This window comes from Streptomyces lunalinharesii (assembly GCF_039532155.1).
GTDB lineage: Bacteria > Actinomycetota > Actinomycetes > Streptomycetales > Streptomycetaceae > Streptomyces > Streptomyces lunalinharesii.
This window is the reverse complement of record NZ_BAAARK010000021.1, coordinates 114,308-164,654: the sequence shown is the minus strand read 5'-3', so window position 1 is coordinate 164,654 and position 50,347 is coordinate 114,308. Positions and strand designations below refer to the sequence as shown.

Genomic DNA, 50,347 nt, shown 5'->3' with positions numbered 1-50,347 from the left:
CAGTGGCGACAGCCTCGCCAGCCCGACCGACATCATCGTGACGCCGCCGAACGAGACCCACAGCGTCGACCTGAAGTGGCCGGCGGACGCCCTGAAGCTGGGCGGCTCGTACGACGAGAGCATCCAGGTCCACCCGGTCGGCATCGCCAACTGACCGCCGTGCACGGTTGGCTCTCACGGGCGGACCCGCGGTGGCGCACGCGGGAGCACGTGCAGGGCTCGCCGGTACCAGTACCAGTACCAGTACCGGCAGCGCACAAGGACGGTTGGCAGTACGCCGAGCCGGCAGGTCACAACGGACCTGCCGGCTTCCGGCTTTCGGCATCCGGTCAAGGGTGCGTCCTGCGAAGTCGACGCGCTCCGGCATGACGTCTCATGGACCACCAGCGCGGCCGACGGCGCGACGGCCGCGTCACGGGGCGGTCCCAGCGTGCCGCCGCCCTCCTCACCGGAACGGAATCGGCAGCCCCCGTTCCCCCTCCGGCCGCGCACCGAAGATCCGTCGTTGGGCCGGCTCGATCCGGACGTCGTGGATCCCCGCCTCCCGCCGGCGCATCAGCCCCGACGCGTCGAACTCCCACAGCTCGTTGCCGTAACTCCGCCACCACTGGCCGCTGGTGTCCCGGCTCTCGTACTGGAACCGCACCGCGATCCGGTCCCCCGCGTACGACCAGAGCTCCTTGCGCAGCGCGTAGTCCAGCTCCCGGTCCCACTTGCCGCGCAGGAACGCGACGATCTCGGCGCGCCCGGTGAGGAAGGCGTCCCGGTTCCGCCAGATCGAGTCCTCGGTGTACGCGAGGGCCACCCGCTCGGGGTCGCGGGTGTTCCAGGCGTCCTCGGCGGCCTGGACCTTCTGCCGTGCGGTCGCCTCGTCGAACGGGGGGAAGGGGGGTCGGGGTGCGGTCGCGGTCATGGCATGACTCCCGTCTGCGTGGACATGGGTGCGGCCCCGGAGAACGAGCGTTCTCCGGGCACTCGGCTAGTCTAGAGAACGAACGTTCTCCCGGGAAGGCAGGCCCCTGTGACGGCCCACGACGATGCCCACGGCGATGTCCACGCCGATGTCCGCGCCGACGTCCACGCCGACGTGCGGACGCGGATCCTCGATGCCGCGGAACGGCTCTTCTACGCGCGCGGCATCCAGGCCGTCGGCATGGACGAACTCCGCACCGCCGCCGGCGTTTCCCTCAAGCGGCTCTACGGCACGTTCCCGGCCAAGCACGACCTCGTCGAGGCGTACCTCCGCCGCCGCGACGCCCGCTGGCGGGCCGACCTCGCCGTTTACGTGTCCGCGCGCGGGGATGCGGGAGCCGGGACGGACACGGGTGCGGGTGTGGGTGCGGGTGCGGGTGCTGCTGTGGCTGCGGACGCTGGCGCCGGCACCCCGGAGGACCGGATCCGCGCCGTCTTCGACTGGCTCGCGGCGTGGTTCGCCGCCCCGGACTTCCACGGCTGCGCCTTCATCAACGCCTACGGCGAACTGGGCCATACGGCGGAGGACGTAGCCCGGGCCACCCGCGACCACAAACGCGCTCTGCACGCCTACCTCACCGACCTCGTGCGCCCGTTGAACCACCCCACCCCCACCGTCCTGGCGACCCAACTGGCCCTCCTGGTCGACGGCGCCATCACCGCCGCCGCGATATCGGGCGACCCCACGTCCGCGGCCCCGGCCGCGGCGGCGGCACAGGTGTTGGTCGGGGCCTCCGCGGCCTCCCCCTCGTAATTGAACACAAAAGGAACGCCCGGCCGGTTTATTGCGCGAGATGACCCGGCGGTGTTGTCAGTGCCGTGTGCCAAAGTGGACCCAGCAGATGAGCTGGGTAGCAATGGGGGAGGGGCTCACCATGCCATTGGCGGACGAGGTGGCAGCGTGCCACGAGGGCCGACCGAATCCGGCCGCACTGGTCGGTGAATTCCGGCGCACGATCGTGATACTCCCGATCGTCGACGACGCATTCCTCACGGCCGAGTTGGACGGAATTCGCTGGCTTTATGCATTCAGCGACGAGGATGCCTTGTCCAGTTTTGCCGCGGAACGCGGCGGCGAATCGGAGCCGGAGTTGCGGTACGTGTCCATGGTCGGCGCCCGGGTCCTCGACGTGCTGGTTCCCGCCATCGAGGGGCCCGTTGGCGTGGCCCTGGACGTCGGGAGCGAGCAAGGCATGGTTTTCCCGCCGGTATCCGGAATCGTCCCGGATCGCGTTGCGGTGGACGCGCACACCGCCCCGGCCACCGCCTCGTCTGCTGACGCAACGGGCGCCACGCACATCTAGGGGAGATCGTTCATGGGGCTCATAGAGGGAAGCGGCTACCGCACCGATCCGGAGGCTTTCGAACAGCTCACCAAGGGCATAACGGCGGCGATCAGTGAACTGAAGGAGCTGGGATTCGACATTGAAGCCCAACTCGGTCGTGGCTTCGACAGGTTGTCCTTGGATGCGACGGAATGCGGCGATGACGGCCTGGCATCGGTCTTCTCGTCGTTCTGCGACCGCTGGGGTTGGGGCGTCCACAACCTGATGCAGGAGGCCAACGACTTCTCCAAGAAGCTGGGGCTCACCGCAGGCAACTACTACGAGCAGGAGCAGTACGCCTCCGACATCCTCAAGCAGGGCGTGAACGCCGCGGTCGGCGACCCGAACAAGACGGCGGAGGAGCTTCACGGGACGTCCTGGAGCAAGCTCGGCAACGACACCGTCGACGCGTACACGAAATGGGACTGGGACCCGAATTCGCAGGCCTCGCACGAGTCGTACCAAAGGACCGACAAGGCCGCCGAGCAGTTCGGGCACGACGTGACGTCGATCCCGGACCGGCTGGCCAACGGCGGCGAGGACCCAGCCGACACCACCGCGAAGCTCCAGGAACCGCGGCAGACCCACGGGGGCAGTGAGAAGTGAGCGTGTTCGGGGACGGCCTCAACAAAATCGCCGACGGGGTCGGCGAGTTGACCGACGCCGTGGAGCGCGGCGCCGGCAAGGCCGTGGAGTTCGGGGCCGACAAGCTGGGCGACAGCCTGGAGATGGTCGGAGCCGACGGCGCCGCGGACACGGTCCGCTCAGGGGGCGACAAGCTGGCCGGCGCGCTGGGCGCCCACGTCGACGAGCGGCAGCTCGGCGAGACCGAAGACCCCAAACAGCTCATCCACGGGGACGTCGAGAAGCTCGACGAAACCGCCTCCCACCTGAAGGACTTCGCGGCGGCGTTCAACCGCGTCGCCGACGGCATGCGCAAGCTGGGTTCCGGCCAACACTGGTCCGGCCAGGCCGCCGACGCCTTCCGCGAGGCGTTCGAGATGCACCCCAAGCAGTGGATGCACGCCGCCGACGCGTGCGACGACGCGCACAAGGCGCTCCAGGGCTACGCGGAAACGGTCTCCTGGGCACAGGGCCAGGCGTCCTCGGCGATCGAGAAGTACCGCCGGGCGCAACAGGACCGGGAGAGCGCCCTGCACGCCTGGAAGGGGAAGGTCGATGCGTACGTGGCGCAGGGCCGGCGCTACGAGGCGGCCGTCGCCCAGGGCCAGGACGCCGGCCCGCAGCCGACGCCGCCCGGCGACTTCGTGGACCCGGGCACCGAGGGCCGCGAGGCCGCCCAGGACATGATCAAGAACGCCCGCAGCCAGCGGAACGAGGCCGCCGAGCGGGCCCGCACCGCCCTCAAGGGCGCCCTGACGCACGCCCCCGACAAGCCGCAGTTCACCGACCTGGCCGGCGCGGGCCTCCAGGACGGCGCCAAGGCGTTCGCCATCGAGCACATGCACCTCGCCGGCGGCGTTGCGAAAGCCGGCATCGAGACCCTGAACCTCGCCCGCAAGGTCAACCCCCTCGACCCCTACAACATCGCCCACCCCTTCCAGTTCAGCGCGAACGTCTCCACCACCCTCCTCGGCCTGGCCCAGGCACCCCTGCACCCGGTCGAGACGGCCAAGGGCATGCTGGGCTCGGGGTGGGGCAGCGATCCGGCGGAGGCGTACGGCACGTTCCTCGGCAACCTCGTGGGGGGCAAGGGGGCCGGGGGGCTGGCCAAGGGGGCGGTGCGGGCGGGCGCGAAGGACGCGTTCAAGGGCGCCGCCCGCAACGCCGCGAAGGAGGGCGGCAAGCGGACGGTGCGCGACCGCTTGCGTACCGCCTGGTGCAAGACCTTCGGCAGCGACCCCATCGACATGGCCACCGGCCGCATGATCCTGCCGCAGACCGACGTCGCCCTGCCCGGCGGCCTGCCGCTCGCCTTCACCCGCACCTTCGAGTCGTCCTACCGCACCGGCCGCTGGTTCGGCCGCACCTGGATGTCCACGCTCGACCAGCGCCTGGAGATCGACGCCGAGGGCGTCGTCCTCATCGGCGAGGAGGGCGACTTCCTCCTCTACCCGCACCCCGCCGTCGGCGTTCCCACCCTCCCCCTCGAAGGCGACGGCGCCCCGCTCGCCCGCACCCCGGACGGCGACTACTTCCTCGTCGACCACGTCACCGGCATCCGCCGCTACTTCACCACCCACACCGAGAACCTCGCCCTCCTCGACGAGATATCCGACCGCCACGGCAACCACCAGACCTTCGACTACACCGAAGACGGCACGCCCACGGCGATCAACCACAGCGCCGGCTACCGCCTCCTGCTGACCACCGAGGCGACCCCCGAGGGCGACCGCATCACCGCCCTCCACCTGGCCGGCGCCGCCCCCGACGGCACCGACCAACTCCTGGCCACCTACGGCTACGACGCCTTCGGCAACCTCACCACCGTCACCAAGCCGGCCTCCGACCGCCCCCTCGGCTTCACCTACGACGACGACGGCCGCATCACCTCCTGGACCGACACCAACGGCAGCAGCTACACCTACGCCTACGACGAGGCGGACCGCTGCACCTCCCAGGGCGGCATCGCCGGCCACCTGCGCGCCCGCTACGCCTGGGGCGACCCGGACCCGACGACGGGCCTGCGCACCAACCGCTTCTTCAACTCCCAGGACCAGCTGACCACTTACCAGGTCAACGACCACCACCAGATCGTCGCGACCACCGACCCGACCGGCGCCACCACCCGCACCACCCGCGACACCAAGCACCGCGTCCTGTCCACCACCGACGCCCTCGGCCGGACCACCCGCTTCACCTACGACGACGACGGCCGCCCCACCACCGTCAGCCTCCCCGACGGCACCACCTCCACCACGGTCTACGACGCCCACGGCAACCCCCTCAACGTCACCGGCCCCGACGGCACCACCTGGGCGCACACCTACAACGCGCACGGCCACCGCGTCGCCACCACCGACCCCGCCGGCGCCACCACCACCTACACCCACGACGCCCGCGGCAACCTCGCCTCCGTCACCGACGCCCTCGGCAACACCACCCACCTCACCTGCGACGCCGCCGGCCTCCCCCTCTCCGTCACCGACCACCTGGGCCACACCACCCACTACCGCCGCGACGCCTTCGGCCGCACCACGTCGATAACGGACCCCCTCGGCGCCACCACCCACCTCCAGTGGACCGTCGAAGGCAAACTCGCCACCCGCACCGACCCCACCGGCGCCACCGAAACCTGGACCTACGACGGCGAGGGCAACCGCCGCACCCACACCGACGCGGTCGGCCAGACGACGCACTTCTCCTACACCCACTTCGACCTGCTCGCCGCCCGCACCGACCCCGACGGCGTCCGCTACGAGTTCGCCCACGACACCGAACTCCGCCTCACCCAGGTCACCAACCCCCAGGGCCTCACCTGGAACTACACCTACGACGGCGCCGGCCGCCTGACATCCGAATCCGACTTCGACGACCGCGTCCTGGCCTACACCCACGACGCCGCAGGCCAACTCGCCACCCGCACCAACGCGTTGGGCGAGGTCACGACCTACACCCGCGACACCCTCGGCCGCATCACGGAGAAGAACGCCGCGGGCCTGGTCACCACCTACGCGCACGACCCCGCCGGCAACCTTCACCAGGCCGCCAACCCCGACGCCACCGTCACCTACACCCGCGATGTCCTGGGCCGCGTCCTGACCGAAACGGTCAACGACCGCACCATGACGTTCACCTACGACGTCCTCGGTCGCCGCACCTCCCGCACCACCCCCACCGGCCACCACACCACCTACACCTACGACGCGGCCGGCAACCGCACCGGCATGGACATCGCCGGCCACCTCTTGCAGTTCCAGTACGACGCCACAGGCCAGGAACTCACCCGCACCATCGGCAACAACCTCCACCTCACCCACACCTGGGACCCCACCGGCCGCCTGACCAGCCAGTCCCTCTCAGCAGCACCCACCGACCCCACCGGCACCGCCCAGGCAGAGCTCCAACAGGTCCTCCAACGCGCCTACACCTACCGCCCCGACGGCCACCTCACCGCCATCGACGACTCCCACACCGGCCGCCGCACCTTCGACCTGGACCGTGCGGGTCGTGTCACGGCGGTCCACGCCACGGACTGGACGGAGTCGTACGCGTACGACGCGGCGGGCAACCAAACCCACGCCATCTGGCCCGACCGCCACCCCAACCCCGCAGCTCGAGGCGGCCGCACCTACACCGGCACCAACATCACCCGCGCTGGCCGCATCCGCTACGAACACGACCCCCTGGGCCGCGTAATTCTCCGCCAAAAAACCCGCCTATCTTGCAAACCAGATACCTGGCATTACACCTGGAACACTGATGACCGCCTCACCTCGGTTATCACCCCCGACGGCACCACGTGGCGCTACCTCTACGACCCCTCCGGCCGCCGAATAGCCAAACAACGCCTCGCCGTTGACGCCACCACCGTCGCTGAGCAATCTGACTTCACCTGGGACGGCCCCACCCTCACCGAACAATCCACCCACGCACCCGGTCGCCCAGATGCTCTATCCCTAACTTGGGACCACCAGGGCCTGGCTCCCATCAGCCAAATCGAACGCAAAGCGGCTAACCTGGGCAATGACCCTCAACGGGTAATGGATCAGCGTTTCTTCGTGATCGCCACGGACCTGGTCGGCTCGCCCACCGAACTCTTCGAGACCTCCGGTTCGATCGCCTGGCGCAGCTGCGCCACCCTCTGGGGCACCACTACCTGGAATCGCGAGGCGATAGCCTACACCCCACTGCGATTCCCCGGCCAATATTTCGACCCTGAAACCCAACTTCACTACAACTTCCACCGCTACTACGATCCAATAAGTGGCCGCTACCTCAACGCAGACCCCTTCGGTCTCGCACCGGCGCCCAACCCTGTTGCGTACGTCCATAACCCACACATGTGGACAGACCCCCTAGGTTTGGCGCCATGCGGCCGGAGCGTGGACTATATGGAGGACAGTGGTATACCTGCTGGATCTCCCGTTACACACGGAGAAAATGGGACTCTCATCGGTTCAGACGGCTCCAGTCGTCGTAACTTCCAGAATGTACTCAACATGGGTGAACACGATGTCGTGGCGCATGGCTCAAGGGACGGCTTCCTGGATCTCCCAGAAGGTCCTGTAAACGGTGGGCAAATAGTCGACGCTGTCATTAACAACCCTCACTACCGTGGTGGTCCTCTGCGTCTCATGGTTTGCCACTCTGGCGCTGACGCATCAGGGATAGCCCAACAAGTCGCCAATGAGTTGGGTGTCACTGTGAGGGCGCCCACGAATATGGTGGGAACAAACCCCGTGCTCGGCCCTGGGCAAATCCCCCAGATCGCCGGTGGTGGATACTGGAGAACGTTCCTCCCTGTCATATGAAGGAGTCACCGTTGGAGCTGGTTGGGTTCTACCGAGAGATGGAATCGAATAATTCGGAGGTGTACAAGGAGTCAATCGCGAATGCGTACGCACGTCGAGGTGGCTATGAAGCCAAATTGGTGTCTAGGTACCTGAGATCTGGCTATCCGATCCTGGATGTCACGGAATCCACTGTGGACGTCATCAGCGGCTCCTTTCGTGTTCCGGGGGGATCCTCAATTCTCACGGACGGAAGGTTCGTCTGGCGGGAGGATCTGGCCACATATGTGGACCACTACTCACTGTCCCTCCCTGATTCCTTCTTGGATTGCATCAGGGAGAATGACTTCAAGGTTCCCAGCGTGGCTCACGAACACATTCTGGACGTATCGTTGTCAGTGGGCAGACTTCTCGGATTTCGCGCAAACTCCGGGGCCGGCCCTCAGAATTCCGCCTAGCGCGCTGCTCGTGTGGGCAGTTTCTTCGCCCGCGGAGCGGGTTGGTAAAGGGTATTGGCGAATTCATGGTCGATGCTCCTTGCTGGCCCGCTGGCCCGCTGGCCCGCTGGCCCGCTGGCCCGCTGGCCCGCTGGCCCGCTGGCCCGCTGGCCGGCGTGGCATGCGGCGAGGACGCCCGTGTGAATGCGCGAATACTTCTCAGGCCCCTGTAAGATGCTGTTCGGGCCATCAGCGAAGAGGCGCTATCAGCCCCGCTGACGGCCCACCGGCAGTGGATGGTTTCGCTGGACGCAGACTTGGCGGAGAGGTGTGGGGGCACAGTCACTTGATGCTCTACCCCTGAAGCGGATCAACCCCACCAACCGCCGGGTTAGCCTGCAACAGAGCTGTATTGCGCGGGGCTGTTCACGAGCCAGATTCACGAGTCGCTGTCCGTCGTCCACGCGTTGCAGACCAACTGCGGTACGGAGACCATGAGTGAGTGCACGTAGGTGACGTCGCCTCGCTGGGCGGTTGGCGGAAGTCCTCGTACAGCGGCAGCGAGGGTGACAACTCCCCGCAAGGCCTCGACCGCCACCCCCACGGCACCCCCGTCCGAGACTCCAAGAGGCCCCCGCCGGGCCGGCGATGGTCGTCCCGGTGGGGGCCTGGAGTGCGTTCGGGGAGGTCGTGGAGGGTGGGGTGGTCGGGTGGGGTTAGGACAGGGCGCGGCGTAGGGAGGTCAGGGCCGAGGTCAGGTCGGGTTCGGTGATGGTGAGGGGTGGGGCCAGGCGGATGGTGGAGCCGTGGGTGTCCTTGACGAGGATGCCTTCGGACATGAGGCGTTCGCTGATGGCGCGGCCGGTGCCGAGGGCGGGGTCGATGTCGATGCCGGCCCAGAGGCCGCGGGTGCGGAAGGCCGTGACGCCGTGGCCGAGGAGGTCGGTGAGGCCGGTGTGGAGGACCTTGCCGAGTTCGGTGGCGCGGGACTGGTACTCGCCGGTGGCGAGGAGGTCGATGACGGCGGTGCCGACGGCGGCGGCGAGGGGGTTGCCGCCGAAGGTGGAGCCGTGTTGGCCGGGGCCGAGGACGGACATCACCTCGCGGTGGGCGACGACCGCGGAGACCGGGACGATGCCGCCGCCGAGGGCCTTGCCGAGGAGGACGACGTCCGGGGTGACGTGCTCGTGCTCGACGGCCAGTGTCGTGCCGGTGCGGCCCAGGCCCGACTGGATCTCGTCGGCGATGAAGAGGCAGCCCGCGCGGGTGGTCGCGGCGCGGACGCCGGCGAGGTAGCCGTCGTCGGGGATGATGACGCCGGCCTCGCCCTGGATGGGTTCGATCAGGACGGCGGCGGTGGTGTCGTCGAGGGCGGCTTCGAGGGCGGCGAGGTCGTTGTAGGGGACGGTGCGGAAGCCGGGGGTGTAGGGGCCGAAGCCGGCGCGGGCCTCCTCGTCGTCGGAGAAGCTGACGATGGTGGTGGTGCGGCCGTGGAAGTTGCCGCCCGCGACGACGATGGTGGCCTGGTCGGCGGGGACGCCCTTGACCTCGTAGGCCCATTTGCGGGCGAGCTTGATGCCGCTCTCGACGGCCTCGGCGCCGGTGTTCATGGGGAGGACCATGTCGAGGCCGGTGAGGTCGGCCAGGCCCTCGGCGAACTGCGCGAGGCGGTCGTGGTGGAAGGCGCGGGAGGTCAGGGTGAGCGTGTCGAGCTGGCGGTGGGCGGCCTCGATGAGCGCCGGGTGGCGGTGGCCGAAGTTGAGTGCCGAGTAGCCGGCCAGCATGTCGAGGTAGCGGCGGCCCTCGACGTCCTCGACCCAGGCGCCCTCGGCGCGGGAGATGACCACGGGGAGGGGGTGGTAGTTGTGGGCGAGGACGGGCGTCTCGGCCGCGATCAGGCCGGCGGAGGAACGGCCGGTGGCGGTGCGGGTGTCGGGGGACGTGGTGGGTGCGGTCGTCATGGGCGCAGCTCCTGGGTGCAGCACTTGATGCCGCCGCCGGCCTTGTGGAACTCGGAGAGGTCGACGGGGACGGGGACGTAGCCACGGGCGGTGAGCTGGTCGATCAGCTGCGTGGCCTGGGGGGCGATGAAGACGTGGCGGCCGTCGGAGACCGAGTTGAGGCCGAAGGCGAGGGCGTCGTCGCGGGTGGCGAGGACGGCGTCGGGGAAGAGGCGGCGGAGCACCTCGCGGCTGCCGGGGGAGAAGGCCCCGGGGTAGTAGGCGACGGTCGCGCTGTCGGGGCCGCCTGCCGCGTCGCCGCCGTCCAGGCCGTCGTCGAGGACGAAGAGGGCGGTGTCCAGGTGGTAGAAGTACGGGTCGATCAGCTGGAGGCCGATCACCGGGAGGCCGAAGTGCTCCTGGACCTCGGCGTGTGCGGCGCGGGTGGTGCGGAAGCCGGTGCCGGCGAGGAGGTGGCCGCCGACGGGGACGAGGTCGCCCTCGCCCTCGCAGGGCGACTCGGGCCGGTAGAGGTCGTAGCCGGCGGCCTTGAACCAGATCTCGTACTCGCGGGACTCCGGGCGGCGCTGCGGGGCGTGGAAGAGCGAGCCGAAGGCGCGGCCGCCCACGACGACCGCGCAGTTCGCGGCGAAGACCATGTCGGGCAGGCCGGGGGCCGGTTGGACGGTCTCGATGGTGTGGCCGTGGTCGCGGTAGGCGCGGACCAGGTCCTCCCACTGGGCCAGGGCCAGTGCGGTGTCGACGTCGGCGTCCTCGCGCATCCACGGGTTGATGGCGTACTCGACGGCGAAGTGGGTGGGCCGGCAGAGCAGGTAGCGCCGGGCGCGGGGGGTGCGGTGCACCGCGTTCAGCAGCGCGCCGCCGGGCTGGGTGGTGGGCACAGAAGGGGCCTCCGCTTCCTGGGATCCGTGGATCCGTTTCCACTGCCCGCCGGGTGACGGTCCGTGAACGGTCGTCACCGGGGGCAGTTCACGGTACGGAGCGGCCGATTCTGGCGACAAGAAATGAATGCTGCGCAGATACGCAGGAATCCTGCTCGTACGGGGCGGTTACCGCTGGTTCGCTGCGCGGGTCTGCGGGTGCGGCACGCTTCGGGTGCGGTCGGCGGGCCGGCCGGGGGCGGGGACGTCGGTGCGGTCGGAGGGTCGCCGGGCGCCGGCCTCGGGGCTGTCGGGGAGGAGGTGCGAGAGCACCATGTAGCTGATCGTCTTACGGATGAACGGTTCGGTCCGGATGCGTTCGAGGACCTCTTCGAAGTGTTCGACGTCGGTGGCGCGGACGTGCAGCAGGGCGTCGGCGCCACCGGTGACGGTCATCGCGGCGGCGATCTCCGGATGGTTGCGGACGACCTCGGCCAGCCGGCGGGGCGGCGCGGCGCTGTCGCAGTAGACCTCGACGTACGCCTCGGTGAGCCACCCCAGGGCGGCGGGGCGGACGGTGGCGGAGAAGCCGGTGATGACGTTGCTCTCGCGCAGCCGGTCCACCCGGCGTTTGACGGCGGTGGGGGAGAGGCCGACGGTCGAGCCGATCTCGGCGAAGCTCGCCCGGCCGTTCTCGATCAGCGCGGCGACGATCTTGCGGTCCAGCTCGTCGAACGGCGCGGACTTGGTGCTCATGGGGCGGCCCTTTCTTGCTCTCCCCTCCTGTCCCCCGGGTCGCGGGGTTGCAGTCACGGTAACGGTGCCGGCGAGGGGGTGGCGCAGCGCCCGACCCGGGTGAGAAACCCCCAGGTCAGGCATTGGTGCAGGTCAGTATGGGTGGCGTAACTCTGCCGTAATAGGGGGTGCTCTAGCGTCGGGGGCCCGGCGGTGGTCCGTCGGGGTGCGGCACGGGCGGCGTGACCGGGAGTCGAGGAGGGCGGGCATGGACGCGGACGGCAGCGGCGGCGACGGTCGGGACGGGGCGCCGGCGCGCGGCGGTGAGGCGATCGGCGACGGGCTGACGCGGGCCGACCGGGCGCGGCGGGTGGCGCACGTGCTGCGCGGACAGGTGCTCCAGGGTGCGTTCCCCGGTGGCGTGCTGCCCGACGAGCGGGCCCTGGTCGCGGAGTTCGGCACCACGCGCAACACGGTCCGGGAGGCGTTGGGGCTGTTGCGCGACGAGGGGCTGGTGGAGCGGCGGCGCGGGGTGGGGACGGTGGTCGTCGGCCGGGCCTACGAGCACCCGTTGGGGGAGCTGTCGGGGCTGGCGGAGGTGTTGCAGCAGCACGGGACGGTGGTCAACGAGGTGCGGGCGGCGCGCACCGTGCGGGCGCCGGGGGCGGTGGCGCGGCGGCTCGGGCTGCCGGCGGACGGCCCGGTGGTCTATCTGGAGCGGCTGCGCCGGGTGGACGGGATGCCGCTGTCCTTGGACTGCACCTACCTCATCCCCGAAGTGGGCGAACCGCTGCTGGCGTTGGGGCGCGAGCTGCTGGAGAGCCGGGACGTCTTCGACCTGATCGAGCGCGCGGCCGGGCGGCCGTTGGGGTCGGCGGAGGTGGCCGTGCGGGCGGTGGTCGCGGACCCGGCGACCTGCGCGGTGCTGGGGATGCCGGGCGGCGGCGCGGTGCTGGCGGTGGAGCGGCTGACGCGGCTGGCGGACGGGCGGCCGGCCGACCTGGAGTTCATCCACCTGCGGGGGGACCGGCTGACGCTGCGGGCGCGGCTGGACCGGGTCCGGGAGGGATGAGGGTGCGTCGGACGCCGGACGGGTCGGCCCCGCGGGGGCCGGTGACCGTCGCGATGTGCCTGTGCGTGACGCTGGTCGTCGGCATGGTCTCGGCGGTCAACCTGGCCATCCCGGACCTGTCCGCCGGGCCGCTGCACCCGTCCGCCGAGGCCGTGGTGTGGGTGGTGGACGGCTACGTGGTGGTCTTCGCGTGCCTGCTGGTGCCGGCGGGGGCGCTCGCCGACCGGCGCGGGCGCAAGGGCACGTTGCTGTGCGGGATGGGCGTGTTCGTCGTCGGCTCGGCGGTGTGCGCGCTGGCGCCGCATGTCGGGGTGCTGATCGCGGGCCGGATGCTGAGCGGGGTGGGCGCCGCGGCGGTGCTGCCGAACACCCTGGCGCTGCTGGTGGACGGGTTGCCGGACGGGCCGCGCCGTCGGGCGATCGCGGTCTGGGCGGCGATGACCGGGCTCGCCGCGGTGCTGGGCAACGTGGGCGGCGGCGCGGCGATCGAGTACGGGAGCTGGCGGGCGCTGTTCGTGTGCGTGGTGCCGGTCGCGGTGGTTGCGCTGGTGCTGGTGGCCGTGGTGGCGCCGGTGGCGGTGCGGCATCCGGGGCCGGTCGCGCCGTTGGCCGCCGCCCTGTTCACCGGGGGGTTCCTGGCCCTGCTGAACGGGGTCGTCAGCGGGCCGCAGGACGGGTGGCTCAGCCCGTGGGTGCTCGGCTCCCTCGCGGCGGCCGGGCTGCTGCTGACGGCCTGGGCGCGGCACGAACTGCGCTCCGCCCGCCCGCTGTTGGACCCGCGGATCTTCGCCCGGCCCGCGGTCCGGGCGGGGGCGGTCGGGATGGCGGTGCTCTTCCTGGGGATGTTCGGGCTGTTCTACCTCAACGGGCAGTACCTCCAGTACGCGAAGGGGTACGGGCCGTTCGGCGCCGGGGTGCGGCTGCTGCCGATGGCGGCGGCGCTGTTGGCGGGGCCGCGGTGCGGGCTGGTGCTGGAGCGGTGGTGCGGGCGGCGCGGCGCGGTCGCCGCCGGGATGCTCGTCCTGGCCGCCGGGCTCGCCACGGTGTCGGCCGCGGACGCCCGCACGCCGTACGTGCTGTACGCGGTCGGGGCCGGGCTGACCGCGCTGGGCTGCGGGACCGCGACGCCGCTGCTGTCGCACGCGATGATGTCGGCGCTGCCGCCGGAGGCCGCCGGGGTCGGCTCCGGACTCCAGAGCCTGACCCGGGAGTTGGGCAGCGCGCTGGGGATCGCGCTGACCGGCACGCTGACCGCCGCGGTGTTCACCGCCCGGCTGCCGGCGCCGCTGGCCGGGCCCGGGGCGCCGACGACGGTCGCGGCGGCCGAGGCGGCGCTCGGCGACCTGCCGGACGGGGGTGCTCGGCTGCGGGCCGCGGTGGTCGACGCCTTCACCGGGGGGCTGCACGTGGCGACCTTGGCGTTGGCGGTGGGGGTGGCGTTGGCGGCGGTGGCGATCTACCGGTGGATGCCGGAGGGGGAGCGCGTGGCGGCGACGGAGGCGCACGCGTAACTCACACGAAGTAACTGGGCGTGCGCGAGGCGTAGGGGATGCGAGCCGGGGACAGATCGCAGGCGGTCTCCCGGACAGACCGGGAGCGAGAGGGAGGGGAACCCCATGCGCCGTCGCAACGCCCTGATCGCCGCTGCCGCCGCCGCACTCATGACGCTGGCCCCGCTGGCCGGTTCGGCCCAGGCCGCCGGGCCCGCGGGGGCGGCGACGCGGATGCAGGAGGGCCGCTACCTGATCGTCAGCGAGAACCCCGAGGTGGGGAAGCTGGCCCTCGCGCCCTACACGATCCCGGTCCACCCGCCGCTCTTCTTCATCGTCGGCTCGCACGACAAGGACCTGAAGGAGCAGTGGACGGTGCACCCCACCGGGGACGGCTCGTTCACGATCAACTCCACCACGCACCCGGATGCCGCCTGGTCGCGCCGTGGGGAGGGCATCGTCGCCTCCGAGGGCAGCTGGAGCAAGTTCGCCATCGAGCCGGCGGGTGAGGGCTCCTACCGCATCCACGTGCCCCACGAGGACGCCGTCGCCACCCTGAACGCGTCGGGGCGCGAGCAGCTGCACGTGGAGCCGGCCAACGGATCGGCCTCGCAGCGCTGGCGATTCGTGCGCGTCGGCGAGTGACCCGGCGGGGCGCGTCCGGTCGGTCCGGGCGCGCCCCGTCCGCGCCCCGTCAGCGCGTCTACCGCGGCTCGACCCGCTGGATCTTGGCCCGCTCGACGACCTTCGGGCCCACCTCGGCGGCGCGGGCGACCAGTGCGCGGGCGTCCCAGTCGGTCGGCCAGCCGTCCCACAGGCGCAGCCGGCCGGCGACCACCACGGCGCGGATCTGGTCGCGGCCCGCCAGCCGGACGAGTTCCCAGCGCAGGTCGTAGGAGGGGGTGAGTTCGGGGACGGCCAGGTCCACGAGGAGGTAGTCGGCGGCCTTGCCGGCGGCTATCTGGCCCGTGACGCGGCCCAGTCCGAGGGCGTCGGCGCCGCCCGCCGTGCCGTGTTCCAGCCACAGGTCGCCGGCGCCGCACACCGAGTCGCCGGTGGCCAGCCCGTAGGTGAGGCGCTGGGCGGACTCCGCCGCGTCCACGAGCCGGAAGCCGTCGCCGCGGGTGCCGTCGGTGCCGGCGCCGAAGCGGATGCCCAGCGCGGCCCACATGGTGGCGTGTGCGACGGCGTTGCCCTTCCAGGCGCTGGCCACCGGGTTGTAGCTGAGCGCCGCGCCGGAGTCGGCCACCTGCCGCATCTCCGTGGGGGTGAGCAGGGTGGCGTGCGCGCCCAGCGTGTGCGGGCCGAGGGCGCCGAGGTGGTGCAGGTAGTCCACCGGGCGGCGGCCGACGCTCTTCAACGAGCGTTCCACGGAGGCCAGGTGTTCGTTGACGTGGATCTGGAGCACCGCTCCGGCGTCGGCGCACAGGTCCGCGGTGTGCTTGATGACCGGGCCGGTGGCGTCCTCGGGGACGGCGATGGCCAGTGACGGGTGGACCAGCGGATGGCCGTGCCAGCGCGCGAGGTGGGCCGGGCCGCCGGTCCCGTCGGAGACGATCTTGCCGAGGACGCAGCGGATGCCGGCCTCCTCGGTGCCCTTGGCCAGCGCCGCCACGTCGACCGGCGCCCGGGTCCCGGCGTCCGCGACGGTGGTGAAGCCGCCGCGCAGCGCCTCCAGGGCGGCCAGTTTCGCCGACAGGTAGGCGCTCTCCTCGTCCAGCGCGTGTTCCAGCGGCTCCCAGACGGTCTTGAAGATCTCCGACGGCTGCCCGAAGGACTGCGCCTTGCCGAAGCTCTGGGTGAGGTGGTGGTGCGCGTCGACGAAGCCGGGCATCAGCAGGTGGCCGTCGAGGCGGACCGGGGCGGGGCCGCCGCGGTGCGCGGCGAGGAGCTTCGCGGCCGGCCCGACCTCGCGGAAGGTGCCGTGCTCGATCAGGACGGCGTGGTCGCGCACCGGGCCGGTCGGCAGCAGCACCACCTCGGGGAGGAGGAGTTGCCGCTCGCCGGCGAACTGGTCGGGGCGCGGCGCGGGGTGGGCGTCCGGGCGGGGCGTGGCCCGGGCTTCGGAGCGGGGCGCGGCCGGGGCGGTGGGGGACTGGGCGTACGCGGCGGCGGCGCCGGGCCCGCCGAGCAGGCCGCTGGCGCCCGCACCGGTCAGTCCGGCCACGCCGGCGAGGAAGCCGCGCCGGCCGAAACCGCCGCGGGCGGCGCCCCCTTCGGACGGTGTGCCGGGGGCCGCGCCGGGCGGTCCGTCGGGCGCGTCCGCGCGCCGCGCGCCGTCCGTCGCCGTGCCGTCCGTCGTCGTGCCGTTCGCCGCCGTGCCGTCCGTCGTCGTGCCGTCCGTCCGTGCGCCCGGACACGCGCCGGGGTGGTCCGTCCCGGCCTCCGGGGCCGTGTGGCCCTGCTGCTCGTTCGCCAACCCGCTCGCCTGCTTCCGTCACCGCTTACATAGGCGCGGCCGCCCCGGAACCGGGCGGCCGCGTTGAGTGGCCTGACCCTAGGACCAGCCATAAAGCGGAACAAGGCTTTCGACATACGGGATTTGGTGAGGTCGGGGGGTGGGTGGCGCAACCTCCCGAGGGGGTGATCGCGTCCCAGCTCACGGCGCGTGTCGAGGTCCCGACCGGTGGCGTAACGTCGCCGAAACACGCCTGCGGGACGGCGGTCGGGCCACGGCCGAACGTGTGAGCGCCGCATGGGATCCTGGTGCGCCGGGCGCCCGTCGGGTGGCCGGCGCGCCCACGGCGACACGGGGTGGACGTCCGCCGACGGCGGCGGACGGGTTGGTGATACGGGTGGACGTGCGGCGATACATGGGTGCATCGATGAGACTCTGCTTCCTGGTGGAGGAGCAGTACCGCCACGACGGCATGCCGCGGGACGTGATCGCCCAACTCCGGGCCTGGGGCCACCGGGTGGACGTGGAGTGGCCGGGCCGTTCGATGATCCGGATGTCGGAACTGTCCGAGGTGGTGGCGGCCGGACGGCACGACGCCTGGGTCCTCAAGACGGTCTCCGGCGGGCCGGGGCTGACCCTGCTGGAGGCCGCGGCGACCACCGGGCTGACCACGGTCAACGACGTCCGCGCCATACGGGGCGTGCGGGACAAGGCGCTGGCCGCGGTGCTCGCGCGCAGCGGTGGGTTGCCGGTGCCGATGACGTACGCGGCGGCCCGGGCCGAGGAGTTCGCGGCGGTGCCGGAGGCCGAGTACCCGCTGGTGGTGAAGCCGGCGGACGGCAGTTCGGGGCGGGCGGTGCGCCTGGTGGAGCGGCCCGCGCAGCTGACCGCGGGGGCCGCGGCGGCGTCCGACGGCGCCGGCGGCGGCATGCTGATCGCGCAGCCCTACGTCCCCAACTCCGGGACCGACCTGAAGGTCTACTGCGTCGCCGGCGAGCTCTACGCGACCGAGCGGTGCTCCCCGCTCCACCCCGACCAGGCCGTACCGGAACGCCAGGTTCCGTTGCCGGCCGAGGTCGCCCGCATCGCCACCGAGGTGGGCGCGGTCTTCGGGCTCGACCTCTACGGGGTGGACGTGCTGCTGGGCCCGGACGGGCCGGTGGTGGTCGACATCAACGACTTCCCGAGCTTCCGGCAGGTGCCGGACGCGGTCGCCCGGGTCTCCGCCGCCGTGCTGCGGCTGGCCCGCCGCGGCACCGCGTGCGCACCGGCGGGCGCGCTGCCCTTCATCGGCCACCAGCGCGGGCCGTGGCCCGCGGCGGAGGCGGTCGGAGGCGCGCGGTGAGGATCGCGATGATCAGCGCGGACCCCGGGCACCCGCTGCTGTCGGCGACCGCTGCGGTGCTGCGGCGGGACGAGCACCGGGTGGAGTTCCTCGCCCCGGACGGCACGCCGCTCGGCCCGGACGGGCAGCCGGCCGGGCGGGCCGCGCCCGCCACCGTGGCCGACGTCTACCTGCTCAAGGCGCGGACGCCGCAGGCGCTGACCACCGCCGCGCGGCTGGCGGACCGGGGGGCGCCGGTCATCAACTCGGTGCCGGCGACCGAGGGGTGCCTGGACCGGGTCGCGATGGCGCGGCGGGCGCGGGCGGCCGGACTGCCGTTCGCCGAGACCCTGCGGGTGGCGACGGTCCGCGAGCTGGCGGCCGACGGGGCGGACCTCGACTACCCCCTGGTTCTGAAGAGCCGGCGCAGCCGCCGCGGCGACCTCGTGGCGCGCGTCGGATCGCCGGCCGAACTGGCCCAGTGGGCCGCCGCGCGGCCCGACGAGCCGGTGGTCGTCCAGGAGTTCACCGCCAACAGCGGCTGGGACCACAAGCTGTGGGTGGTGGACGGGCAGCCGTTCGCCGCCCGCCGCCGCTCCGAGCTGTCCCCCGGCGGCCGCGGCCCGAACCTCCCGCTGCCGCCCGCCGCCCTCCCCACCGCCTGGATCGAGGCCGCGCTGCACGCCGGGGAGGTCTTCGGCCTGGAGGTCTACGGCGTGGACGTGCTGCACCTCGGCGCCGGCGCCCCGCTGCTCGTGGACGTCAACGCCTTCCCGGGCATCCGCGGCCAACCCGGCGCCCCGGAGACGCTGGCGGCGCTGGCGCTGCGGCGGGCCGCGGACGGTGACGGTCGGTGACCGGAAGGGCCCGGCTCGGACGGTCGATGTCCCCCACGAGACTCCCCCTATAGCTCACACGCCCCACGAGTTACACCCCCACCCCGGCAACTCAACCCGAAAGAGTGCCAGTTCAGCACGGGGATGACCGCCGAGGTCTACGCCACTGATGCCCGGGGTAGGGCTGGCGCCGTCAGAGGGGGTGCTTTGGCGCGCCCTCCTTCCGTGCGCACCGTCCGTGCGGAGGGGCACCAGTATCGGGAGAGGCCACCAACGGTGACGCAGTCACAGTCCCAACCCGCGGCGCAGCCGTTCACCTTGCCGCACTTCTACATGCCGCACCCGGCGCGGCTGAACCCGCACCTGGAGGCCGCCCGTACGCACTCCCGGCAGTGGGCCCGGCAGATGAACATGCTGGAAGGTTCCGGCATTTGGGACCAGCGCGACCTGGACGCCCACGACTACGCCCTGTTGTGCGCCTACACCCACCCGGAGTGCTCCGAGGAGGCGCTCAACCTCGTCACCGACTGGTACGTCTGGGTCTTCTTCTTCGACGACCACTTCCTGGAGGAGTTCAAGCGCACCCTGGACCGGGAGGGCGGGAAGGCGTACCTCGACCGGCTCCCGGCGTTCATGCCGATGGACCTGGACGCGCCCATGCCGGAGCCGACCAACCAGGTCGAGGCGGGGCTGGCGGACCTGTGGCGGCGCACCGTGCCCGCGATGTCGCTGGACTGGCGCCGCCGGTTCGCCGAGAGCACCGAGAACCTCCTGAACGAATCCCTCTGGGAACTCTCCAACATCAACATCAACCGGATCTCCAACCCGGTCGAGTACATCGAGATGCGGCGGAAGGTCGGCGGCGCCCCCTGGTCGGCGGGGTTGGTGGAGTACGCGACCGGCGCCGAGGTCCCGGCCGCGGTCGCCGGGTCCCGCGCCCTGCGCGTCCTCAAGGACGCCTTCTCCGACGCCGTCCACCTGCGCAACGACCTCTTCTCGTACCAGCGCGAGATCGAGGACGAAGGGGAGTTGAGCAACGGCGTCCTGGTGCTGGAGACGTTCTTGAACTGCTCCACCCAGGAGGCCGCGGACGCGGTCAACGACCTGATCACCTCCCGCCTCCAGCAGTTCGAGGACACCGTCTTCACCGAACTGCCCACACTCTTCGCCGACCAGGGCCTCGACCCGGCCGGGTGCGCCGCCGTCCTCGCCTACGCCAAGGGCCTCCAGGACTGGCAGTCCGGCGGCCACGAGTGGCACATGCGCTCCAGCCGCTACATGAACGGCGGCGGCGCGGGCGAGCCCGGCGCCGCCGCGGCCCCCTGGTCACCGCTGGTCTTCGGCGGCCTGGGCACCCAGGGGCTGGGCGCGCTCGCCACCGGGGCGCTGGGCCTGGGCACCTCGGCCGCGGACCTGCCGACCGCGCTGCGCACCGCCGGCAGCCAGCGGGTACGCCGCCGCAGCCACGTCCCGCACCAGCCGGTCGGCCCGTCCCGACTCCCCGACTTCTTCATGCCGTTCACCACCACCCTCAGCCCCCACCTGGGCGCGGCCCGGCGCAACGTCGTCTCCTGGGCGCAGCGCACGGGGCTGCTCCAGCCGCAGCCCGGCGTGCCGTTCTCCGCCATCTGGGACGAGGACGCGCTGGTCCGCTTCGACTTCGCGCTGTGCGCCGCCGGCCTGCACCCCGACGCCACCCCCGACGAACTCGACCTGAGCACCCAGTGGCTGACCTGGGGCACCTACGCCGACGACTACTACCCCGCGGTCTTCGGCCGGACCGGCGACGTCGCCGGCGCGCTGGCGACCACCAAGCGCCTCTCCGCCCTGATGCCCGTCGACACCGCCGACCGGGCCCCCGAACCTGCCAACGCCCTCGAACGCGGCCTCGCCGACCTGTGGGCCCGCACCGCCGGGCCGATGGACCCGGACGCGCGCCGCACCTTCAAGGCCACCGTCGACGCCATGACGGCCAGTTGGCTCTGGGAGCTGGACAACATGGTGCTGCACCGCGTCCCGGACCCCGTCGACTACATCGAGATGCGCCGCGCCACCTTCGGCTCGGACCTCACCATGAGCCTGAGCCGGCTCGGGCACGGCCGCCAGGTGCCGCCGGAGGTCTACCGCAGCGGACCGATGCGCTCCCTGGAGAACGCCGCCGCCGACTACGCCTGCCTGCTCAACGACGTCTTCTCGTACCAGAAGGAGATCGAGTACGAGGGCGAGGTCCACAACGGCGTCCTCGTCGTCCAGAACTTCTTCGACTGCGACTACCCGACCGCGCTCGCCATCGTCCACGACCTGATGACCTCCCGCATGCGCGAGTTCCAGCACATCGCCACGAACCAACTCCCCATCCTCTACGACGACTTCAAGCTCTCGCCGGAGGCCCGCGCCACCCTCGACGGCTACGTCAAGGAACTGGAGAACTGGCTCGCCGGCATCCTCACCTGGCACCAGGGCTGCCGCCGCTACCGCCCCGAGTACCTCCGCCACCACCCCGGCACCACCGGCTGGAACCCGGGCGCGACGGGCCTGGGAACGTCGGCAGCACGGGTGCCGGGGGCGGCGGGGACGGTGGTCGGGTAGCGGGGGTGGGGTCGGGGCCCGCGAACACCCGGTACGGATGCCTCAGACCAGGCCGATTCCGGCCTGTGCCTTGATGGTCTGCACGGCTTCCTCGGTGAGCCAGCGCAACGGGACCACGGTCCACCTGCCGCGCTTGCGCATGACCACGGCGTTGCCGTCCCTGGTGCGTCCGACGTGGACGAAGCCGTGGTCACGCCGCAGGTCTCGCGCCAGGCTCTCGCCGTGGATCACGGGCGTCACTTCCCTTCGCGGTCCTCGGCATTCCCGCAGCGCCGCGGGGCCCTCTTCGGCTGAGCACCTATTGGCGGCCCTTACGCCTGCAATGGAGGCACAGGAAGGGACACGGCGGAACCGTCGCCCCCGAGGGGATGCGCACGACTCCAGAGGCCGCATCCAGTTGTAGTTCGTGCCCTGTCGTCCGTTCCGGGGAGGCTGCCGACGGCTGCATCGGATCTCCGTGCGTCTGCGAAGTCACGGCGGCTACTCCGGGCACTTGTCGGCGTGCCGGTAGATCACCACGCGTTGTCCGGAGGGGCGTTCCAGGTTTCCCCGACGCGCCAACTCAACGGTCTTGATCTCTTTGCGGCAGGCGGTGCACCGTGACCCGGCAGGTGCGTAAGTGAAGTATTCCCAGGCCAGGGATTCGATTTTCGCTGGCATCTTTCCTCCGCAGCTGGATTCAACAGTGACCATGATTCCTCGGGATGCGGCGAGTTCCCAGCAATATGCGCGTTATGGGGTAGGCGGTTACGAGCGGTAGGCGACGGCCCATTCGTCGAGTGCCATCCTGGCCTCATCGCCGAATAGTGCCTGGTTCTCGTACAGGCCAAACACTTCAAGGTGTTCGGTGATGTCGCGGGCGTCCTGGAAGACGATGCGCCCCGTGAAGGACTCGACGGTCGCCAGCCGGCGGTCGTAGATCGTGAAGGTGTTCAGTGGGCCACGGCCGACGGATCTTCCCAACGGAATGACGCCGATGCGCACGTTCGGGAGGCGGGACAGCGAGACGAGGCGATCGATCTGTACGGCCATCGCCGCACGGGGGACCACGGTCCATCGCGCCGCTTGTTCCGTCAGGAGGAACGTGAAGTGTTTTGTGCGGTCGTGAAGTACGGCTTGCCGTTCCAATTTCCTGGCCACCGTCTTGGACACGTCCACTGGCGCGTGGCCAAGGCTGGCCCTGATGTATTCCGGAGTGGCCAGGAGCCCCGTCACCATGGCGGGAAGGAAGTAGCGGAGCGTCGTGGCTTCGGCCTCCAGGCCGGCAAGCTCTGCTTGGCGTTTCTCCAAGCCCCGGCGCCATGACGCGCGCTTGCCCTGCCATTCCGTGTGGGCGAGTCGGGCGAGGGCCGCCATTTCCGCCACGAGTTCTGGGGGTGCGTCGAGGGCGCTGAGAATCAACTCGACATCCACAAGTCCCGGTGTGATGCGCCCGGTCTCGATGTTGCTGAGCTTGGTCTGGGACATGTTGCAGCGCCGAGCGAGCCAGACCTGCGTACGGCTGGCTCGCTTACGCATGATGCGGAGTGCTTCCGCTAGGTCAGCCTTTGACTGGCCCAGCTGTCGTGGGTCAAACGTCAAGGCCCTTCACGTACTCCTCGAAGGGCACAGCATGCGCCAGGGCGATTCGCCGCCACTCCCGGTAAGGAGCTGGGTCGCCCTCGTACACTTCACGATTGATCTGGGTGCCGTCCGGTCGAAAATTCAGGTGGGCGATGCGGAACCCGTCGAACATCCACCAGTCACGCCCGGAGAGCGGCAAGTCGTAGTCCTCTCGCGTGACGTCCAAGACGCGGATGTCCTCCCCGGCCGCGATGTTGCCGGGGATTCCCCACGCGAATTGGTAGCGCTGGTAGTCGGTGAGCGGATGGCGCACGATGCGTACCCGGCCGACGCGCCGGCCGGACTCGACGTATCCCCGCACCCGTTCGTGCCAACGGGCATTGTGATCCGGGGGCTTGGTCTCGCCCTCAAGGAAACGGACAACCTTCTCCTGCTCCTTGGGCATGGTGTACGTGGGCTGTGCCTCGAACCGCCATGCCTCCCGTGCGAAGGCGTCAAAGAAGTTGCGCCAATCCTCACCATCCAAGAGCACGGACGGCCTCCCTCAGGACGCGCTCCGGAATCTCCACCAGGCCCTCCCCTTCGGGGGGAGCGAAGGCCGCGGAAACCGAGCCCTGAACGACGAAGGAACCGCTCCCGGTCCGGTAGACGTTCGGGCAGTCGTCGTCGTCACAGTGGGGTCCGCCGGCGTTGCCGGTAAGGCGGGTCAGGTCCGCACGCGTCATGGTTCCCCTCCTCGGATGCAGGGCCACCCCTGCCGTCATGAGGACGGTAGGACGGCTGGAGGTGCCCGGTCCATGACGCGGCGCCCGTATGCGCGTTGTCGGGTAGATGATCACGGGGAACGTGGGGAACGAGTCGGGTCCGGCGGATTACGGTGGCGCGCAACCCCGGTAATGAGGCCAAGCGCATCGACCGGTTCGTCAGCAACCACCAGCATGGAAGGGAACTCCACGCCGTGCCCGAGTGGAGTTTCACCCTCCGCCTCAATCAGGCCCTCACGCCTGAGCAGGCCGACGTCTTCGACCACTGCGACGCCTTTGCCGACGGGTCTGTCTCGTACGTGCTCGGGCCCTCGGACCCGGGGAAGTACCCGCTGCACGACCCCGGCGCGGCCGAGTTGAGAGAACTGAGCTGCGACGTCGAGGCGCCGACGTTGCTGGATGCGGTGGCCCAAGTGGCCCGAGACATCCGGCTCGTTCCCGGCCTGCGTGTGGTGGGAGTCCGGCCGGGGACGTGGCGCACCGCTGGGTAGCGGTGGAGCCCCGGACCGCGGTGGGTCCAGGGCTCCGGTGGCACCGTTTCCGGTGCGTTCTCAGACGGTCGCGGACGCGTCGTCCTTCAGTGAGGTGAGGAACGAGTCCCAGGCGTCGGCGCCCACGGTCAGGTGCGGGCCTGAGGTGTTCTTGCTGTCGCGTATGGCGGTGGTTCCCGGGGTGTTGCGCCGCATCTCGACGCACTCGCCTTGGGAACCGCTGTGGCTGCTCTTGTTCCAAGTGGCGACCTCGACGCACTCGCCCGTGGAACTGCTGTGGCTGCTCTTGTGCCAAGTGGTGACCTCGACGCAGTCGCCCCCGGTGTCGCTGTAACTGCTCTTGCGCCACACGTAGGTTTCGGCGTTCGGTATGCCCATCGCTCGATACCTTTCTACGGTTCCGCTGCTATAGCTCATTGCGCACCTTGGCGGTCAAGGCCAGGCTGTCTTCAGGGCTCAGGGCGACTGACTGAAGCGCGTCGAAGATCACGGCATACTCGGACGTTTGCTCGTGAGTCTCCATGTACGCCATCCCTGTGCGGTGCTCGATTGAAACCACCTCGGGGTAGGCCGGATTCGGGAAGTTGAACAGCACGAACGAACCGTTCAGCCCTGCGTGTGCCCCAGCTCGGTCGGGAATGACCCGCAGCTCGATTCCGTCTCTACTGGCCATGGTCTCCAGATGATCCAGTTGCTTACGCATCGTCTGCCGGCCGCCTACTTGGACTCGTAGTGCGGCCTCGCTCTCAATCACGCACAGGCGGGGCGGGTCTGCTCGTTCCAGGAATGCCTGCCGCCTTATGCGGGCCTCCAGGAGAGCTTCCACCCCTTCCTCCCCGAGGTTGGACGGCCGGGCGGAGAGTACGGCGCGTGCATAGTCTGGCGTCTGTAGCAGCCCTGTGATCAAGACGCCTTGAAACGACCTGATGCACGAAGCGGTCTCCTCGTAGTGGACGAGGTCCCTTATCGAGGGTCGTACGAGAGCCGCACGGCGCAACCAGTCGGGCTCGCGGCGTCGCTGAGCCAACTCCACCATGCCGTCGACCTCGGCGGGGTCGTCCACTTCGTAGTACGTCAGCAGGTCGCGCAGCTCGCCCAGTGAGATCCCGAGGCGGGCGTTCTCGATCCTGTTGATCTTCGTGCGGTGGCAACCGATGCGCTCGGCGGCCTCCTCTGGGGTCTTCCCTGCCTGCTCCCTGAACTCGACCAGCTTCGCAGCAAGGCGGCGCCGCCACACCGGCGGTTGCGTCCCGGCCATGAGGCCCCCCTCTCGACGTGTGCGTACGCAGAACAGTAGCCCCTGCGAGTCGAGTTGGGACAAGTTCCAATTGGTCGGTTGCAATCTGGAGTCGTCCGGAGCAGTCTAGTCCCGCAGTCACTCGACGTGTTGATGTGCTCACCGTCGGGTGATCTTGCAGCTCCGTCATGCGCTCCAAGGGGATAGCCATGTCCACACGCGCTCGGCCCGTAGTTGCCCGACTTGCCCCCGCCGTCTCGGCATCCGTCACCTACCGCATACCAAGCGAGCCCCGCAGTGCCGGCTGGGCCCGGAGGGAGTTGCGGCGGCAGTTGAGGCGGTGGGGCGTGGTGGGGGAACTCGTCGGTGTCGCCGAGCTGTTGGTGTCCGAGTTGGTCGCCAATGCGGTGCGGGCGCAGGGGGAGGACGGGGCGTGGGTCGGGGTCCGGTTCGTGTTCTCGGGCGAACGGCTGCGGCTGGAGGTGCGGGACGGCAGCGCGGAGCAACCGGTGCTGAACGACGACGTGGAGGAGGACGCGGAATGTGGGCGTGGCTTGGGGCTCGTGGACGCCGTGGCAAGTGGCTGGGGCGTGGTGCCGGACGGCATCGGAAAGGTCGTGTGGGCGGAGTTGACGGTTGCGGTGGCCGCGGCGGGGACGGAATGAGGTACCGGGCGGAGGTCACGGTGCGGTGCCCGGACGGGGTGGCGATCGAACTGGGCGGGCTGGCGTCGTCGTCGCCGCGGCGGGCGGTGGGGTGGGTCCGGCGGCGGGCCGTCAACGTGGCGCAGCAGTTAGGCGCGCCGTACGAGGGCGGGGTGCGGGCCTGGCTGGACGGTGCGGGGGAGTTCGGCGGGGCGGTGCACGCGCTGGCGGGGGGAAGTGCCGTGGCGTTGACGGTCGTTGACGCGGACGGATGCACGTACGCGCTGGTGGCGCGGCCGGTTCCGGCATCGTGGGAGGTGGCGGCGTGACGCGGGGCGTGGGGACGCCGGGGATCTGGTGCGAGCGGGTGGTGTACCGGTCGCTGGACGCGGACGTCGTCGCGTCGTGGGCGTCGCTCGCCGTAGGGAGCCCGGCGCAGGCGGCGCGGGCGATCGGGGCGGATGCGCGCAGGACGGCCGGTGGGCTGACCGGGCGGGCGCGACGGCGCGTGGCGAACGGGCTGGAGGGCGGCGGGCGGGTGGGGGCCATCGCCGCGCTGCACCGGGGAGAGCCGTGCGGGCTGGCGCTCAACTGCGGTGGGGTGTGGGTGGAGTGGTCGGCCCGGCCGGTGCTCTTCCTGCCGGTGGTGAGCCGTACGGGGCCGCGTTGTCCGAAGGTGACCGAGGGGGCGGTGGGGTTCAGCGGGGTGGTGGTGAAGACGCCCGACTAGGGGACGGTGGGGTCGGGGTGGGCGGCCTGCTTTCCGCCCACCCCGGGGCAGCGGACGGGAGCCCCCGCGCCGCTGCCGTCCAACCGGCGGCTGCCGGTGGTCAGGGGGTGCGCCGGGCCGCCAAGTGAGCGAGCAGGCGGGCGCGTTGGGCCTCGTCCTGGGCGAGGGCCAGGGCGGTCCAGGCCATGGCGAGGCCGCCGTCCAGGAGGGCGCGGTCGGCGCTGGCCGTGGTGCCGTAGCGGGTGAACTCCGGGTTGTGCATGAGCGCGTCGGCGCAGTCGTAGCCGATCATCGGGTGGATGGTGGGGACGACGTGGGAGACGTTGCCCATGTCGGTGGAGCCGCCGCGCAGCGACGGGTCACGGGGCGGCACGGTGCGGCCGAGGGCGGTCGCGGCGGCGCGGTAGCACGCCGTCAGGTCGAGGTCCTGGCGCAGGTCGGCGTAGTCGTTGCCGACCGGGGTGAGGGTGAGTTCGGCGCCGGTGGCGAGCGCGCCGGCCTCGAAGCAGGCGCGGATGCGGGACTGGAGTTCGCGCAGGTCCTCGACGGTCTCGGCGCGGCAGTCGTAGGCGGCGGTGGTGCGGCCGGGGATGACGTTGGGGGCCTCGCCGCCGGAGGTGGTGATGCCGTGGACGACGCCGCCGGGGACCATCTGCTGGCGGTGGGCGCCTATGGCCACCTGGGCGATCATCAGGGCGTCGGCGGCGTTGACGCCGCGGTGCGGGGCGGCCGAGGCGTGCGCGGTGCGCCCGGTGTAGGCGACCTCCCAGCTGCTGATGGCCAGGGACGTCATGCCGACGGCGTCGGTCGGCGCGGCGTGCACCATCATCGCCGCGGCCACGTCGTCGAAGGCGCCGGCGCGGAGCATGTCGGCCTTGCCGCCGCCGGATTCCTCCGCGGGCGTGCCGAGCAGCTTGACGGTGATGCCGAGTTCGTCGGCGAACGGGGCGAGGGCGAGTGCGGCGGTGGTGGCCGCTGCGCCGTTGACGTTGTGGCCGCAGGCGTGGCCGATGCCGGGCAGGGCGTCGTACTCGGCGCAGATGCCGATCACCAGTTCGCCGGAGCCGGCGGTGGCGGTGAAGGCGGTGGGCAGGTCGCAGACGCCCCGCTCGACGGCGAAACCGGCCCGCTCCACCAGGTCGGCGATCTTCTTGGCGGAGCGGTGCTCCTCGTAGGCGAGTTCCGGCTCCGCGTGCAGGCTGTGGCTGAGCGCGATGACGTCGTCCTGGTGGGCGGTGACGGTCTCGCGGGTGCGGTGGTGCAGGGCGGTGAGGTCGAGGGGCCGGGGTGCGGTGGTCGCCGTCATCGAGGGGTCCTTCCGGGCGGGGCGGTCGGGGGCGTCAGCGGGCGGTGGCGGTGGGCGCGGGGGCATCGTGGCGCTGGCGGTAGAACAGCGCCAGCAGGGCGCCCGCCAGCGAGACGACGGTGCACAGCAGCCAGGCGTGGGTGTACGCGGACTCGGCGGGCAGCTGGTGGCCGGCGGTGGTCTCGGCGGCGAAGACCGACAGGACGACGGCGGCGCCCAGCGAACCGCCGACGTTGATCAGCAGCTCGTTGATGCCCGAGCCGACCGACGTCTGGTCGTGCGGCACCGCCTCGACGGCGAGGGTCCGGGTGGAGTGCTGGAGCAGCCCGCTGCCGAGGCCGACGACCGCGGTGAAGACCAGGTACGGCACCAGGGAGGTGTGCCAGGCGAAGGTGGCGAGGTTGCCGGCGGCCATCAGCAGCGAGCCGGTGACCAGGGTGCGGCGGTCGGAGATCCGGCGGGCCAGGGCGGGGGCGAGCAGGGCGCCCACGACGAGCGCCAGCATGTTGGGGAGCAGGGCGAACGCGGTGGCCAACGGGGCGAGCCCGAGCCCGTAGCCGGCCTCGGCGGGGGAGGTGCCGAGGAACACCGGGTTGGCGACCAGCAGGCCCAGCATGCAGGAGCTGAAGGTGACGGTGACGACGGAGACCACCACGACGTTGCGGCGGCGGAACAGCCGGACGTCCATCACCGGCTCCGCGGTGCGCAGTTCGACCCGCACCCACAGGGCCGTCACCAGCAGGCCGCCGGCGAGGCAGCCGAGGGTCTTGGGGGAGGCCCACTCCCAGCCGGGGGAGCCGCCCTGACCGAGCGCGAGCATGAGCGCCACCAACCCGGTGCACAGCAGCAGCGCGCCCAGCCAGTCGGTGCGCCCGCCGGGGCGGTCGGCGCTCTCCGGCAGCAACGGCCAGGTCACCACCAGGGCCAGGGACACCGCGGCGGCCGGCACCCACAGGGCGGCCGTCGGCCGGGCCACGAACTGCGCGATCAGGCCGCTGGCGACGGTGCCGAGGGCGAGCCCGGCGACCAGGGCGGCGACCATCACGCTGATGCCGCGCCGGTTCTGCTCGGCGGTGCCGCGGTTGCGCAGGATGCCCACCAGCAGCGGGAAGAAGCCGGCGAACGCGCCCTGGAGGACCGAGCCGACCAGCAGCAGGCCGAAGGACCGGCTGACGCCGACCAGGACCGAGCCGGCGAGGACCAGCGCGAGGTTCCAGCGCAGGATGCGGCGGTGGCCGTGCAGGTCGCCCAGGCGGGACAGCACGGGGGTGAAGGCGACGCTGGCGAGCAGGTTGGCGACGCTGATCCAGTTCAGGTCGGCGACCGTGACGTGCAGGGTCGAGGTGAGGCCCTTGAGCAGCGGGCCCAGGAAGCCCTGCGTGACCCCGCTGGACAGCTCCACCAGGACCAGGCAGAGCAGGACGATCGCGGGGGAGGTGGGGACCGTGCCGCGGCCGGTCGCGCGGGCCGTGGCCGCGGCGGCGCGGGATCCGGCGGGCGGGGTCGGGTCGAGGGTCGTTCCTGGCTCGGTCATGGCGGTGCCGCACCTGTTCTCAAGAGGGCGCGCGGCGGGGAGCCGTGCGGCCGGGGCGAGGAGCCTCCGCGGCGGACCGCCGGGTGGCGGAAAATCGTCGCTGGTGGAAACAGGGCATCAATGTGGCCGGCACGCCGTACCCTCGTCCATATGTGACCCTCAGGTGGCCCGAAACCCGCATCCCAGAGGTGATCATCGGTGGATTCAGACATCACGGCGGGCGCCGCGGAGCTTTTGGACGAGCTGGATCATGCCGTCATCCGCCTCCTGGCCCGCGAGCCGCGCGCCGCCTTCGCCGACGTCGGGGCGCGCCTGGGCGTGCACGAGCGGACGGTCGCCCGCCGCCTGGACCGGCTGATCGCCGCGGGCCTGGTCCGCTTCACGGCCTTCCTGGTGCCCGAACACCTCGGCGAGGGCCTGGTCGTCGAACTCGCGGTGCGCTGCGCCCCCGGCCGGCTGCACGAGACGGCGCAGGCGCTCGCCCGGCGGCCGGACGTGCGCGCGGTGGACGTGGCCACCGGCGCGTCCGAGGTGGTCGCCGAGATGATCGTGCCGGGCCCGGACCAGCTGCTCTCCCTCGTCGACGGGCCGATCGCCCGGATCCCCGGCGTCACCGGCATCCACACCGCGGTCGTGCTGCGGCTGCTGCTGACCGCCACCGACTGGGACCCGTACGGGGACGAGCCCACCGCGACCCGGCGCCGGATCGCGGCGGGCGGGGAGTTGCCCCCGCCGCCGGCCATCGACGAACTCGACCGGCGCCTGGTGGCCCTCCTGGAGCGCGACGCCCGTGCCCCCATGACGCGCCTGGCGCAGGAACTCTGCGTCGGCGAGACCACCGCCCGGCGCCGGCTGGCCCGGCTGATGGACTCGCACATCCTGCACCTGCGGCTGCACGCCGAACCGGAGGTCCTCGGCTTCCCGGCCGAGGCCCGCTTCCGGCTGACCGTCGAGCACCGGGCGCTGGACGCCGCGGTCCGCCGGCTGGCCCGCGAGCCCGAGGTCCGCCACCTCGTCCTCACCACCGGCCACAGCAACGTGCAGGGGTATTCCAGCCACCGCTCCGCCCAGGACCTGCACGCCTTCACCGCCCGCGTCTTCGCCCCGCTCGACGGCGTCACGGCCGCGGAGGCGGCCCTGCTGCTGCGCACGTACAAGCGGGCGGGGGTGGTGACGGAGCGGGGCCGGGGGGCCGCAGCGAGCGAGTGAGGTGCGGCGCGGGCGTTCCCCGGGCGGCGCCCGCACGTGCGCTCGTGCGTTCCGGGTTCCGGCCGAGGTGCGCGAGGACGGCCGGCGCCTGCCGGTGCCTGCCGGTGCCTGCCGGTGTCCGTGGTCGGCCGGTGGCGGCCCATGCTTCGCGAAGACGTCGTCGGCCGGCAGCGGGCGGGCGGCTCCGGGGGCCGTGTCGTAAGTCCGTCAGTTCCCGGTCACCTGCGGTGAGTTGACGGGTGGACAGGGCCGCTCGCGCCGGGGGCGGCGGCGCCCGCGACCACGTCACGTCACGTCACGTCGAGGCCGACGCACCGCGCGCGCCACGGCAACGCCACGGCCCGGTGCCCCTGTTGCCGCACCACGCCCCGTCAACCGCCCGGCCCGGCAGCCGCAGGCGGGCGGGCGTACGCCGGCAATCAGCCACGGGCGAAGTGGGCGAAGCGCGCGAAGTGGCCCACCGGCCACAGCACATCGCCGACCGTTGTTCCCGGATCCGTCAGCGTCGTTCACATCGGTACCCGTATCCGTACCCGCATCTGTACCCGCATCCGCATCCGCATCCGCACCCGTATCTGTACCCGCACCCGCCTCCGTGCCCGTACCCGTGCGTCGGGTCGCCGTCCGACGGCGGGCACGCCGCGGGAACCGGCACGTCCACCCCGGCCGCCACCCCCTCCTTCATGCGGAGGAGGGGGTGTTCATGCGGAGGAGGCCCTGATCGGCGCCGGCGCCGACGCCCTCGCCCTCACCCGTGCCGCGGTGCTGTGTGCGCTGTGTGCTGTGCGCGCTGCGCGTGCGACGCCTTCCGTGCGGTGACTTCGGGCCGGAGGCCGCATCGCGTGGACCGCGTGCGAACGCCCCGCCACCCACAGTGAAGCGCCCGAAATGCCTGAATTTTCACGTAAAAGGACTTGTTGCTCCCCGAGGTCCGTCGTAGTGTCGGAAGTGTCGCGGCGAGCACAAACCGCCGGAACGACCCACAGGGGAACACCCCGACGGGCGCACCGAATCGCCACCAGAGCACGGTCCGGAAAGCCGCGGCGACATCCCATCACAGGAGGCAGAGATGACCTTCAGGGCATGCTTCCCCCGCAACCGCTGGGACGACCGCGGCCGGCACGGCGGCGGCGGCTGGGGCGGCGGAGGCTACGGAGGACGCGGCGGTTACGGCGGCTACGGTGGCTACGGACGCGGCGGCTACGGCGGCTACGGACGCGGCGGCTACGGACGCGGCGGCTTCTTCGTCATCGGTAGGTTCTGACCTGATCCGTTGTCATCATCTGTTGTCACCGATTCAGCAAGCCAGTTGACCTGTTGTCGCGGTTCCTGCACGACAGTTGACGACCACTGACAAGACATGTGAGTCGGGCCTAGTGACCTGATACACAGCCCGAGGCGGGCTCGCGTAGGACATGCGGGCCGGCCTCGTGGGCTGCCGTGCCACGGTTCACCAGGCCCGTCCGCACGCACCCAGTGACCATGCATCTACGCAGCTCACGCCGCATCCGCGGCGCCAAGTCCAACGGCGGACGCGGGCCGAGGGCGGCCACCGACCGCGAGGCGACGACGTCCCGCGGGCGCGGGCCGAGGACGGCCATCCTCACCGACGCCCCACCGCCCGCCCCGCCCTTCGACGCCCCGCCCTTCGACGCCCCGCGCTCCGGGGCACGGTCCGGAGCGCACCCCACCGCGCCGCGGCCGGGATCGCACCCCGCGGGCACCGAACTCCTCGCCCAGCTGCCCACCGACGAGGTGCCCATCGTGACCCGGCACGTCGGCCCGGTGGAGGCGTTCCGGCGCTTCTGGCCGCTGACTCAGGGCGATCGCCGCTGGCTCGTCCTGGTGATCATGTGCGCGATCCTCTCCGCCCTCGCCGAGACCGTCACGATCCTGATCTTCGCCCAACTCACCGACCAGGCCCTGGCGAAGGGCTCGGTCAGCGCCTTCTGGCACCCGGCCGGCATCTGGCTGGGGGTCGCGGTCTTCGGCGCGGTGGTGGGCTACCTCGGCAACTCCGTCGCGGCCTGGACCGCGGAACGCTTCCTGCTGCGCCTGCGCGCCCGCGTCTTCACCCACCTCCAGACGCTGCCGCCGCACTTCTTCCAACGCAACCGCCGCGGCGACCTGCTGGAACGGCTGACCGGCGACGTCGACGCCATCGAACACCTTGTGGTGACCGGCATGGTCACCGCCTGCGCGGCCGTCTTCAGCACGCTCTTCTACGGCGCCGCCGCGCTCTGGCTGCGCTGGGAACTGGCGCTCGCCACCTTCGTCGCCGCGCCGATCTTCTTCGCCGCCACCCGCCGCTTCACCAACCGGCTGCGCGAGGTCTCCCGCCGCCAGCGGGCCGCCGACGGTGCCCTCACCTCGGTCGTCGAGGAGACCCTGGTCAACGTGGTGCTGACGCAGGCGTACAACCGCCAGCACGACGAGGAGCAGCGCCTGGGACGGGCGGCCCGCCGCTGGCTGCGCGCCTCCGTCGCCAGCGCCCGCCTGAACGCCCTCTACACCCAGCTCATCGAGGTCCTGGAGACGCTCTGCGTGCTGGCCATCATCGGCCTCGGCGCCTGGGAGATCTCGGCCGGCCGGATGTCCCTGGGCGAGCTGCTGGCCTTCGCCGCCTTCATCGGCTACCTCTACCCGCCGATCCGCTCCCTGGGCCAGCTGGGCCTGACCGCCACCGCGGCCACCGCCGCCGGCGACCGCCTGCTGGAGGTCCTCGACGCCCGCCCCGCGGTCACCGACCCGGAACCGGCCCGCACCACCCCCTTCCCGCAGCGCGCCCACGGCGAGGTCGCCGCGCAGGACGTCACCTTCCGCTACCCGAGTTCCCCGCACCACAACGCCGTCAACGCCCTCTCCTTCACCGCCCACCCCGGCCAGTTCCTGGTCGTCACCGGCCCCAGCGGCGCCGGCAAGTCCACCCTCGCGGCCCTGCTGCTGCGCTTCTACGACCCGGACGCCGGCACCGTCCGCCTCGACGGCATCCCGGTCGACCGCCTCCCGCTCGCCGACCTCCGCCGCAACGTCACCCTGCTGCCCCAGGAGACGCTCGTCCTGCACGACACCATCGAGCAGAACATCGCCTGCGGCCGCGAGGACCCCGCCCCGACCCACGAGGAAGTGGTGCAGGCGGCCCGGGCCGCCGACGCCCACTCCTTCGTCGCCGCCCTCCCGGACGGCTACGACACGGTCATCGCCCCCGCCACCGCGGCCCTCTCCGGCGGCCAGCTGCAACGCATCGCCATCGCCCGCGCCATGCTCCGCGACGCCCCGGTCCTCATCCTGGACGAGCCCACCACCGGCCTCGACACCCTCGCCGCCCAACGCATCCTCGGCCCCCTGCACCGCCTGGCCGCCGGCCGCACCACCGTCGTCATCACCCACGACCTCGACCTGGCCGCCACCGCCGACCACATCCTCGTCCTCGACGACGGCGACCTCGTCGAATCCGGCACCCACACCGAACTCCTGCTCCGCGCCGGGTTGTACGCGCAACTGTTCGAAGGCAAGAAGTAGCCGCGCGGGTCGCCCCCCCCGCAACGCTCTGGCGTCTTCGCGGCCGACGTGGCACCCTGCCGGCGCCCACGACCCGGGCGCGACGGACGAGGAGACGGCCATGAGCGCACCGCGCGAGAGCGAGCCGCAGGACACCGCATCCCCCACGGGCACCACCCGCCTCGACGCGCCGGCGGACCCCGCTCAGGCGCTGCGCGCGCAGCACGCGGCGCGCGGCCGGAGCGCCGTCGACCGCGCCGCGGCCATGTGCCGCTACGCCGGGATCGCCGAGGACGCCGCGCAGGCGGTGCCCAAGGACCCCGCCGCGAAGGCGGCCAACGCCGTCCGGCTGTCCGCGCAGGCCCTCGCGCGGCTGCCCGAGCTGCCGCTCGACCCCGCGGCCGACGCCCGGTGCGCGCGCAACGCCGCCGCGGCCGCGGCGGACGCGGCCGAGGCCGCGCAGGACCGCGCGGGGTCCGGCGACCTCGCGGAGCGCGCCCACCGCGCCGCGCTCGCGGCGGCCAAGGTCGCCGGGGCGGCCGCCGCCCGGGCCGCGGGCGGCCGCGACGAGGCGTTGAACCGCACGGCGGACGCGGCCGAGGCGGCGGCGGTGGCGGCGGCCGAGGCGGCGGGCTGGTTCTAGCCCGGCTCCGCCGGCACCCCCCCCTCAGCGAAGTGCCGGCGGACGCGCCCGCCCCCTCACGAGAACCACCCCAGCACCCCGTCCAGCGACCAGCTCTGCCCGCACAGCGCGAAGAAGCCGACGGCGGAGACCAACGCCATCATCAGGTTCTGGCCCTGCTCCGCCCAGTCGTGGATCATCAGCACGAAGTACACGAGGTTCAGCAGCAGCCCCGCGACCAGGGCGACCGGCGTCAGCAGCCCGACGATCAGGCCGAGGCCGAGGGCGAGTTCGGCGTAGGCGACGAGGTACGCCATCAGGCGCGGCCGGGGCTTGACGACGCGGTCGAAGCCGGTGCGGACCACGGTCCAGCGGTGCTTGGCCGCGACCCCGGCGGCCCACTCGATGCCGCCGCCGGCGAACCAGCTCTTCTTGTCCTTGTGGCGCCAGCTCTCCAGCCACCACAGCCCGAGACCGATGCGGAGGACGGCGAGCCATTCGGCGCCGGTGAGCCAGATCGTGTGCATGCGAGCTGCCCCTCTCAGTTGCCTGGTGTGCCTGCGGAGCCACGTTTCTGATGGTGCGTCAGTTCAGCGGAGGTCGGGCGTTCGCGCAAGGGGTCGAGTTTCCGGTCCTCCCTTGTGCATGCGGGGGCGACCTCCTAACCTCCGAACTGATGGGTCGTCAGATTCCGGACCGGCGTGACTCACCGGCACGGCAGTTGGGGGTAAAGCGTGACCAGCGGCAACACCGGCACCAGCGGCACCGCGGAGCTTCCGAGGATCATCAGCGTCGACGATCACGTGATCGAGCCGGCCCACCTCTTCGAGACCTGGCTGCCGCGGAAGTACCGCGACCGCGGCCCCAAACCGTTCACCGCCGGCATCGGAGAGCTGGCGTACGTCGGCGGGAAGTACCGCTTCACCACCGACCCCGAAGGCCAGACCACCGACTGGTGGGAGTACGAAGGGCTGCTCTTCCCGTACAAGCGCATCATCGCGGCCGTCGGCTTCTCCCGCGACGAGATGACGCTCGACGGCATCACCCGCGAGCAGATGCGGCGCGGCTGCTGGGACCCCAAGGCCCGGCTGGCGGACATGGACGTCAACCACGTCGAGGCGTCGCTCTGCTTCCCGACCTTCCCCCGGTTCTGCGGCCAGACCTTTGCCGAGGCCGCGGACAAGGAGGTCGGCCTGGCCTGCGTCCGCGCCTACAACGACTGGATGGTCCAGGAGTGGTGCGGCGACAGCGGCGGCCGGCTGATCCCGCTCTGCCTGATCCCCCTGTGGGACGTCGACCTCGCCGTCGCCGAGATCCGCCGCAACGCCGCCCGCGGCGTCCGTGCGGTCACCTTCAGCGAGATCCCCACCTACCTGGGCCTGCCGTCCATCCACTCCGGCTACTGGGACCCGTTCTTCGCGGCCTGCGAGGAGACCGGGACGGTGGTGAACATGCACATCGGGTCGTCGTCGCAGATGCCCGCCGCCTCACCGGACGCCCCGCCGGCCGTACAGGCGTCGCTCTCCTTCAACAACGCGATGGCCTCCATGATGGACTTCCTGTTCAGCGGCGTGCTGGTGAAGTTCCCGCGGCTCAAACTCGCGTACAGCGAAGGCCAGATGGGCTGGATCCCGTACGCCCTGGAGCGGGCCGACGACGTCTGGGAGGAACACCGGGCGTGGGGCGGGGTCAAGGACCTCGTCCCGGAGCCGCCGTCGACGTACTACTACCGGCAGATCTTCTGCTGCTTCTTCCGCGACAAGCACGGGGTCGAGGCGATCGAGACCGTCGGGGTGGACAACGCGACCTTCGAGACCGACTACCCGCACGTCGACTCCACCTGGCCGCACACCAAGGAGGTGGCCGCCGACCACGTGGGCCACCTCCCCGCGGACGTGGCCTACAAGCTGCTCCGCGGCAACGCGATCCGGATGCTGGACCTGCCGTTCGACCGCGACCGACGGCCGGCCCGCACGACGTCCTGACGCCCGGCGGCGCGGGAGCGGACCGGTCAGGCGAGGGCTTCGGCGTCCACCCGGGACAGGACCAGGTCCATCTGCTCGGTCACCGGGCCGCGCACCCGGACCGGTGGCCGCGGCCGCCGCAACATCACCGGATAGTCCTCCGGCATGTAGGAGTTGACCAGGCGGTACGGGTGCAGGCCGTGGGCGAGGAAGGGCGCCAGCACCTCGTCCGCGGTCGTCCCGCAGGCGGCCAACCGGTCCGGACTGACCTCCACCACGATCTCGCAGTCCGCCGGCAGGTCGTCGAGCAGCGGCACCAGGCTGGCCAGCACCGTCCCCTCGGCCCCCTCGACGTCGATCTTGATGATCCGGGCCTGCCGCAGCTCCTCCTCGGTCACCGCCTCGGTCATCGGCAGGCCCGGCACCCGCAGCTCCGCCGTGTGCCGCTCGGGCTCGATCACGCTCGTCGCGCCCACGTTCCCCGCGTGCGGCACGAACAGCCGCACCTCGCCGGGCTCCGCCGTGACGGCGCACCGCACCGTCCGCACCTGGGAGAAGCCGTTCAGATCGAGGTTGGCCCGCAGCGCGGCGTGGGTGTCGGGGGCGGGCTCGACCGCGACCACCCGGCCCTGCGGACCGACCAACTGCGCGGCGAGCAGCGAGTAGTACCCGACGTTCGCCCCGACGTCCACCAGGCCCGCACCCGGCGTCAACCGCCCCGCGATGAACGCGCTGACGTGCGGCTCCCAACACCCGTGCACCAGGATCGAGCGCTGGATCAGGTCCTCCGTCGTGCCGACCCGCACGCGGAACCCGTAACGGGTGCGCACCACCCGATCGCGGCGCGGGTTCTGCTGCAACCCCACGTCGAGCCACTCGCGCAGCATCAACCGCTTCAACCCCAGGCCCCACCCGTGGCGGACCCACCAGCGGGACGCCAGCAGCAGCGGTGTCCACGGCGGCGGCACGAGGTGCGTCTCGGACGGCGGAGGGCGGAGCCGGACGGAAGACATGACCATGACGCTACGAGAGCGCCCGACGAACGGCAAGTGCCCCTCGACCGCCCCGGAACCGGCCCCTGGCCAGCACCGACACCCCTCGACCGGACCCGGCCGAAACCCGTCAGCGACCGTCCGGATAGCGCCAGTCCAAACCGGCCAACTGGCGGGCCCGAGCCTCCACGACGGCCATCCGGGCGTCCCGCTCGCCCGCGTCGGTGTGCGACGCCTGACCGGTCACCTGCCCGGGCCACTTCCGGTAGAGCAGGCCCACCTCGGAGGAGAACCAGCCCCGGCTCACCGCGTTCAGCGCCAGCAGCAACCCGGTGTCCTCGGAGGCCGGCAGGGCCATCCAGCCCCCCAACGCGAGCAGCAGGTCCCGACGCACGCACAACGAAGCGGGGTGCACCGGCGCCCGGTAGTCGTGGGCCTTCCAGAAGTCGAGGACCGCGCCGCGCTCGACCGCCCCGGGCGCCGGATCCCCCGGGAACTCGACCGTCGAACCGTCCGGGAGCAGGTCCAGGACCCGCGAGGTCGCCCAGCCGAGGCCCGGATCGGCCTCCAGGGCGGCCAGGTCGCGGGCGAGCACACCCGGCGTCAACTGGTCGTCGGCGTCCAGCACCTTGACGTACTCGCCCTCCGCCCGCGCCAGCGCGATGGTCCGCGCGACCCCCGGCCCACCGGGCCGCCCCTGGCGGAAGGACACCCGCGGATCGTCCGGCACGTACGGCGCGACCTCGGCACCGGTGCCGTCCTCCTGGATCACCCACTGCCAGTCCCACCCGTCGGGCAGCTCCTGCTGCCGCAGCGAGGCGTGGGCGTCCGGCAAGTACGGCGCGGAGGGGGCATGGACGGCCGTGACGATGATGATGCGCCGACGCACGGCTCACCACCTTTCCAGGGGAGTAGTGAAGACCAGTTCCGTGCGGTCGCCGGGCAGGATGACGTCGGAGACGTCCACGACGCGGCCGTCGGTGGCGTACGAGACCTTCCGGAGCACCAGCACCGACGTCCCCGGCGGCAGCTCCAGCTCGTCGGCCTCCTCCGGCGCCGGCGGCCGGGCGGTGACGTGCTCCTCGACGCGGTCCACCTCGATCCCGACGGAGTGCAACTGGCTCTGCGAGCCACCCGGCCACGGCTCGTTGCGCTCGTCCAGCAGCGCGGGATTGCCCGCGATCACGTCGTGCACGAGGTACGAGGTGACCAGGCTGAACGGGGCGTGCTCGGCGGCGCACCGGGTCCGGTAACTGCGCTCCAGCAGCACCGTGCCCTCGGGCACGCCGAGCACCTCCGCCACGGCCGCGGGCGCGGCGACCTCGCGGTAGCGCGCCCGGAAGACCAGGTCGTCGACGTGCAGCCCGGTGTCGTGCTCGGTCGCCCCGGTCTGCGCCCGCCGCTCCAGGGGCGCGCGGGCCCGGTCCTTCTCCCACTGGTGCCGCAGGTTGGTGCGCCGCGCGCGGGTGCGCCGGCGACGCACGAAGTTCCCCACTCCGTGCCGCTTCTCCAGGAGCCCCTCGTCCTGCAGCGCACGCAGCGCCTCCCGGACCGTCGGCACGCTGCGCCCGAACCGCTCCGCGAGCCTGGTCTCGGCCGGCAACCGGTCCCCCGGCCCCAGCCGACCCGCCCGGATGGCCGTGCGGAGCTCGTCCGCGATCCGCTCGTAGGCCACTGCCATGGGTCACACCGTTCCGTCGCCCGACGCTCCGGCCCTGCGGCCCGCGCCTCCGACCGGTCGACCCGGCCGGATCACCCGGCCCCTTCCAGCCTACGACTCCTCAAGACCTCAAGACGACCCCGTCCGCGCCCCCACGGAACCCCACCCCACCCCGGTCGGCGCGTTTCTGCGCGCGTCCCCCGGTCCATGCATGCCGAGTGAGCACCGTGCCCCGCCCGGCGTCGGACGGCGGCACGTCCCTATGGCGGAGAGGTTCGGTGAGACATGACGGACGTTCGTGGGGCACTGCGGGAGGCCCTGCTCGGGGAGCAGCCGCGCACCGTCAACCGCGGGCGGATGCCGGTGGTGGAACGGGAACTGTCGCGCGTGGTGGCCACCGGCGTCCCCGGCGCGGTGGTGGAGTTCGGCTGCTTCCGCGGCGGCATGACCGCCTGGATGCGCGCCGTCCTGGAGGTCCAGGGCTCCTCGGACCGGGTGATCCACACCTACGACGCCTCCCAGGGCCTGCCGCCCGCCGAAGAACACGACGACGCCCACCCGACGGCCGGCGAATGCGCCGCCCGCACCGCCGAGGTGCGCGGCCTGCACGACACCTGGGGACTGCCCCAACCCGTCATCCACGAGGGCGGGTTCCACCGGACACTCCCCGACGACCTGCCGGCACGCATCGCGTTCGGCTACGTGGACGCCGACCGGTACGCCTCGACGCTCACCTGCCTGCGCGCCTGCGTACCGCGCCTGTCACCCGGCGCCGTCCTCGTCCTCGACGACTACGCGGACGCCTCCCGCCCGACACCACCGAAGTCCCCCGGCGTGCTGCGCGCCTGCGAGGAGTTCTTCGGCACCCCCGCCCCCGTAGCCGTGGCCACCACCGACGCCGGCTGGTCCCTGGCCGTCTACCGCCACCTGGACCGCACGGCCCCCTTCCACTGACCCCCACACCCCGCCCCACCACACGAGAAGTCCCCGCCCGGCGAACCGACCGGGGCCGCGGAACGCCGAAGGGCCCCACCGCAAGCGGTGGGGCCCTTCGACGTATTGCCCGGTGAGAGCAATGGCGGAGGATACGAGATTCGAACTCGTGAGGGGTTGCCCCCAACACGCTTTCCAAGCGTGCGCCCTAGGCCACTAGGCGAATCCTCCGCCGCAAACAATACAAGACGTTGGGGAGTGCTCGCGAACACGATCCGGGGGAGGGGGCGCGAGGGGAGGCCGGGGGAGGGCCGGGTCGTTTCTTGGGGTGGGGATCCGCTAATGTGGGGCCCAGCCCCTCACGTGGCGCTATCTGACTGAACTCCCCCAGGGCCGGAAGGCAGCAAGGGTAGGTCGGCTCTGGCGGGTGCGTGAGGGGCGCTTGCGTTCCGGGGGCGGTCCGGTTGTCAGTGGGGCCCGATATCGTCGTATGCGTGTCGTCCCTCGCGCTGTACCGCCGCTACCGCCCCGAGACCTTCGCCGAGGTCATCGGGCAAGAGCACGTGACCGACCCGCTGCAGCAGGCGTTGCGGAACAACCGGGTCAACCACGCGTACCTGTTCAGCGGGCCGCGCGGCTGCGGCAAGACGACGAGCGCGCGGATCCTGGCGCGCTGTTTGAACTGTGAGGAAGGTCCCACTCCCACGCCGTGCGGGACCTGCCACTCCTGCGTGGACCTGGCGCGCAACGGGCGCGGCTCGATCGACGTGATCGAGATCGACGCGGCGTCGCACGGTGGTGTCGACGACGCGCGCGAGCTGCGGGAGAAGGCGTTCTTCGGGCCGGCCAGCAGCCGGTACAAGATCTACATCATCGACGAGGCGCACATGGTGACCTCGGCGGGGTTCAACGCCCTGCTGAAGGTCGTCGAGGAGCCGCCGGAGCACCTGAAGTTCATCTTCGCGACCACGGAGCCCGAGAAGGTCATCGGGACGATCCGGTCGCGGACGCACCACTACCCGTTCCGCCTGGTGCCGCCCGGGACGCTGCGCGAGTACCTCGCGGAGGTGTGCGGCCGGGAGGAGAGCCCGGTCGAGGACGGCGTGCTGCCGCTGGTGGTGCGGGCCGGTGCCGGTTCGGTGCGGGACTCGATGTCGGTGATGGACCAGCTGCTCGCCGGTGCCGGTGCGGACGGTGTGACGTACGCCATGGCGACGTCGCTGCTGGGGTACACGGACGGATCGCTGCTGGACTCCGTCGTGGAGGCGTTCGCGGCCGGCGACGGGGCGGCGGCCTTCGAGGTCGTCGACCGGGTCATCGAGGGCGGGAACGACCCGCGGCGGTTCGTCGCCGACCTGCTGGAGCGACTGCGGGACCTGGTGATCCTGGCGGCGGTGCCGGACGCCGGCGAGAAGGGGCTGATCGACGCCCCGGCCGATGTCGTGGAGCGGATGACGGCGCAGGCGTCCGTGTTCGGGGCGGCCGAGCTGAGCCGCGCCGCCGACCTGGTCAACGCCGGGCTGACGGAGATGCGCGGGGCGACGTCCCCGCGGCTCCAGCTGGAGCTGATCTGCGCCCGGGTGCTGCTGCCTGCGGCGTACGACGACGAACGGTCGGTGCAGGCGCGGCTGGACCGCCTGGAGCGCGGGATCGGCGCCGGGGCGGCGGCCGCGGCGCTGGGCGGTGGCGGGCTGGGGCCCGCGGGTGGTGGCGGCGTCGGCCCCGGTGGGGCGGTGCTGGAGTCCGGCGGGCCCTCGGTGGGCTACGCGCCGGGCCCGGAGGCCCATCCGCCGATGCCGGCCGGCGGACCGACCGGCCCGGCGGCGGCGCGGGCCGCGGTGCGGGGGACGACGGGCGGACCGGCCTCGGGCGAGGCTCCCGCGGCGGCTGCCGGACCCGCGGCTCCCGCAGCTCCCGCGGCCGTCGGACCCGCTGCGGACGCCGGTGCTGGCGCCCCCGGTGAGGTCCGGAGCGGTGCGCCGGGCGGCCAGGGGGCCGGGCCGGCGGCGGCTCCGCAGGGCGGCGCGGCGCGGCCCGGAGCGTGGCCCGGTGGCACCCGTAACGCCGGCAACGGTGCGTCGGCGGGCCCGGGGGAGAGCGCCCGGCAGCCCGGCAGCTGGCCGTCGGCCGCGACCCCGGGACAGGGCGGACCGGCGGCCTCCGCACCGCCGACGGCGTCCGGGACCGGCGGGGGCGCGCCCGCGCCGGCCGCCGGCGCACCCGGCGGGGCGCCCGCCCCTGCTCCCGCGGGGCCCGGGCAGCCGGTGGCCGGCGGCGGGATGCTGTCCGGCGGCGCGGCCCAGGTCCGGCAGCTCTGGCCGCAGATCCTCGACGCGGTCAAGGGCCGCCGGCGCTTCACCTGGATCCTGCTGAGCCAGAACGCCCAGGTCTCCGGCTTCGACGGCACCACGCTGCAGATCGGCTTCCCCAACGCCGGGGCCCGGGACAGCTTCGCCAACGGCGGCAGCGAGGACGTCCTCAAGGACGTGCTCGCCGAGAACTTCCAGGTGCAGTGGCGGGTCGAGGCGATCGTCGACCCGTCCGGTGGCGCCAATCCGCCGGCCGGCGGTGCCCGCGGCGGCGGGGGCGGCTTCGGCGGCGGTGGCGGCGCACCGCAGCCCCCGCCGCAGGCCCCGGCCCGGCAGAGCGCCCCGGCGGCCCCCGACTCCTACGGGACGGGCGGCGGCGGAGCCGGTGGTGGCGGCGGGCAGGGGGCCCGGATGGCGCGCGAGGCGGTGTCCGCCGCGCCGGGCACCGGCGGCCAGGGCAGCCCGGCCGCGGAGCCCGCGTACGCGCCCGAGCCCCCGATGTCGATCGAGTACGACATGCCGGCGGAGGACGACCCGGACCTCGTCGACTCCGCGCTGAGCGGGCACGAGTTGATCGTGCGCGAGCTGGGCGCGACCGTCCTGGACGAGTTCGACAACAACTGAGCGTGCGGACGCGGACGCGCGGCGGTGTCCGCGTGCGACCGGCGGCGGATGCCGGGTCGGTGGCGGTACGTCACGGCGCGGACGCGGTGCGCGCCCGCGCGCCCGTCAGGGCGGTCGCCGGCCCGTCCCAGGGGCGTACGGCGCACATCAGTGCTCCTCCCTGCGGCGTAGGGCGCCGGGCGCGGGAAACACGTAGGCTCGGGCTACCGCACAAACGTTGTCGTACGGCAGGAGTCATGTCGTGATCCCCGGTGGTCAGCCCAATATGCAGCAGCTGCTCCAGCAGGCCCAGAAGATGCAGCAGGATCTCGCGGCCGCCCAGCAGGAGCTGGCGGAGACGCCCGTGGAGGGTTCCGCGGGGGGTGGCCTGGTCAAGGCGACCGTGACCGGTTCCGGTGAGCTCAAGGGGCTGGTGATCGACCCGAAGGCGGTCGACACCGACTCCGCGGAGGAGACCGCCGAGACCCTCGCCGACCTCGTCCTCGCCGCGGTCCGCGACGCCAGCGCCACGGCGCAGCAGCTCCAGCAGCAGAAGCTCGGCCCGCTCGCCCAGGCGCTGGGCGGCGGAGGCGGCGGCATCCCCGGCCTCCCCTTCTGAGGAGTAGCCAACTAGCGTACGGAGCCAACTAACGTGCGCAGCACGGCAGAAGAGAGAGAAGACGTTCCGTGTACGAAGGCGTGGTCCAGGACCTGATCGACGAGTTGGGCAGGCTGCCCGGCGTCGGTCCCAAGAGCGCGCAGCGGATCGCCTTCCACATCCTTCAGGCCGAGCCGACCGATGTCCGCCGGCTCGCGAACGCGCTGATGGAGGTCAAGGCCAAGGTCCGGTTCTGCTCCGTGTGCGGCAACGTCGCGCAGGAGGAGCAGTGCCGGGTCTGCCTGGACCCGCGGCGCGATCTGGCGGTCATCTGCGTCGTGGAGGAGCCCAAGGACGTCGTGGCGATCGAGCGGACCAGGGAGTTCCGCGGCCGCTACCACGTCCTCGGTGGAGCGATCAGTCCGATCGAGGGCGTCGGCCCCGACGACCTGCGGATACGGGAACTCCTGGCGAGGCTCGCGGACGGCACGGTCACCGAGCTGATCCTGGCCACCGACCCGAATCTGGAGGGCGAGGCGACGGCGACGTACCTGGCCCGCATGATCAAGCCGATGGGCCTCAGAGTGACGCGACTGGCCAGTGGGCTGCCGGTCGGAGGCGATCTGGAGTATGCCGACGAGGTCACGCTCGGGCGGGCCTTCGAAGGGAGGAGACTTCTCGATGTCTGACGCCACGCTGCACGACACGACACAGAACCCTGACGACTTCGCCGTTTCGATCTCCGACTCGATCGAGAGCTTCATCGTGGCGGTGACCGAGGTCGCCAAGGGCGACGAGCCGGACAGCGCGGTGCCCTTCCTCCTGCTGGAGATCTCCCAGCTGCTGCTCACCGGCGGCCGGCTGGGCGCCCACGAGGACATCGTCCCGGACGAGCGGTACGAACCGGACACCGGTCCGGAGCCGGACGTGGACGAGCTGCGCGAGCGGTTCGCGGTGCTGCTCGACCCGGTGGACGTGTACTCCGAGGTCTTCGACCCGTACGTGCCGCGCAGCGAGCCGGTGGCCTGCCGGATCTCCGACGACCTCGCGGACGTCATCACCGACCTGCGGCACGGGCTGGCGCACTACCGGGCCGGCCGCATCACCGAGGCCCTGTGGTGGTGGCAGTTCTCCTACCTGTCCAACTGGGGCCCGACCGCCTCGGCCGCCCTCCGGGCGCTGCAGTCGCTGGTCGCCCACGTCCGCCTCGACCAGCCGCTGGACGCACTCGACGGCCTGGACACCGACAGCGACGCCACCGCGGACGAGGAGCGGCTCGCCGAGGAGGCCGGCAAGGTCATGGCCGCCGAGATCGCCGGTCCGCTGGGACTGCGCCGGGTCTGACGGCGCCCCGCGCCGCCGTGCGCCGGAGCGTCGCGACGGTGTGACCTGGCTTACCTTTCCGTGTGCCCGGTGTGGAAGCGGGCAGGTGCACGCCGAGCAGGTGCGACGGAGCACCGCGCTGGACCGGCGAGGGACACGGTGTTCACAGACCGCGTTCGACGCGTTCACCGGACGTCTTCAGGGACGAAACCGTGGTGGGCAAGTTGATCGAAGCATGGGTTTTGTGTCTCACGATGTGGTAGTAGCGGGGCGGATTCCGCCCGCTCGTTAGACTGAGCCGACCGCAGTACCCCCATTTCCGGGGGTCCGGGAGGGAACCCCTCCCGCAGAGACAGTTGCGAGGAGCGCACGTGGGCCTTGTCGTGCAGAAGTACGGCGGCTCATCCGTTGCGGATGCCGAGGGCATCAAGCGCGTTGCCAAGCGAATCGTCGAGGCCAAGAAGAACGGCAACCAGGTTGTCGTCGTGGTCTCGGCGATGGGCGACACGACGGACGAGCTGATCGATCTCGCGCAGGAAGTGTCCCCGATCCCGTCGGGACGCGAGTTCGACATGCTGCTGACCGCCGGAGAGCGGATCTCCATGGCCCTGTTGGCGATGGCGATCAAAAACCTCGGCCATGAGGCGCAGTCCTTCACCGGTAGCCAGGCCGGTGTGATCACTGACTCCGTGCACAACAAGGCACGGATCATCGACGTCACGCCGGGCCGCATCAAGGCGTCCCTGGACGAGGGCAACATCGCCATCGTCGCCGGATTCCAGGGCGTGTCCCAGGACAAGAAGGACATCACGACGCTGGGGCGCGGTGGTTCGGACACCACCGCGGTGGCGCTCGCCGCCGCCCTGAACGCCGATGTCTGCGAGATCTACACCGACGTCGACGGCGTCTTCACCGCCGACCCGCGGGTCGTGAAGAAGGCCCGGAAGATCGACTGGATCTCCTTCGAGGACATGCTGGAGCTGGCCAGTTCCGGATCCAAGGTGCTGCTGCACCGCTGCGTGGAGTACGCACGCCGTTACAACATCCCGATCCACGTCCGCTCCTCCTTCTCGGGGCTACAGGGCACGTGGGTCAGCAACGAACCGCAAGGGGACAGGCCGATGGAGCAGGCGATCATCTCGGGCGTCGCACACGACACCTCCGAGGCGAAGGTCACGGTCGTCGGGGTCCCGGACAAGCCGGGCGAGGCCGCGCGGATCTTCCGTGCCATCGCCGACTCCGAGGTCAACATCGACATGGTCGTCCAGAACGTGTCGGCGGCCTCCACCGGCCTGACGGACATCTCCTTCACGCTGCCGAAGGCCGAGGGCCGCAAGGCCGTCGCCGCGCTGGAGAAGACCCGGGCCGCGGTCGGCTTCGACTCGCTCCGCTACGACGACCAGATCGCCAAGATCTCGCTGGTCGGCGCGGGTATGAAGACCAACCCCGGCGTCACCGCGGCGTTCTTCGAGGCGCTGTCGAACGCGGGCGTGAACATCGAGCTGATCTCGACCTCCGAGATCCGCATCTCGGTCGTCACCCGCGCCGACGACGTCAACGAGGCCGTCCGGGCGGTCCACAGCGCCTTCGGCCTCGACAGCGAGACCGACGAAGCAGTCGTCTACGGCGGCACCGGGCGATGATTCCGGCCGAGGCAGGCCGCCCGTCCTTCGCCGATTCGGCGGGGGCGGGGGCCCGCCCGGCTGCCAAGCCGCACCTCGCGGTCGTCGGCGCCACCGGTGCCGTCGGCCGCGTCCTGCTCGGCATCCTCTCCGAGCGGGCCGACGTCTGGGGTGAGATCCGGCTGATCGCCTCACCCCGCTCGGCCGGCCGCAAGCTGACCGTGCGGGGCGAGGAGGTCGAGGTCGTCGCGGTGAGCGAGGACGCCTTCGACGGCGTCGACGTCGCGGTCTTCGACGTGCCGCACGAGGTGGCCGCCCAGTGGGCGCCGGTCGCGGTGTCCAAGGGCGCGGTCGTGGTGGACAATTCGGGCGCGTTCCTGGGAGACCCGGACGTGCCGCTCGTCGTGCCCGAGGTCAACGGGTGCGCGGCGCGGATCCGTCCGCGCGGCATCATCGCCAACCCGCACTGCACCACCCTGTCGATGATCGTCGTCCTCGGTGCGCTGCACGCCGAGTACGGACTCAGCGAGTTGGTCGTCTCCTCGTACCAGGCCGCGTCGGCGGCCGGGCGGGCCGGCGTCGACACCCTGCGGGCGCAGCTCTCGTCGGTGGCCGGCACCGAACTGGGCGCCGCGCCGGGCGACGTGCGCCGGGCGGTCGGCGACACCCTCGGGCCGTTCCCGGCGCCGCTCGCCCTCAACGTCGTGCCGTGGGCCGGATCGCTCCAGGCCGACGGCTGGTCCTCGACGGAACTGGCGATCCGCGAGGAGTCCCGCAAGGTGCTGGGGCTGCCGGAACTGCCGGTCACCGCGACCTGCGTGCAGGTTCCGGTGCTCACCGCGCACTCGATGGCCGTGCACGCGCGCTTCGAGAACGAGGTCACGGTCGCCGGTGCGCACGAGATCCTGGCGGCCGCGCCCGGCGTCGTGCTCTGCGACGACCCGGCGGAGGGCGAGTACCCGACCCCGTCGGACGTGGCGGGGACCGATCCCACGTGGGTGGGGCGGGTGCGGCGGTCGTTGGACGATCCGCGCGCCCTGGAACTCTTCGTGTGCGGCGACAACCTGCGCAAGGGCGCGGCGTTGAACGCGGCACAGATCGGGGAGTTGGTGGCGGGGGAGATGCGGGGGTAGGGCCGGGGGCGGCGGGGCGGTCGGCTCTCAGGAGGCGGCTGATTCGCTGGGGGCTTCGGGGGCTTCAGCGCTTCAGGGGCTTCAGGGTGTTCGGTCTCCTTGGGGTGCGCGGGCTCCTTCGTCTGTTTGGTTCGTGTGATCCGTTTCATCTGTTCGGCTTGCCCGGTTCGTTTGGTTCGTTTGGTTCGCTCGATTCATGTGGATTGCTCGGCCGTTGGTTTCTCGGCCGGTGCCTTTCGGATTTCGGGGGGCGGCTGCTGGATCTTGGGCGTCGGGCCCGTGGGTCGGGGTGCTCGGATTCCCTTTGCCGGCTTCCTTTTCTTGTTTTCCGGCCCCGGTTGCCCGTTGATTGTGGCCGCTTGTCGCTTTGGTGGCGATTTGCTGGTGGCGCTGTGACCAGGGGATTCCGTTGCGGGTGCGGTAGTTGGCGGGAGTGGCTGCGAGGGGCCGGCCGCCTGCGACATACTTTGTGGGACGTGTGAAGATTTCGTGTGTGGAGTGCTGGTCCGAGTCACTTGATCTGGGCTGATGTTCTGTTCGATCATTCGCTTCCCGCGATGCTGCAACCGGCGGCCGGTGGGTGGCGTCTTTTCGGGTCACTCCTCGGGGGTGCCCGTGGCGTTCGCGGGCCACTCCTGGAGCCCTGGGGTGGCGGGGCGATCGCGTCAAGGTGGTCGTATCGGGGCAATTGGGGTGTTTGGGAAGAGCTGGTGCGCATGAGGGCATTTGACGCATCGCCACAAGTGGTGCCTTGCGCGTACAACCCTTTTGGGGGGAAGCGTGTCCAACAGGCGTGGCAGAGGTACTCGGATTCACCATCGCCCCGGCGGGAGCGGCAGGCGCGGCAGTGCGCCCGCAGCGCCCACGGGTTTCCGGGGGCATGCCGGTGATCGCCCCCTGGTCCGCCGCGCGCCCCGCGCAGTTGCCGTCGCAGCGTGGGGACACTGACGACGCGATGGCAGCCGGCACCACAGTCGACCACCTCACCGAGACCTACCGCGCGCACTACCGCTCCCTCCTCGGACTCGCCGCGCTCCTGCTCGACGACACCGCCTCCTGCGAGGACGTCGTGCAGGAGGCCTTCATCCGCGTGCACTCCGCCCGCGGGCGCGTGCGCGACCCCGAGAAGACCCTCGCCTACCTACGACAGACGGTCGTCAACCTCTCGCGCTCCGCGCTGCGCCGCCGGATCCTCGGGCTGAAGCTGCTCTCCAAGCCGATGCCCGACATGGCGAGCGCCGAGGAGGGCGCCTACGACCTGCTGGAGCGCGACGAGCTGATCAAGGCGATGCGCGGGTTGCAGCGCCGGCAGCGGGAAGTCCTGGTGCTCCGGTACTTCGCCGACATGACGGAGGCCCAGGTCGCGGAGACGTTGGGAATATCGCTCGGTTCGGTCAAGGCGTACGGTTCGCGGGGCATCGCGGCGCTTCGCGTCGCCATGGAGGCTCCGGCGTGAGTGCGGCAGGATCCAGCCGGGGAAACACCGGGCACGACGGGGGCCACCGCGGCGACAGGGACCCTCGACAGCGGCGGGACGCCCGGGAGCCCTGGGAGCCCCGAGAGGCCCGTGGCGGCTGGGGACAAGAAACCAGTCGGGGGGCCGGCGAGGCGCATCAGGACGGCCGGGACGACGACTTCGAGGCGCGCGCGGCAGGCGATCCGGCTGCCCGGGCCGGCGCCGCGACGGCGAGCGAGGCGCCAGCCGCTGGTTCCGCTTCCAATTCCAGTTCCGGTTCCCGTTCCACTTCTGGATACGGAGCCGGCCCCGGGGCGCGTGACGGCTTCGGCGGTGAGGACGAACTACGGCGACGGCTGCAGTCCCGCGTCGCCGACCTGGAGCCCGCGCCGGACGCCCTGGAGCACCTGCGACGCGCCGTCCCGGCCCGTCGCCAACGACGTCGGCACGCTGTGGTCGGCGCGGCCGCGGCACTGCTGCTCGGCGGTACGGCGATCCCGGCGATGGTCCACGTCGCGAGCTTCAGCGACGCCCCCGGAGACCGGCCCGCGAACGCCGCGAGCAGCCGCAGCGCCGAACAGGACACCAACGGCGGTTACGGCGAGGGCACCGAACAGGCCAGCACCCGCCCGAGCGGCGGAGGCGGTGGCAAGCCCGGCACGGACCACCCGCCGGGCACGGCGGACAAGGGCACCGAGACGCCCGGCGCGGGAGCCGGCGTCGGGGCCGGCACGCCCGCT

46 protein-coding genes, 1 tRNA gene and 1 other RNA gene (1 of these 48 only partly in view) are annotated in these 50,347 nt (G+C 71.8%); 29 read left to right on the top strand and 19 right to left on the bottom strand.

Annotation, left to right across the window (positions count from 1 at the left end):
* Positions 1–445: 445 nt before the first annotated feature.
* On the bottom strand, positions 446–913 hold the full coding sequence (locus ABD385_RS27760) for a nuclear transport factor 2 family protein (protein ID WP_344581128.1): 468 nt from the start codon (positions 911–913) through the stop codon (positions 446–448).
* A gap of 108 nt (positions 914–1,021) precedes the next feature.
* Here ABD385_RS27760 and ABD385_RS27755 point away from each other — a divergent pair, with 108 nt between their 5' ends.
* The 4 genes from ABD385_RS27755 (at position 1,022) to ABD385_RS27740 (ending at position 7,732) form a co-directional block, all read left to right on the top strand.
* On the top strand, positions 1,022–1,726 hold the full coding sequence (locus tag ABD385_RS27755; protein WP_425585488.1) for a TetR/AcrR family transcriptional regulator: 705 nt from the start codon (positions 1,022–1,024) through the stop codon (positions 1,724–1,726).
* Between the two features lie 88 nt (positions 1,727–1,814).
* Positions 1,815–2,276: an SseB family protein gene (locus tag ABD385_RS27750; protein WP_344581126.1), complete on the top strand. Its 462-nt coding sequence runs from the start codon at positions 1,815–1,817 to the stop codon at positions 2,274–2,276.
* A gap of 12 nt (positions 2,277–2,288) precedes the next feature.
* The gene (locus ABD385_RS27745) at positions 2,289–2,903 is read left to right on the top strand and encodes a hypothetical protein (RefSeq protein WP_344581123.1); all 615 of its coding nucleotides are present in this window, start codon (positions 2,289–2,291) and stop codon (positions 2,901–2,903) included.
* Positions 2,904–2,905: 2 nt separating this feature from the next.
* Positions 2,906–7,732 (top strand): putative T7SS-secreted protein, encoded by a 4,827-nt coding sequence (locus tag ABD385_RS27740; RefSeq protein WP_425585489.1) that lies wholly within the window; start codon positions 2,906–2,908, stop codon positions 7,730–7,732.
* A 1,132-nt stretch (positions 7,733–8,864) separates the two neighbouring features.
* Here the strand turns inward: ABD385_RS27740 and rocD are convergent.
* The 3 genes from rocD to ABD385_RS27725 form a co-directional block, all read right to left on the bottom strand.
* The gene (gene rocD, locus ABD385_RS27735; RefSeq protein WP_344581119.1) at positions 8,865–10,109 is read right to left on the bottom strand and encodes an ornithine--oxo-acid transaminase; all 1,245 of its coding nucleotides are present in this window, start codon (positions 10,107–10,109) and stop codon (positions 8,865–8,867) included.
* Entirely contained in the window at positions 10,106–10,990 is an 885-nt protein-coding gene (gene ddaH / locus ABD385_RS27730; protein WP_344581116.1) for a dimethylargininase, read from the bottom strand. Before ddaH ends, rocD begins: the two co-directional genes overlap by 4 nt.
* A 168-nt stretch (positions 10,991–11,158) precedes the next feature.
* Positions 11,159–11,725 carry an Lrp/AsnC family transcriptional regulator gene (locus ABD385_RS27725; RefSeq protein WP_344581114.1) on the bottom strand — a complete coding sequence of 189 codons (567 nt, stop codon included), beginning with the start codon at positions 11,723–11,725 and terminating at the stop codon, positions 11,159–11,161.
* Between the two features lie 247 nt (positions 11,726–11,972).
* On the opposite strand from ABD385_RS27725, the gene ABD385_RS27720 reads away from it, so the two are divergent.
* The 3 genes from ABD385_RS27720 to ABD385_RS27710 all read left to right on the top strand — a co-directional run bounded on the left by ABD385_RS27720 (position 11,973) and on the right by ABD385_RS27710 (position 14,911).
* Positions 11,973–12,776 (top strand): GntR family transcriptional regulator, encoded by an 804-nt coding sequence (locus ABD385_RS27720; protein ID WP_344581112.1) that lies wholly within the window; start codon positions 11,973–11,975, stop codon positions 12,774–12,776.
* 41 nt (positions 12,777–12,817) lie between these two features.
* Positions 12,818–14,287: an MFS transporter gene (locus ABD385_RS27715; protein WP_344581109.1), complete on the top strand. Its 1,470-nt coding sequence runs from the start codon at positions 12,818–12,820 to the stop codon at positions 14,285–14,287.
* 105 nt (positions 14,288–14,392) lie between these two features.
* Positions 14,393–14,911 carry an RICIN domain-containing protein gene (locus tag ABD385_RS27710; RefSeq protein WP_344581107.1) on the top strand — a complete coding sequence of 173 codons (519 nt, stop codon included), beginning with the start codon at positions 14,393–14,395 and terminating at the stop codon, positions 14,909–14,911.
* Positions 14,912–14,969: 58 nt separating this feature from the next.
* Here ABD385_RS27710 and ABD385_RS27705 read toward each other — a convergent pair whose 3' ends face one another.
* Entirely contained in the window at positions 14,970–16,685 is a 1,716-nt protein-coding gene (locus ABD385_RS27705) for an amidohydrolase family protein (protein ID WP_344581104.1), read from the bottom strand.
* Between the two features lie 406 nt (positions 16,686–17,091).
* Between ABD385_RS27705 and ABD385_RS27700 the strand changes: the two genes are divergently transcribed.
* The 3 genes from ABD385_RS27700 (at position 17,092) to ABD385_RS27690 (ending at position 21,413) form a co-directional block, all read left to right on the top strand.
* Positions 17,092–18,009: an ATP-grasp domain-containing protein gene (locus ABD385_RS27700; protein ID WP_344581101.1), complete on the top strand. Its 918-nt coding sequence runs from the start codon at positions 17,092–17,094 to the stop codon at positions 18,007–18,009.
* Between the two features lie 8 nt (positions 18,010–18,017).
* Positions 18,018–18,845, top strand: coding sequence for an ATP-grasp domain-containing protein (locus tag ABD385_RS27695; protein ID WP_344581098.1), 828 nt, complete (start codon positions 18,018–18,020; stop codon positions 18,843–18,845).
* 312 nt (positions 18,846–19,157) lie between these two features.
* Entirely contained in the window at positions 19,158–21,413 is a 2,256-nt protein-coding gene (locus ABD385_RS27690) for a terpene synthase family protein (protein WP_344581143.1), read from the top strand.
* 42 nt (positions 21,414–21,455) lie between these two features.
* Here the strand turns inward: ABD385_RS27690 and ABD385_RS27685 are convergent, their stop codons facing one another.
* The 4 genes from ABD385_RS27685 to ABD385_RS27670 form a co-directional block, all read right to left on the bottom strand.
* Complete coding sequence (locus ABD385_RS27685) at positions 21,456–21,653, bottom strand: hypothetical protein (RefSeq protein WP_344581096.1); 198 nt, start codon at positions 21,651–21,653, stop codon at positions 21,456–21,458.
* Between the two features lie 507 nt (positions 21,654–22,160).
* A complete protein-coding gene (locus ABD385_RS27680) occupies positions 22,161–22,994 on the bottom strand; it encodes a helix-turn-helix domain-containing protein (RefSeq protein ID WP_344581092.1) in 834 nt (277 codons plus the stop codon).
* Positions 22,984–23,508: a DUF6879 family protein gene (locus ABD385_RS27675; protein ID WP_344581089.1), complete on the bottom strand. Its 525-nt coding sequence runs from the start codon at positions 23,506–23,508 to the stop codon at positions 22,984–22,986. Before ABD385_RS27675 ends, ABD385_RS27680 begins: the two co-directional genes overlap by 11 nt.
* Positions 23,492–23,701: a hypothetical protein gene (locus tag ABD385_RS27670; RefSeq protein ID WP_344581087.1), complete on the bottom strand. Its 210-nt coding sequence runs from the start codon at positions 23,699–23,701 to the stop codon at positions 23,492–23,494. Before ABD385_RS27670 ends, ABD385_RS27675 begins: the two co-directional genes overlap by 17 nt.
* 152 nt (positions 23,702–23,853) lie before the next feature.
* On the opposite strand from ABD385_RS27670, the gene ABD385_RS27665 reads away from it, so the two are divergent.
* Entirely contained in the window at positions 23,854–24,231 is a 378-nt protein-coding gene (locus ABD385_RS27665) for a hypothetical protein (protein WP_344581085.1), read from the top strand.
* Between the two features lie 60 nt (positions 24,232–24,291).
* On the opposite strand, the gene ABD385_RS27660 is transcribed toward ABD385_RS27665, so the two are convergent.
* On the bottom strand, positions 24,292–24,609 hold the full coding sequence (locus tag ABD385_RS27660) for a DUF397 domain-containing protein (protein ID WP_344581082.1): 318 nt from the start codon (positions 24,607–24,609) through the stop codon (positions 24,292–24,294).
* Between the two features lie 28 nt (positions 24,610–24,637).
* On the bottom strand, positions 24,638–25,489 hold the full coding sequence (locus tag ABD385_RS27655) for a helix-turn-helix domain-containing protein (protein ID WP_344581081.1): 852 nt from the start codon (positions 25,487–25,489) through the stop codon (positions 24,638–24,640).
* 167 nt (positions 25,490–25,656) lie between these two features.
* Here ABD385_RS27655 and ABD385_RS27650 point away from each other — a divergent pair, with 167 nt between their 5' ends.
* From ABD385_RS27650 to ABD385_RS27640, 3 genes are read left to right on the top strand one after another with little or no spacing between them, the layout of a single operon-like run.
* A complete protein-coding gene (locus tag ABD385_RS27650; RefSeq protein WP_344581080.1) occupies positions 25,657–26,133 on the top strand; it encodes an ATP-binding protein in 477 nt (158 codons plus the stop codon).
* Entirely contained in the window at positions 26,130–26,441 is a 312-nt protein-coding gene (locus tag ABD385_RS27645) for a hypothetical protein (protein ID WP_344581079.1), read from the top strand. Before ABD385_RS27650 ends, ABD385_RS27645 begins: the two co-directional genes overlap by 4 nt.
* Positions 26,438–26,842, top strand: coding sequence for a hypothetical protein (locus tag ABD385_RS27640; RefSeq protein WP_344581077.1), 405 nt, complete (start codon positions 26,438–26,440; stop codon positions 26,840–26,842). The genes ABD385_RS27645 and ABD385_RS27640 overlap by 4 nt, the downstream gene beginning before the upstream one ends.
* Before the next feature lie 100 nt (positions 26,843–26,942).
* On the opposite strand, the gene ABD385_RS27635 is transcribed toward ABD385_RS27640, so the two are convergent.
* Positions 26,943–28,148 carry a M20 family metallopeptidase gene (locus tag ABD385_RS27635; RefSeq protein WP_344581075.1) on the bottom strand — a complete coding sequence of 402 codons (1,206 nt, stop codon included), beginning with the start codon at positions 28,146–28,148 and terminating at the stop codon, positions 26,943–26,945.
* 34 nt (positions 28,149–28,182) lie between these two features.
* Positions 28,183–29,682: an MFS transporter gene (locus tag ABD385_RS27630; protein WP_344581072.1), complete on the bottom strand. Its 1,500-nt coding sequence runs from the start codon at positions 29,680–29,682 to the stop codon at positions 28,183–28,185.
* A gap of 198 nt (positions 29,683–29,880) precedes the next feature.
* Here ABD385_RS27630 and ABD385_RS27625 point away from each other — a divergent pair, with 198 nt between their 5' ends.
* The 4 genes from ABD385_RS27625 to ABD385_RS27610 all read left to right on the top strand — a co-directional run bounded on the left by ABD385_RS27625 (position 29,881) and on the right by ABD385_RS27610 (position 35,035).
* Entirely contained in the window at positions 29,881–30,891 is a 1,011-nt protein-coding gene (locus ABD385_RS27625; protein WP_344581070.1) for an Lrp/AsnC family transcriptional regulator, read from the top strand.
* Between the two features lie 1,069 nt (positions 30,892–31,960).
* Positions 31,961–32,155, top strand: a complete 195-nt coding sequence (locus ABD385_RS27620) for a hypothetical protein (protein ID WP_344581067.1) — start codon at positions 31,961–31,963, stop codon at positions 32,153–32,155.
* 218 nt (positions 32,156–32,373) lie between these two features.
* Entirely contained in the window at positions 32,374–34,413 is a 2,040-nt protein-coding gene (locus tag ABD385_RS27615) for an ABC transporter ATP-binding protein (protein WP_344581064.1), read from the top strand.
* A 100-nt stretch (positions 34,414–34,513) separates the two neighbouring features.
* Positions 34,514–35,035 (top strand): hypothetical protein, encoded by a 522-nt coding sequence (locus ABD385_RS27610; protein ID WP_344581062.1) that lies wholly within the window; start codon positions 34,514–34,516, stop codon positions 35,033–35,035.
* 56 nt (positions 35,036–35,091) lie between these two features.
* Here the strand turns inward: ABD385_RS27610 and ABD385_RS27605 are convergent, their stop codons facing one another.
* Positions 35,092–35,541, bottom strand: coding sequence for a DoxX family membrane protein (locus ABD385_RS27605; RefSeq protein WP_344581061.1), 450 nt, complete (start codon positions 35,539–35,541; stop codon positions 35,092–35,094).
* 207 nt (positions 35,542–35,748) lie between these two features.
* On the opposite strand from ABD385_RS27605, the gene ABD385_RS27600 reads away from it, so the two are divergent.
* Entirely contained in the window at positions 35,749–36,999 is a 1,251-nt protein-coding gene (locus ABD385_RS27600; RefSeq protein WP_344581059.1) for an amidohydrolase family protein, read from the top strand.
* A 26-nt stretch (positions 37,000–37,025) separates the two neighbouring features.
* Here the strand turns inward: ABD385_RS27600 and ABD385_RS27595 are convergent, their stop codons facing one another.
* From ABD385_RS27595 to ABD385_RS27585, 3 genes are all read right to left on the bottom strand, one after another.
* On the bottom strand, positions 37,026–37,991 hold the full coding sequence (locus ABD385_RS27595; RefSeq protein ID WP_344581056.1) for an FkbM family methyltransferase: 966 nt from the start codon (positions 37,989–37,991) through the stop codon (positions 37,026–37,028).
* Between the two features lie 109 nt (positions 37,992–38,100).
* Positions 38,101–38,859, bottom strand: a complete 759-nt coding sequence (locus ABD385_RS27590) for a glycosyltransferase family 2 protein (RefSeq protein ID WP_344581054.1) — start codon at positions 38,857–38,859, stop codon at positions 38,101–38,103.
* 3 nt (positions 38,860–38,862) lie between these two features.
* Positions 38,863–39,651: a GntR family transcriptional regulator gene (locus tag ABD385_RS27585; RefSeq protein ID WP_344581052.1), complete on the bottom strand. Its 789-nt coding sequence runs from the start codon at positions 39,649–39,651 to the stop codon at positions 38,863–38,865.
* 264 nt (positions 39,652–39,915) lie between these two features.
* Here ABD385_RS27585 and ABD385_RS27580 point away from each other — a divergent pair, with 264 nt between their 5' ends.
* Positions 39,916–40,584: a TylF/MycF/NovP-related O-methyltransferase gene (locus ABD385_RS27580; protein ID WP_344581049.1), complete on the top strand. Its 669-nt coding sequence runs from the start codon at positions 39,916–39,918 to the stop codon at positions 40,582–40,584.
* A 122-nt stretch (positions 40,585–40,706) separates the two neighbouring features.
* Here the strand turns inward: ABD385_RS27580 and ABD385_RS27575 are convergent.
* A tRNA-Ser gene (locus ABD385_RS27575) sits at positions 40,707–40,794 on the bottom strand.
* Positions 40,795–40,913: 119 nt separating this feature from the next.
* Here ABD385_RS27575 and ffs point away from each other — a divergent pair.
* The 8 genes from ffs (at position 40,914) to ABD385_RS27535 (ending at position 49,607) form a co-directional block, all read left to right on the top strand.
* An RNA gene (gene ffs, locus ABD385_RS27570) (signal recognition particle sRNA small type) lies at positions 40,914–41,012 on the top strand.
* Between the two features lie 45 nt (positions 41,013–41,057).
* Positions 41,058–43,496, top strand: coding sequence for a DNA polymerase III subunit gamma and tau (locus ABD385_RS27565; protein ID WP_344581045.1), 2,439 nt, complete (start codon positions 41,058–41,060; stop codon positions 43,494–43,496).
* Between the two features lie 241 nt (positions 43,497–43,737).
* Complete coding sequence (locus ABD385_RS27560) at positions 43,738–44,094, top strand: YbaB/EbfC family nucleoid-associated protein (RefSeq protein WP_344581042.1); 357 nt, start codon at positions 43,738–43,740, stop codon at positions 44,092–44,094.
* Between the two features lie 68 nt (positions 44,095–44,162).
* Positions 44,163–44,762, top strand: coding sequence for a recombination mediator RecR (gene recR / locus ABD385_RS27555; protein ID WP_344581041.1), 600 nt, complete (start codon positions 44,163–44,165; stop codon positions 44,760–44,762).
* Positions 44,755–45,417, top strand: a complete 663-nt coding sequence (locus ABD385_RS27550; protein ID WP_344581040.1) for a DUF5063 domain-containing protein — start codon at positions 44,755–44,757, stop codon at positions 45,415–45,417. Before recR ends, ABD385_RS27550 begins: the two co-directional genes overlap by 8 nt.
* A gap of 350 nt (positions 45,418–45,767) precedes the next feature.
* Positions 45,768–47,039: an aspartate kinase gene (locus ABD385_RS27545; RefSeq protein WP_344581039.1), complete on the top strand. Its 1,272-nt coding sequence runs from the start codon at positions 45,768–45,770 to the stop codon at positions 47,037–47,039.
* Positions 47,036–48,151 (top strand): aspartate-semialdehyde dehydrogenase, encoded by a 1,116-nt coding sequence (locus ABD385_RS27540; protein WP_344581037.1) that lies wholly within the window; start codon positions 47,036–47,038, stop codon positions 48,149–48,151. Before ABD385_RS27545 ends, ABD385_RS27540 begins: the two co-directional genes overlap by 4 nt.
* Positions 48,152–48,944: 793 nt before the next feature.
* A complete protein-coding gene (locus tag ABD385_RS27535) occupies positions 48,945–49,607 on the top strand; it encodes a SigE family RNA polymerase sigma factor (RefSeq protein WP_425585487.1) in 663 nt (220 codons plus the stop codon).
* Positions 49,608–49,951: 344 nt separating this feature from the next.
* Here the strand turns inward: ABD385_RS27535 and ABD385_RS27530 are convergent, their stop codons facing one another.
* On the bottom strand, positions 49,952–50,119 hold the full coding sequence (locus ABD385_RS27530) for a hypothetical protein (protein ID WP_344581035.1): 168 nt from the start codon (positions 50,117–50,119) through the stop codon (positions 49,952–49,954).
* Between ABD385_RS27530 and ABD385_RS27525 the strand changes: the two genes are divergently transcribed.
* Positions 50,111–50,347, top strand: the beginning of a protein-coding gene (locus tag ABD385_RS27525; protein WP_344581033.1) for a hypothetical protein. Its footprint extends 612 nt past the window's final position; 237 of the gene's 849 nt are visible here — the first part of the coding sequence; the start codon lies at positions 50,111–50,113; its stop codon lies off the right edge, out of view. The genes ABD385_RS27530 and ABD385_RS27525 overlap by 9 nt on opposite strands.

What these genes read in the sequence shown, in the direction of transcription:
- ABD385_RS27725 (WP_344581114.1), bottom strand. Translation starts at nt 11,725, where the DNA reads ATGAGCACCAAGTCCGCGCCGTTCGACGAGCTGGACCGCAAGATCGTC.
- ABD385_RS27635 (WP_344581075.1), bottom strand. Translation starts at nt 28,148, where the DNA reads ATGACGGCGACCACCGCACCCCGGCCCCTCGACCTCACCGCCCTGCAC.
- ABD385_RS27660 (WP_344581082.1), bottom strand. Translation starts at nt 24,609, where the DNA reads ATGGGCATACCGAACGCCGAAACCTACGTGTGGCGCAAGAGCAGTTAC.
- ABD385_RS27645 (WP_344581079.1), top strand. Translation starts at nt 26,130, where the DNA reads ATGAGGTACCGGGCGGAGGTCACGGTGCGGTGCCCGGACGGGGTGGCG.
- ABD385_RS27745 (WP_344581123.1), top strand. Translation starts at nt 2,289, where the DNA reads ATGGGGCTCATAGAGGGAAGCGGCTACCGCACCGATCCGGAGGCTTTC.
- ABD385_RS27550 (WP_344581040.1), top strand. Translation starts at nt 44,755, where the DNA reads ATGTCTGACGCCACGCTGCACGACACGACACAGAACCCTGACGACTTC.
- ABD385_RS27650 (WP_344581080.1), top strand. Translation starts at nt 25,657, where the DNA reads ATGCGCTCCAAGGGGATAGCCATGTCCACACGCGCTCGGCCCGTAGTT.
- ABD385_RS27750 (WP_344581126.1), top strand. Translation starts at nt 1,815, where the DNA reads ATGAGCTGGGTAGCAATGGGGGAGGGGCTCACCATGCCATTGGCGGAC.
- ABD385_RS27710 (WP_344581107.1), top strand. Translation starts at nt 14,393, where the DNA reads ATGCGCCGTCGCAACGCCCTGATCGCCGCTGCCGCCGCCGCACTCATG.
- ABD385_RS27580 (WP_344581049.1), top strand. Translation starts at nt 39,916, where the DNA reads ATGACGGACGTTCGTGGGGCACTGCGGGAGGCCCTGCTCGGGGAGCAG.
- rocD (WP_344581119.1), bottom strand. Translation starts at nt 10,109, where the DNA reads ATGACGACCGCACCCACCACGTCCCCCGACACCCGCACCGCCACCGGC.
- ABD385_RS27700 (WP_344581101.1), top strand. Translation starts at nt 17,092, where the DNA reads ATGAGACTCTGCTTCCTGGTGGAGGAGCAGTACCGCCACGACGGCATG.
- ABD385_RS27540 (WP_344581037.1), top strand. Translation starts at nt 47,036, where the DNA reads ATGATTCCGGCCGAGGCAGGCCGCCCGTCCTTCGCCGATTCGGCGGGG.
- ABD385_RS27605 (WP_344581061.1), bottom strand. Translation starts at nt 35,541, where the DNA reads ATGCACACGATCTGGCTCACCGGCGCCGAATGGCTCGCCGTCCTCCGC.
- ABD385_RS27670 (WP_344581087.1), bottom strand. Translation starts at nt 23,701, where the DNA reads ATGACGCGTGCGGACCTGACCCGCCTTACCGGCAACGCCGGCGGACCC.
- ABD385_RS27630 (WP_344581072.1), bottom strand. Translation starts at nt 29,682, where the DNA reads ATGACCGAGCCAGGAACGACCCTCGACCCGACCCCGCCCGCCGGATCC.
- ABD385_RS27615 (WP_344581064.1), top strand. Translation starts at nt 32,374, where the DNA reads ATGCATCTACGCAGCTCACGCCGCATCCGCGGCGCCAAGTCCAACGGC.
- ABD385_RS27585 (WP_344581052.1), bottom strand. Translation starts at nt 39,651, where the DNA reads ATGGCAGTGGCCTACGAGCGGATCGCGGACGAGCTCCGCACGGCCATC.
- ABD385_RS27690 (WP_344581143.1), top strand. Translation starts at nt 19,158, where the DNA reads ATGCCGCACCCGGCGCGGCTGAACCCGCACCTGGAGGCCGCCCGTACG.
- ABD385_RS27655 (WP_344581081.1), bottom strand. Translation starts at nt 25,489, where the DNA reads ATGGCCGGGACGCAACCGCCGGTGTGGCGGCGCCGCCTTGCTGCGAAG.
- ABD385_RS27695 (WP_344581098.1), top strand. Translation starts at nt 18,018, where the DNA reads ATGATCAGCGCGGACCCCGGGCACCCGCTGCTGTCGGCGACCGCTGCG.
- ABD385_RS27720 (WP_344581112.1), top strand. Translation starts at nt 11,973, where the DNA reads ATGGACGCGGACGGCAGCGGCGGCGACGGTCGGGACGGGGCGCCGGCG.
- ABD385_RS27620 (WP_344581067.1), top strand. Translation starts at nt 31,961, where the DNA reads ATGACCTTCAGGGCATGCTTCCCCCGCAACCGCTGGGACGACCGCGGC.
- ABD385_RS27610 (WP_344581062.1), top strand. Translation starts at nt 34,514, where the DNA reads ATGAGCGCACCGCGCGAGAGCGAGCCGCAGGACACCGCATCCCCCACG.
- ABD385_RS27760 (WP_344581128.1), bottom strand. Translation starts at nt 913, where the DNA reads ATGACCGCGACCGCACCCCGACCCCCCTTCCCCCCGTTCGACGAGGCG.
- ABD385_RS27595 (WP_344581056.1), bottom strand. Translation starts at nt 37,991, where the DNA reads ATGTCTTCCGTCCGGCTCCGCCCTCCGCCGTCCGAGACGCACCTCGTG.